A 57,671-nucleotide genomic window follows, 5' to 3' on the forward strand; every position below is an offset into this window, starting at 1 on the left:
CTTAAAATGAAAGATTGCATATTTTGCCGTATTGCAAATGGGGTGGAACATGCCGCTGTCATATGCGAAACCTCTGAGCTTATGGTCTTTGCCGACCATAACCCCATTCGCGAATCGCATGTTCAAATCATCCCAAAGGATCATATTGTCTGTTTTGAGGATTTGCCAAAATCACTGGCCGGCCAGATTATGTTTATCGGGCAAAAAATTGCAAAGGCCCAAAAGCAGATTTATGGTATTGAGCGCGTTGGGTTTATTTTTTCTGGACATGATGTTGCCCATTGCCATGCTCATGTCGTCCCATTGCATGATAAAGATGACATTACATCGCGGCGGTATTTTGCATCGGGGGATGTAAGATATGCAAAGCGGAAATTTTTAGCGCCATTTGAGCTTGCCCAAGCCTGTGAAAAACTTCGTCATGCACTTTTGCACTCTTAAACGAAAAAGGCCGGACACTATACCCGGCCTTTTGGAATAATGAGGTAAGCGCCTCTATTCTTGGTTGCCCATAAGCGACAGTAGAAATTGGAACATGAGAATGAAGTCCATATAAAGGCTCAGCGCGCCATGGATTGCTGACTTGTCCAGCCATTCCTGATCACCATGATGTGCATGCGCAAGATATGTATTCTTGATATTCTGTGTATCATAAGCGGTTAGGCCGGCGAACACTAGCACACCAATAATGGAAATCGCAAATTGTACGGCACCTGAATCAAGGAAAATGTTGATAATTGATGCAACTAAAATACCGATCACGCCCATCATCAGGAAAGAACCCCATCCAGAGATGTCTTTCTTTGTCGTGTAACCCCAAAGCGACAGACCAGCAAATGCAATGGCTGTTACAAGAAATATTTGTACAATTGAGTAGCTCGTATAGACGATAAATATCGAGCTAAGCGAAACTCCCATTAAAGTAGCAAACACAAAGAAATACAACTGCGCTGCGCTGGCTGAGGCCCGCTTCATTACCGCGCCAAGACCAAAGATCATCGCCAGTGGTGCAAACATAATCACCCACTTCAAGGCAGAGATATAAATCGCTGCACCAAAGGATGTCAGCATGGTGCCGTTTTGAGCAACTTGAGCAACGGCGTTCGCCGGATCAGTCGTGGTTGCCAAACCTGCGATGGCCCATGCGGCCAAAGCCGTGATCAACATACCAATGGACATGGTGCTGTAGACTTTATTCATATGGGCGCGCAGGCCCTCGTCAATCTCAGCGGCGCGGGCGCCGACTGCGGGTTGTACGGTTTTATATTCTGCCATTTTAGCCTCCGGTTCGTCACAATATAGGGGGCCCCGCGCGATGCGAGATCCGTTATAATAGATATTGGCAAACCTATAGCGGGTTTCAAGATGAGAAAATAGCTGTTTTGTCAATTTTTCTCAATGCGCGAACATTTTTAAAGAGTAATGACCACTTTTCCGGTAGATTTGCGCGTGCGCAGCAGGTCCAAACCCTCCGCTGCCTGTTCAAAGGGCAATATATGGCTGATATGCGGCTTCAGCCGCCCGGCCTGATACCAGTCTATTAGGATTTTGAGGCTCTCGGTCAGGACCTTTGGTTTAAAGCGCATATATCCGCCCCAATTGACACCTTGAACAGTGATGTTTTTTACCATCATGTGATTGGCGGCGATGGGCGGCACTGTACCACTGGCAAAGCCGATGACAATCATGCGCCCATCAGGATTACAGGCGCGAAAAGCTGCGGCGAATTGATCGCCGCCAACGGGGTCATACACTACATCCGCGCCGCCAAGTGCTTTGACTGCTTTGCGCAAATCTGTGGTTTCTGGGTCGATCAAATGATCAGCCCCGGCGGCCGCAGCGATATCTAGCCGTTTTTGGCCACGGGCCGCGGCAATAACTGTGGCGCCCATCAATTTACCCAGTTCAACCGCCGTAAGCCCGACGCCGCCAGCCGCCCCAAGCACAAGCAAGGTTTCGCCTGGCTGCAAGCGGGCCTTGTAGTCCAAGGCCACGTGACTTGTCCCATAAGCAATTTGAAATCCTGCGGCTTCTATGGTCGGAACGGCCTCTGGCAAAGGCAGGCACCGGGTGGCATCAAAGCAGCCATATTGCGCCAATCCGCCCTGACCGCTATAGACTGCAACCCGCGTTCCAATTGCTGGCCCTGTTGTTTTTGGTCCCAAGGCGTCGACAATACCCACCAATTCTAATCCGAGGGTGAAAGGCACTGGCGGGGTGTCCTGATACGTTCCTTTGATCATCAAAAGGTCAGCAAAGTTCAAGCCGCAGGCAAGTATTTTTAATCGAACTTGGCCTGAAGCCGGATTTGGAGTTTCAAGGTTGCTAACCTGTGGGTTTTGCCCCAGCTGTGTGACTTGAATTGCCTGCATTTCATACTCACTTTTTGCTGCTGCATTTACTGCAATATCAGCAAGATTGAAATCAAATAGCCAAATATTTTGCAACCCCAAGCACATACCCGCAAAAATTGAGCAAAATATTTTTGCGATTCGCTTAGGTTTCTTTAAGCTCTTGCGTGATTAGATGGTTCTGATATGATCGAATTGCGTTGACGGGATGCGCGACGCAATAATTTTCAAAATCGGGCGATGATCGCGCGATGACACACCTCTTAATTAAAAGAGGGGAGCAAAAAGGAATATTATATGGCGCACCCAGTTGATCTACATGTGGGTAAACGAATTCGTCAACGCCGTTGGTTGGTTGGCATGACTCAGCAGCAATTGGCTGAGCAAGTTGGTATAAAATTCCAACAAATCCAAAAATATGAAACAGGTGCGAACAGGGTCAGTGCGTCACGGCTTTGGGATATTTCGGAAGCTATGGAAGTTCCGGTAAACTTCTTTTTCGAAGGCATTGAGCACGAAGTGGCAGCTACTGGTTCTAATGAATCTGTTCCAGCGGATTTAATGGGTGACAAAGAGGCCTTGGATTTGGTTCGGTCTTATTACTCAATTCCAGAGAATCAACGCCGTCGTTTGTTTGACCTTGCACGGGTTCTGAGTGACGTTGCTTAAACCAGCCTGCATATGGGGCGGGCGTCTTTAAAAGGGCAATAAGCGTCTATGAGCATGTCAGATAGCTTGCGCAATCCCATTTCTGAGGATGAACAAACAAACTTAATCGCCGTGGCCCACGAAATGGCAGAGGCTGCAAAAGTGGCCATATTACCCTATTTTAGGGGCTCTGATCTAACATTGGAAAACAAGGATGCCGCAGGTTTTGATCCTGTTACTGCTGCCGATAAGGCGGCAGAACAGGCGATGCGAGACGTTCTTGCGACAAAGCGCCCTCAAGATGGAATTTGGGGTGAAGAGTTCGGCCGATCGCCCGGGGTGTCGGGGTTAAGCTGGGTTCTTGATCCCATTGATGGCACACGTGGGTTTATCAGCGGCACCCCCACATGGGGGGTCCTAATCGCTCTTTCCGATCAGTCCGGCCCGCTTTTGGGCATTATAGATCAGCCTTACATTGGCGAGCGGTTTATTGGCGGGTTTGGCCAAGCTTACTATACTGGCCCTTTGGGGCAGCGTACTCTGGCGGCGCGGTCAGCGAATAGGGTGGATCAAGCAACGCTGTTTTCAACATACCCTGAGATCGGCACCAAAAAGGATTACCAAGGGTTTCGCGCTGTGGCCGATCACGCCAATTTAGTGCGCTATGGCGTTGATTGCTACGCCTATGCCTTGCTGGCCGCTGGGCAGATTGATTTGGTGATTGAAGCGGGTCTAAACGCCTATGATATTCAGGCACCGATCGCGGTCGTTGAGGCGGCAGGTGGATTGGTGACGAATTGGCAAGGCGGCCCTGCGCATCTTGGCGGTCAGGTGGTGGCTTGCGCCAGTCAAGATTTGCTCAACGAAGTTCTGCCGTTACTTGCGCCCTATGCGGTTGCGGCCAAATAAAATGCAAGATCTCATCGTTCAAAATGCTGATCACATCCTAACGATGGATGACCAGCGCCTAGAATTGCGCGGCGCTGACATCCGTATTCGGGGCGGCCAAATCATCGAATTGGGTCAGAATCTTGCGGTGAAAAACGGCGATGAGCTTGTTGATGCGCGCGGCTGTGTGATTACACCGGGGTTGGTCAACACGCACCATCATCTGTATCAAACCCTGACCCGCGCTGTACCCAAGGCGCAGAATGCTTTGCTTTTTGGATGGCTGCAAACGCTCTATCCGATCTGGGCGCGTTTTGGTCCGGATGAAATGCGCGTATCCGCTATGGTGGGCTTAGCTGAATTGGCCCTATCTGGCTGTACGCTTAGCTCGGATCATCTTTATCTTTATCCAAACGGCGCGCGGCTTGATGATACCATCGAGGCCGCGCATGAGGTTGGTATCCGGCTTTTTGCCACCCGTGGTTCCATGAGCATCGGCGAAAGCGATGGTGGTTTGCCGCCTGATGATCTGGTTGAGAAAGAAGACGACATCCTAAAAGACTGTATCCGTGTGATTGATCGCTTTCATGACCGTGATCCGTCCGCGCTTATTCGGGTTGGTATCGCACCGTGTTCGCCCTTTTCGGTCAGCCGCGATTTGATGCGCGAGGCGGCGCTGTTGGCGCGTGATAAGTCGGTTCATCTGCATACGCATCTGGCCGAAAACCAAGAGGATATTGATTACTCATTAGAAAAATTCGGCTGTCGCCCGGGGCAATATGCACAGGATTTAGGCTGGGTTGGCCCAGATGTCTGGCACGCGCATTGTGTCAAACTTGACGCCTCAGAGCAGGCGCTTTTTGCAGAAACCAAAACGGGCGTGGCCCATTGTCCTTGCTCAAATTGCCGATTGGGATCAGGCATCGCGCCGATTAGGCAGATGCGAGATCGCGGGGTGCCCGTTGGTTTGGGCGTTGATGGATCTGCCAGCAATGACAGCAGCAATTTAATTCTTGAAGCGCGCCAAGCGATGTTGCTGCAGCGTGTGGCGTTTGGTGCCGATGCGATGTCGGCCCGCGAAGCATTGGAACTGGCCACCCGTGGAGGCGCCGATATTTTGGGCCGGCCGGAATGCGGTAGGCTTGCACCGGGCAAACGCGCCGATCTGGCCATATGGGATGTCTCAGGCTTAGAGACTGCCGGAAGCTGGGACCCGGCAGCGCTTTTGCTCGCCGGCCCTATGACAGTGAAACATCTCTTTGTGGAAGGACAGCAGATTATCCGCGATCATGCCTTTACAAAGCTTGACTTGCCAGCCGTTATTGCCGAGCAAAACCGGTTGGCACGAAACCTGATGTGATCAAAACTATTTTAGGTTTGGATCACAAAGCTGCCGCAATAATTTTTGTCTCATACTCTACAGTGATCTGACCATCGGCATCACCGGATGCGGAAAGCAGCGCATTGAGCGCAGCCTCTGTCGCCTCTGGGTTGGCTTTACGAGCAGCTTGATAGCGGGTTGAAGATTGGGCTATTTGTTTAAAACCCTTGGGCGATATTTTACGCACCCAAGGATAGCGCTCGGTGCTCACTTGGCTAAATCCGGCCTCTTTGGCCTCACCCGCGCTGTCAAAGCCGCGATAATGCCGCGAGTAATTTGGCGACAGCCGTTCAAGTAAATCTTCATAGCCAGCAAGAAACGCACTTCGTTTCCAATTGCGATTGTTTTCGATCAGGAAAAGCACGCCGCTTGGGGATAAAGCCCGCAAGGCTTCCCTAAAAAAGGCGGCCCTTCAAACCAATGTACCGCTTGCGCGACAGTTATGATATCTGCGCTCTGCTCAGCAAGAGGAAGGTCTTCGGCAGGGCAAACTGCATAGCATATTCCAGCGTTACCTGCATTTTTAGCGGCGGAAACCATGTCTGCGTTGATATCAAACCCCAAAATTTTGGTATTTGGAAACAATGCGCCAAGTTGCCGCGTCAATTTTCCCGTGCCGCAACCGATATCGCAAATCAGGTGTGGTATCGGGCAATGCTGTTTTATAAGCTCTAACGCGGCTAGGGGATACTGTGGCCGCGCAGCTTCATAGTCCTTCTGCAATCCGGAAAAGGCGCTTTTTCTGTGGTTGCCGTCTTGGTGATACGTTTTCATAAGAAAGTGTCAAATATTTGGTTATGAAATTATAAAATTCTCTAGCGGAAAATAACAAAGCAAATGTGTAACCGTGCGCTGACCTTAGCACGAGAAATCTGTCATTCATAGAATGCATACAATGGAAGCGGTCAACTTCGGGCCGAGAAAATGATGGATAAGGTCAGTGCTATGTGGGCGTCTTTACCAAATTTCCCTGCACCCAAACCGCGTGAATGGCGCGGTCGTCGCCCATCATAATGGTTGGGAACAATGCGCTCCATAGGTCATCGGCTCGAACTGCTCGTTGAGAAATTGCCGGAGTTGATTGCAGATCCAACACCACGATATCTGCAAACTTACCCGGATCAAGTGTGCCGATTTGCGGATCAAGGTGCAGGGCTTTGGCCGATCCCGCAGTGGCTAGCCACATCAGTTCGGCAGGATGCAGCACGGTGCCGTTTAACTGGCCAATCTCATAGGCGCTAGCCATGGTGCGCAGCATCGAAAAACTGGACCCGCCGCCAGTGTCGGTGGCCAGTCCAATGCGCTGACCTGCCGCCATAAGCCCACCCATGTCAAAGAGGCCTGAGCCAATGAAAGCATTCGATGTCGGGCAATGCACCAGCGCCGCGCCAACTTCTTTTAGGCGATCTTTTTCGCGTGGCTCAAGATGGATCGCATGGCCATAAACGCCGCGCTCACCCAGAAGGCCGTAACGTTCATAAGTGTCCAGATAATCGCGGGCCTTTGGAAACAATGCCCGCACCCATTCGATCTCATCGACTTGCTCGCTCAGGTGGGTTTGCATAAGGCATTCGGGGTGCTCTGCCCAAAGCGCACCCAAAGCGGCAAGCTGTTCGGGTGAAGAGGTGGGGGAAAACCGTGGCGTGATGGCATAGTTCAACCGGTCTTTGCCATGATATTTCTGCAGTAATGCTTTGCTGTCATCATAAGCTGCTTGCGGCGTGTCACACAGGCCTTCGGGGGCATTTCGGTCCATGCAGGTTTTACCCGCAACCACACACAAACCGCGTTTGGCGGCAGCCTCGAAGAGCGCGCTGACGCTGACCGGGCTGATGGTGCAGTAGCTGGAAAGGGCGGTGGTGCCATGGGACAGTGCTAAATCCAGATAACGTTCGGCAATTGTGGCGGCATAGTGCGGATCATCAAAGCGCATTTCTTCCGGAAATGTATAGGTATTCAGCCAGTCAATCAGCCGCTTGCCCCAACTGGCGATGATGGCTGTTTGCGGATAATGCACATGGGCATCGACAAATCCCGCAACCAGCAGTTTGTCGCCGTAATCGATGACCTCGGCCCGGGGGTGAGCCGCGCGTAATTCATCGCCAGCGCCGATGGCTTTAATTTTTCCCGCACGGATTAAAATACCGCCCTTACTGTCGGTTTGCGTGGCAGCCTCTCCGCCTTGTTCAAACGGGTTATCCACGAAGCGCAGGGTTTGCCCGAGCAAAAGTATGTCGCAGGTGCTTGCAGCCATGGTTTAATTACGCTTTCTTGTGAATGTTAGCGAATTTACCATAAAGATCATCTCAGGCCCCGTAAACTAGGGGATTGTCATTGTTTTTTTGTAACTGTTGTTAGTATCAAGGTCGCAACGTGCGAAAGGTCCTACCATGCAAAACCAAGACAGCTTAATGGCGCCAGATCATGATGCAAATGGGGCTGCCTATGTGCTTGACCGCCGCGCTGTTTCAGCCATCCTTTATGCGGTTGAAGTGCAGGACCGAGAGCAACTGATCACATTGATTGAACCGTTGCACGCCGCTGATGTGGCCGATCTTTTAGAACAAATCACAGCTTATGACCGCCGCCGGCTTATTGCGCTTTATGACCGCGAATTTGATGGTGACATTCTGGCCGAGCTTGACGAAGGGCTACGCGAAGAGGTTGTCACGCTTCTGTCACCCGAAGTGCTAGCAGGTGCGGTGCGAGAGCTGGAAAGCGATGAGGTTGTCGATCTTTTAGAAGATTTGGAAACACCTCAGCAAGAGGCAATCCTCAAGGCTCTAGATGACAGTGACCGTATCGCTGTTGAGCAATCTCTCACCTATCCGGAATTTTCTGCCGCCCGTTTGATGCAGCGCGAAGTGGTATTCGCACCGGAGCATTGGACCGTTGGTGAAGCCATTGACCACCTTCGAAACGCAGAGGAACTGCCCGAGCAATTCTATCATGTAATCCTTGTGGATCCCAAAATACATCCAATCGGCAATGTCACACTTGGCCGGTTGATGTCGTCGCAGCGCGACATGCCGCTTATGTCCATTAAAGAAGAAACCTTTCGCACCATACCGGCCGCGCAAGATGAAGAAGATGTGGCCTATGCGTTTAATCAATACCATTTAATTTCTGCACCCGTGGTAAATTCCGATGGGCGGCTCATCGGTGTTATAACCATTGATGACGCGATGGCCGTGCTTGATGAAGAACACGAAGAAGATATCCTTAGGCTTGCTGGGGTCGGTGATAACAGGCTGAGCGACACGGTGCTTGAAACCACGCGCCAGCGGTTTCCATGGCTGGCGGTAAATTTGATCACGGCAGTGGGTGCTTCGTTGGTCATTGCCCAGTTCGAAGCAACGATAGCGCAGTTTGTTGCGCTGGCGGTCCTGATGCCAATCATTGCCTCGATGGGCGGCAATGCTGGCACTCAGAGTCTGACCATTGCAGTGCGCGCTATTGCCACCAAAGACCTTACGGGGTCCAATTTTTTACGTATTATTCGACGCGAAGCCTTGGTTGGTTTGATCAACGGGGCAGTGTTTGCCGTGGTGATGGGGGTCATCGGTGTGATCTGGTTCGGATCCCCGCAATTGGGGTATGTGATCGCCTTGGCCATGGTGATCAATTTGCTCATCGCCGGGCTTGCCGGAACCGGTGTGCCAATATTGCTTGATAAGCTGGGGATTGATCCAGCGCTGGCATCGGGTGCATTTGTGACCACGGTGACAGATGTGGTCGGCTTTTTTGCCTTTCTCGGGCTTGCAGCCTTGGTGCTGTTTTGAGCGCGCTTGATGCGGCGAAAGCAGCGGCGCGTAAGGCGGCGTTTTCACGCCGGAAATTGGCGCACGCAGCCGATAGCGGAACCGGCGCAGGGCTGTTATCATCGGTTCTTGCGGGGTATCGCGGGGTGCCTTTGGCCGGCTATATGCCAATTCGCAGTGAAATTGACCCACGCCCGGCGATGGAAGAGTCCAGTGCGCATGGCGTCGTTGGGGTGCCGGTGATCGAGGCGGCGGGCGCACCGCTGAAATTTTCCAACTGGGAACCCGGCTGCCAGATGAAAGAGGGTCCCTTTGGTGCAAAAGTACCTGCAATGGATGCGTTTTTCGAACCTGAAGTGGTGATCGTGCCCTTGGTTGCATTTGATCGGCGCGGTGGCCGTTTAGGTTATGGCGGCGGCTTTTATGACCGAACGCTTGAGCTGTTGCGCAGCAGGCGCGCGACACTGGCAATCGGCTTTGCCTACGCGGCTCAAGTGGCTGAGGTATTGCCGTTAGAGCCCACTGATCAGCCTTTGGATATGATCGTAACTGAAACGGAGATTATTGAACTCTCGGGAAGGAAATCATGAGCGTTTTGCATGACTATAGTGCCACCATTACGTGGACCGGAAACCGTGGTGTGGGAACATCGCGCTATAACGCCTATGACCGCAGTTGGGATTTGGCCAGCCCCGGAAAGCCAGTGCTCCAATGCTCAAACGATCCGTTATTGGGTGGAAATGCATCTCTCTATAATCCCGAAGATATGCTGATTGCGGCGCTTAGTGCTTGTCATATGCTCTGGTATCTGCATTTGGCCTCGGATGCGGACATCATTATTGAAAGCTATAAAGACTCCCCATCAGCTCAAGGCGAAACCTTGAAAAATGGGGCCAGCCGGTTTGTTTCTGCAACCCTAAAGCCCGAAATTAGCCTGCGCGCTGGCGCAGATTTTGAACGAGCAGACCAACTGCATCATCAGGTACATCATTTTTGCTTCATTTCGCGGTCGGTTAATTTTCCAGTAAATTATGCAGCAAAATATTCGCTTGTTTAATACCAGTTTTTCTTGCGCTTTGCCGCGTTGACCCCTAGGGCTGATAGCTATGAGAATATTGTTTTTGGGTGATGTGATGGGCCGTGCGGGACGCACGGCAGTCAGCGAGCATCTCGGCCGTCTACGCGCCGAGCTCAAGCTTGATATTGTCATAGTGAACGGTGAAAATGCCACCAGTGGATCGGGGCTCAGCCCAGATCATGCCAAAGTGCTTTTGCAAGCGGGCGCTGATTGTATCACCCTTGGTGATCATGCCTTTGATCAAAAGGATATGCTGAGCTTTATTGAACAAGAGCCACGGATTATAAGGCCGCTCAATTTTGCCAAATCGGCGCCTGGGCGGGGTGTCTACATCGCCTCTGATGCCCGCGGCCGCCGGGTTTTGGTCACGCAGGTCTTGGGGCAGGTCTTTATGAAACGCCCGTTTGATGACCCCTTCAGTGCGCTGGATGAGGTGTTGCGCCGCCATCCGCTTGGCGGGCAAATTCAAGCCAGCATTGTTGATATTCATTGTGAGGCAACTTCGGAAAAAATGGCCGTCGGGCATTTTTGCGATGGCAAGGTGAGTGCCGTGGTGGGAACGCATACTCATGTGCCAACAGCTGACGCAATGATTTTGCCCTCTGGTAGCGCATATCAAAGTGATGCTGGCATGTGTGGTGACTACAATAGTGTCATCGGCATGGACAAAGCCGAGCCGCTGCGCCGGTTTATCACGGGAATGTCCAAGGCCCGCTTCACACCAGCGGCAGGCGAAGCAACACTTTGTGGGCTTTATGTGGAAACGGATGACGCCACGGGTCTGGCGCAGAACGTCAATATGATCCGCGTTGGTGGCCGATTGGCCCAAAGCACCCCGTGACTCTCGCCCGAGTATGGCCGTTCTTAGTATTGCTGGCTATGGGTGCCGGCTGGGGCATGACCATTCCTTTAACGAAGATTGCTGTCTCAACCGGTTATCAACATTTTGGTTTGATATTTTGGCAATTGGCAATCTGTTCTGTCCTCTTGGGCGTTGTACAAACGCTGCGAGGTAGATGGCCTAAAGTCACTCCGGCAAACCTAAGGCTTTTTCTGATAATTGCCCTCGTAGGAACAATTCTGCCGAATTCTGCGTCTTATACCGCCGCAATCTATTTGCCCGGTGGCGTATTGAGTATTTTGATTTCAACAGTACCAATGTTTGCTTTTCCCATTGCCCTGATGATGGGGAACGATCGTTTTCAACTCCGGCGGTTAGGGGGGTTGGTCTTAGGGTTTATCGGCGTTTTGATTCTCATCGGACCTGAGGCGCGGCTATCGGAAAGCGCCACTATCGGCTTTATCCTTTTGGGATTGGTGGCACCACTTTTTTACGGCTTTGAGGGAAATTATGTGGCGAAATATGGCACCCAAGGGCTTGATCCTGTGGAGACCTTGCTCGGCGCCTGTATTTTAGGGATAATTTTAATCTTCCCTACAACCCTTGCTAGCGGACAATGGATAGACCTCAGGCTGCCTTGGTCGGCGCCTGATTATGCGCTCTTTGTATCCTCACTGCTGCATGTATTTGTCTATACCACCTATGTTTGGCTGGTTGGCCGCGTAGGATCGGTTTTTGCGTCGCAAGTGAGCTATGCTGTTACGTTATTTGCGGTTTTCTGGTCCATCATCCTTTTGGGTGAGCGCCCGGGCCTTTGGTTCTGGGGCGCTTTGCTAATCATGCTTTTAGGTATGTTTTTGGTTGCGCCCCGGCGGCAAACTGCGAGTATAGACTAAAGAGGGCTGCGCAGTGTTGGAAACAGTGAATATTTTACCCGCGTTGACGGCGTTAGCTGTTGTTGCGGTGATGTTTGTTCTGTTTTTCCGTGAAACTTATCCAACCGAAGTGGTGGCAATCGCAGGCGTTTCCGTATTGCTGATCAGCGGTGTGTTGCCATATGATCGTGCCCTCGAAGTGCTGTCTAACCCGGCGCCTTGGACAATCGCTGCAATGTTTATCGTGATGGGGGCTTTGGTGCGCACCGGTGCGCTGGATGCGCTCACTTCGCTGGCTGAAGCACAGGCCAAGCACCACCCCCGGCGCGCCATAGGGCTTATGATTGGGTTCGTTGCTTTGGCCTCGGCTGTTGTGTCAAATACGCCCGTGGTTGTTGTGATGATCCCAGTTTTTGTTCAATTGGCGCGCAGCTTGGATATTTCGGCAAGCAAACTGCTGATCCCTTTATCTTATGCAGCCATTCTTGGTGGTACGCTGACATTAATTGGCACCTCTACAAACCTATTGGTGGACGGGGTGGCGCGGGCAGAGGGATTGGCCGGTTTTACCATATTCGAGGTGACCCCCTTGGGAGTGATCTTGGTGATTTGGGGAATGATCTATTTGCGGTTTATCGCGCCTTTATTGCTTCCTCATCGGGATAGTATGGCCAATTTGCTTTCTGATAAAACCCAAATGAAGTTTTTCACTGAGGTCGTGATTCCCCCTGATTCAACCCTGATAGACCGCGACGTGATGGGGGTTGAGCTTTTCAAACGGGATGGCGTGCGGTTGGTTGACGTTATCCGGGGGGACGCCTCTTTGCGCCGTAATTTACAAGGGGTAAGTCTTAAGGTGGGTGATCGGGTGGTGCTGCGCACCCAAATTGCTGAATTACTCAGCCTGCAGCGAGATAAAAACCTCAAACGTGTGGATCAGGTGTCGGCGGTTGAAACAACGACCGTTGAGGCGCTGATCACGCCGGGTTGCAAAATGGTTGGACGGTCGCTGGGCCAAATGCGGCTAAGGCGCCGCTTTGGTGTCTATCCGCTTGCAGTGCACCGGCGCAACCAAAGCATTGGCAGACAGCTTGATGATTTGGTGGTGCAGGTTGGGGATACTTTACTGCTGGAAGGTGCCAGCGAAGATATCCAAAGACTGGCCCAAGAGATGGGGCTCGTTGATGTATCCCGGCCTGCCGCCCGGGCCTACCGGCGCAGTCACGCGCCGGTGGCGGTCGGGGCACTTTTGGGTGTTGTTGGATTGGCCGCACTAGGAGTGGCGCCAATATTCTTGCTAACTGTTTTGGCCGTGGCCGCGGTATTGCTTTTGCGTGCAATTGATGCAGATGAGGCTTTCTCATTTGTCGATGGCCGGCTACTTACACTGATTTTTGCGATGTTAGCAGTCGGTGCGGCCTTACAAGCCTCTGGCGCGGTCGAATTAATCGTTAATATGCTCGTGCCAATGCTGTCGCAAATGCCCCCAATTCTAATGATCTGGATGTTGTACTTAATCACCTCGGTGCTAACCGAATTGGTGTCCAACAATGCTGTGGCAGTGGTCGTAACCCCCATAGCGATTGCGCTGGCTCAGGCCTTGGGGGTTGATCCTAGGCCGTTCGTCGTGGCTGTTATGGTCGCGGCCTCGGCATCTTTTGCCACTCCGATCGGATATCAGACCAATATGATGGTCTATGGGCCTGGGGGCTATCGGTTCACAGACTTTATGCGTGTTGGCATTCCCTTAAACCTTAGCATCGGCTTGATTTCTTCAGTGATGATCCCGCTGATCTGGCCGCTCTGACTGCAGAAGCGGTTTGGATAGCGACTTGCCCCCGGGCGGTTGCCTGTTTTATAGAGAGCGCAAACCAAGGATGAAGTGGAGGACACCATGGCCGGTCATTCAAAATGGGCGAATATCCAGCACCGAAAAGGCCGTCAGGATGCGGCGCGCTCTAAGCTATTTTCAAAGCTTTCAAAAGAAATCACCGTAGCGGCCAAAATGGGAGATCCCGATCCGGAAAAAAACCCCCGTCTTAGATTGGCGGTGAAAGAAGCTAAATCAAGTTCGGTGCCCAAAGACGTGATAGAGCGGGCCATCAAAAAATCCACAGCCGGCGATGGCGATGATTATGAAGAAATCCGTTATGAAGGTTATGGCCCGAATGGCGTCGCTGTGATTGTTGAGGCAATGACGGATAACCGTAACCGCACGGCCTCCAACGTGCGGTCTACGTTTTCCAAAAACGGCGGTAATCTGGGCGAAACTGGGTCTGTCGGTTTTATGTTCGAACGCAAAGGTGAAGTCAGCTATGGCGCTGACGTCGGCAACGGGGATACGGTTATGATGGCCGCGATTGAAGCCGGCGCTGAAGATGTTGAAAGCTCTGACGATGGGCATATCATCTGGTGTCTTGATACGGACCTTAATGAAGTGTCGAGCGCGCTTGAAGCTGAGTTGGGCGAGAGCCAGTCAACCAAGCTGATCTGGAAGCCGACCACCACCACCGAACTTGATCTGGAAGGCATGCAAAAGCTTATGAAGCTTATCGATGCCCTGGAAGATGATGATGACGTGCAAAGGGTGACATCTAATTTTGAAGCCACCGACGAGGTCATGGAGCAGCTTTAAGCGGCCCAAAAAAGAGTTAAATTCATTGATCCTAGCTTGGATTAGTGGATTTTGCGTATGACCCGACGAAATTTTAAGAATATTTCAGCAAAAAATATTGCAATAAGTTTTAATATAATATACAAAAGGATATAAATTAAATACTAAAGGGTGTTTATAATCATGGGACTGCCAACCCAAAGATACTTAAATGTTGCACAATTACGCGCGCTGCTGCTCGGCATGGAGCGTGATCTCGGACTTGGAGATTTATCTCAAAATGAAAAAGATGTTTTTTATGCAGTTCAAAGCGTGATTGCGAATAGTGAGGGAATCGCGCGCTCGGATGATATAAAGGGTCATTCCTTAGTTTTTGAGATGACTCAACCGACCTTTCACCGCAGTTTAAAAAACCTTTTAGCGCGAGGTCTTTTGTCTCATGCCCCAAGCACTAAGGCGGGGTCTTATATTGCCGCTGAACCAGAAATCCGCCAATTAAAGGCTGTTGCATCGGTTTGATCTAGACTAACTTGCGCCTGAGTATTCCGAAAAGGCGCAGGGAAATTTATGCAGGCTTTGTTTTCAGGTTTCGGTCTGGGCTTATCATTAATTTTAGCGATTGGGGCGCAAAACGCCTTTGTCCTGCGCGCCGGGCTTTTGAAACGGTATGTTTTCATTGTTTGCCTGACCTGTTCTCTTTCTGATGCTTTGCTGATTTATATTGGGGTCAACGGGTTGGGTCGGTTTGTCCAATCTATGCCCGTTATAATCGACGTGATGCGGTATGGTGGGGCTATATTTTTGGTCTTGTATGGTGCAAAAAGCCTCTATTCCGCTTGGCGCGGCGGAACGGGCCTAAAGGCCGCCGGTGAGTTTAGCACCCTAAGGGCTGCGGCGCTGACCTGTTTGGCACTGACTTGGCTGAACCCGCATGTCTATCTTGATACGGTTATTTTACTGGGCTCTATTGCAGTGCAATCACCGCAACCAGGGGTCTTTGGCATCGGCGCTATCCTGGCAAGTTTTGTTTTTTTCTTTACGCTGGGCTACGGCGCGCAGCTGCTCGCACCTTTTTTTGCAAGGCCGCGCGCCTGGCAGGTTTTGGATATTGGGATTGCAGCTGTGATGTTTAGCATCGCATTTGGTTTAATTTTGTCGCAATAAGACTTGCACAACCTCCTAAATTCACGCCTTTTTGGGGGATGGGCACCCCAAGTGATTATCAACCCTTTCGAGCAATTCTGTGGATGACTTTCAGTGGACTACTGTTTGTCGGTGTTACCGCTTTGGTAAAATATCTTGGCACAGGGGTTCCCGCTGCTGAAGCGGCCTTTTTACGCTATGCGCTCGGCTTGGTGCTCTTGTTGCCGATGATTCCTGAATTTCGACGCAGCTGGCAGCGCGGCGCCATAACCAAACCATTGATGTGGGTATTTGTTGGGCGCGGGGCTGCGCATTCTATTGGTGTGACATTGTGGTTTTTCGCCATGGCGCGAATACCGATCGCAGATGTCACCGCCATGAGCTATTTGACACCAGTCTGTGTGATGTTTGGCGCAGCGGTGTTTTTGCGCGAAAAACTGGCCCTTGATCGCATGGTGGCCGTGATGGTGGCTTTGGTTGGGGTGGTTATTATTCTTAGACCGGGATTTCGCGAGGTCGGCGCAGGTCACTTGACCATGCTGGCCAATGCGTTTTTCTTTTCGTGCTCTTATCTGCTTGCAAAGCGGGCCAGTGACCAAGTCTCGGCCTCGGTGGTGGTGGTGATGCTGTCGCTTGTCACAACATTGGGATTGGCGCCCTTGGCTTGGTCGGTTTGGGTGCCGCCAAGTATTTTTGATGTTTCGATCCTGTTTGTGGTCGCAGGCTTAGCCACTTTGGGCCATTATGCAATGACGCGTGCCTTGGCTGCCGCTCCTGTGAATGTCACCCAGCCGATTAATTTTTTGCAACTGATATGGTCTGTGCTTTTGGGCGCATTGGTTTTTGCAGAGGGCGTAGATATTTGGGTAATTGCAGGCGGAACTATTATTTTGACGTCGATTAGCATTCTCAGTTGGCGTGAAACGGCTGGTCAGCGCCGACGACTTACCCCAGCCCCTCCTTCAACCACCTCAGAAGGCCCAAAATGACCCGCAAACCAAACATACTTATTCTCATGGTCGATCAATTGAACGGTACGCTGTTTCCCGACGGGCCGGCAGAGTGGCTTCACACCCCGAACCTCAAACGACTGGCCGAGCGATCAACGCGGTTTGCAAATGCCTATACAGCCAGCCCACTGTGCGCACCGGGGCGGGCAGCGTTTATGTCCGGTCAATTGCCGTCAAAAAACCAAGTCTATGATAATGCGGCAGAATTTTCCTCTGCTATCCCAACGTATGCCCACCATCTTCGCCGCGCCGGGTATCATACCTGCCTGTCAGGAAAAATGCATTTTGTCGGACCAGATCAATTGCACGGGTTTGAAGAAAGGCTGACAACTGATATTTATCCGGCTGATTTCGGGTGGACCCCAGATTATAGAAAACCTGGCGAGCGTATTGATTGGTGGTACCATAATATGGGCTCGGTGACCGGCGCTGGTGTTGCGGAAATTACCAATCAGCTGGAATATGATGACGAGGTTGCTCATCATGCCACACGTAAGCTTTATGATCTGGCGCGCGGCACTGATGAGCGGCCATGGTGCCTGACCGTGAGCTTTACCCACCCCCATGATCCCTATGTTGCCCGAAAAAAATACTGGGATCTTTATGCCGATTGCACGCATTTGCAGCCGCAAGTGGCTGCCATGCCCTATCAAGACCAAGATGCCCATTCACAGCGTATTTTTGATGCCAATGACTGGCGATCTTACGAGATAACCGAGACCATGGTTGAACGGTCACGGCGGGCCTATTTTGCCAATATAAGCTATCTAGACGATAAAATTGGTGAAATTCTTAGGGTTCTTGATGACACCGGCCAAAGCGCAAACATCCTCTTTGTCTCCGATCACGGAGATATGCTGGGGGAGCGGGGGCTTTGGTTCAAAATGTCATTTTTCGAAGGCTCGGCGCGCGTACCTTTGATGATAAGCAGTTCCGAGATGACCCCAGGTGTGGTTGATGCGCCGGTTTCAACCATCGATGTCTGCCCGACGCTATGCGATCTTGCAGGGGTCCACATGGATGAAGTGGCCCCTTGGACCACTGGCGAAAGTCTTGTTTCGCTGGGCCAAGGCGTTGAACGCCACACCCCGGTGATGATGGAATATGCCGCCGAGGCTTCATACGCGCCAATGGTTTCACTGCGTATGGGAGATTGGAAATTCAATCGCTGTGCGATTGATCCTGACCAATTGTTCAATCTTGAGACAGATCCGAACGAGCTTAATAATCTGGCTACCACGCCAGAGCATCAGGCGGTTGTTGCGCAACTTAGCGCCGAAGTGGATTCGCGCTGGGATCTGGATGCATTCGATGCCGCAGTGCGCCAAAGTCAGGCGTGCTGCTGGGTGGTTTATGAAGCCTTGAGACAAGGTGGGTATTACCCGTGGGATTACCAACCGCTACAACAGGCCTCTGAGCGCTTTATGCGCAATCATATGGATCTCAATCAATTGGAAGAGGCAAAGCGTTATCCGCGCGGCGATTGATCCGATGCGAGCAACAAATCAAGCACGGCGCGAGCATCACGGCGGGCCAACGCCGGATTTGCCGCCAGAGCATTTTGGGCGGTATTGAGCCAGACACCGTCCATATAAGATTGCAATGTCTGCCGGATCGTCGCGGCCTGATCCCTATCCATTAATGGCCTAAGATCATGCCGCAAATGGCTGGCCACGCGCGCCCGGTTGAGCCGCTGTAACCTTGCCAATGCTGGCGCATAGGGCGCAGCAGCCCAAAATTGCACCCAAACGCTGCATTTTTCTGCCGTAAACAACTGATCATCAAAGTTCGCGTCCAAAGTGGCATAGAGCCGGTCCAATGGGCTGCTTGCAGCGTTTAAATTTCGCACCACTGCTGCACGCAAAAGCCCCAGAAGATGTCGCATGGTGGCTTCCATCAATCGCTCCTTAGAGCCAAAATAATAATTGATGCTGGCCGCAGTCGCGCCGGTTTCCTGAGCAATTTCACTCATTGTGACCGCACCAAGCCCGTGTTTATGCACCGCTTGCAAAGTGGCTTCGATAAACTCGGCATTGCGGATATCTCTTATTTTGACGCGTTGCATGGGGTGGGTGTGCCGCGTTGCGCTATGTTTTGCAATAAAATTCGAGAGCAGGATAAAAATTTAAATGACCATTTAAGTTTTTATTTACCTGATCAAATGCGCATGCTATCGACGAGCGAAATTTAGCGGAGACACCCATGCAGGCGGATTTTGTAATTGTTGGGGCGGGAAGTGCCGGCTGCGCAATGGCGGACCGTCTTAGCGCCGCAGGTGCATCTGTGATTGTGATTGAGTTTGGTGGCTCAGATGCCGGTCCATTGATTCAGATGCCCGGCGCCTTAAGCTATCCGATGAATATGCCGCGTTATGATTGGGGCTATTGGTCAGAGCCCGAGCCGCATCTGGGGGGGCGTCAACTGGCCTGTCCGCGCGGAAAAGTGATTGGTGGCTCTTCTAGCATCAATGGAATGGTCTATGTGCGCGGTCACGCGCGCGATTATGATACATGGGCTGAGATGGGCGCAGATGGCTGGAGTTATGCGGACGTCTTGCCGTATTTCAAGCGCATGGAGCATTGGGATGATGCAGGTCATGGCGGTGATCCGGACTGGCGGGGCAAAAACGGCCCGCTGCATGTCACCCGCGGCAAACGTAGCAACCCATTGGTCACCGCCTTTGTCGAAGCGGGGCGGCAAGCTGGTTATCCGGTCACTGAGGATTATAACGGGCATCAGCAAGAGGGCTTTGGCGCGATGGAGCACACCATCTTCAAAGGCCAGCGGTGGTCGGCGGCCAATGCCTATCTTAAGCCTGCTCTGAAACGCCAAAACTGTACACTTGTTCGTGGGCTCGCGCGAAAAATTGTGCTTGTTGAGGGACGCGCGACAGGGGTTGAGATTGCCCGCTCAGGCCGCACTGAAACAATCTCGGCGCGCCGTGAGGTGATTATCGCGGCGTCTTCGATCAATTCTCCAAAGCTTTTGATGCTGTCCGGAATTGGCCCGGCTGCACATTTGGCAGAGCATGGCATTCATGTGTCTGCAGACCGTCCCGGCGTCGGCCAGAATCTGCAAGATCACTTAGAGCTCTATATTCAAATGGCTGCGAGCCAACCTATCAGCCTTTATAAATACTGGAACCTTCTTGGAAAAGCTTGGGTCGGGGCGCAGTGGCTCTTTGCGCGCCGCGGGCCAGGTGCATCAAACCAATTTGAAAGCGCCGCGTTCATCCGATCGGCTCCTGGGGTTGAATACCCCGATCTGCAATATCACTTTTTGCCCATGGCCGTGCGCTATGATGGTCAAGCTGCGGCTGACGGGCATGGGTTTCAGGCCCATGTTGGCCCCATGCGTAGCCCATCGCGTGGGTCTGTGACTTTGCGGTCTGGCGATCCGGCTGAGGCGCCCAAAATTCTGTTTAATTATATGTCGAGCGAAAAAGACTGGTCTGATTTTCGCACAGCAATAAGATTGACCCGTGAGATTTTTGCGCAAGAAGCTTTTCAGCCTTATGTCAAACATGAAATCCAGCCGGGGCCTCAGGTTCAGACAGAAGAAGCGCTGGATGCGTTTATAACAGAGCATGTGGAAAGTGCCTATCATCCTTGCGGAACCTGCAAAATGGGCCGCCGGGATGATCCAATGGCCGTGGTTGATCCAGAAAACCGTGTGATCGGCGTAGATGCGCTGCGCGTGGCCGACAGCAGCATTTTCCCACAAATTACGAATGGCAATCTAAATGGTCCATCAATTATGGTGGGTGAAAAAGCCAGTGATCATATCCTCGGCCGTGAGCCGCTTGCCAAAGCCAATGCAGCCCCGTGGATTGCTAAAAACTGGAAGCAACACCAGCGTTAGCCTATATGCAGTCACAGTAGTGAGCTAATGAAACCGGAGTTTAAATGCAATCACCTGCTTTCCATTGATCAGTTTTAGCACGCTTTAGGTGTTGAGATGGGGGCAGTTCTTTATGGCCAAGGGCTGTCAAAAACTCGGCCTGCGCTATCTCAAGCGCTAAAATTGCAATCTCTACTTTGCACAACTGTCTAAAGATGTCGCTAAAAATTCAGGCTATGGTGATATTATCTTTTAAGACCTTGTGAGGCAATTAATTATGACGTTCTCTTATGTTTTGAACTTTGACCAACTTTTTAGGCAGCGCATTAAATCCGTTGAATTAATGCCGGCTGTGAACGACCGTTACTATGACCGTCTGGTAAAGGCGTATGACGGGTTGTTAGATCGCAAAACCCAGCTTGAAAAAGCTGGCTCAGACGATTATTTGGCGCTGGATCACTTGGCATTGCTCTGCCATATTCTGCGGGCACAAATTGATAGTGATCAACAGCTTAGCGTATGAAATATGGAAGGATGTCACGTTGGTTGGGATCTACCGAAAGATTGCGTTCGAGCGGCGGAACAGACCGTTGGTGACAAGTCTTTCGCTCGCACAGACGGCAGGAAATGCCGATCGGTTCAAACGCATCAGGATTATTCAGATCAAGCGTATCTGAATAAACCAGAGCGCCAGCATGTTTGATCTCGCAGCCGAGCGCGATTGCAAAACGTTGCACTGGTGCGCCAAAAGATCCACCCGCTTTCGAGACATCGCGGGCCAGTGATATATATCTTACCCCGTCTGGTGTTTCCGCCAATTGACGTAAAAAACGGCCCGGTGTTTCAAAGGCGCGGTGCACATTCCAAAGTGGGCAAGCCCCACCAAAACGGGCAAACTGCAACCGGGTTGCAGAGTGTCTTTTGGTGATAGTACCTGCCTGATCCACGCGGACAAAAAAGAACGGGATACCCTTGGCCCCGGGGCGCTGCAATGTTGACAGCCGATGCGCAACTTGTTCAATAGATACCCCAAATTTGGTGGCAAGGCGCTCTAGATCATGACGCTCAGATTGCGCAGCTTCAAGAAATAGCCGGTAGGGCATCAGGGCTGCCCCGGCATAATAGTTCGCTAGCCCTATTTTTGCGATGGCGCGGGCTTCGTCGGTTTGAAAACGTGCCAAATCCAGAGTTGCTTCAATCAAAGGGTTTTGGGTGATCAAAGCCAGTTGCAAGATCATTTGGAAGGCTTGGGTTTGCGGGCTGCTGTGCACTGAAAGGCTCAGCGTCCCGCTGTTTGTATCAAAATGGCGAAGCGCCGGATGATCGCCGTAGCGCAGCTTCACCCCGTTTTTTTCAAGTTGTTGTTCAGCGGCGTTTCTGACCCAGTCAGGACCATCGCACGCTTTGGCAAAAAGTTCCGCGCTTCGGTCGACAGCATCTATATAATTATCACAATAATGAAAGAAATCACGCACCTCTTCCCATGGGCTCGGCTGCAGCCTAGCATCGTCGCGCCCCAAGGCTTCGTCGAGCGACATTAGACGTTCTTGGGTTTGGCGGTAGGCGCGATGAAGCTCTAAAAATGCGCGTGTTAAAGCTGGCGCATTTGAGGCAGCAAGTCGCACATCGGCCAAGGCTGGCTGGGTTTCTGCAAAAATAGGATCGGCCAATGCTTCCCGCATATCGCTCACAAGCCGCTCGCTATCACCTGTTGAAAGCTCAGTTACATCAAAGCCGAACTCTTGTGCGAGCGCCAGAAGTACTGCACTTGATACCGGCCGGTTGTTGTTTTCCATCTGGTTGAGGTAGGGCAAAGACACCCCAAGCTTTGATGCAAAAGATTTTTGGGTCAGCGAAAGCCGTTGCCGCAGATCGCGCAGCTTTGCCCCAGCATAGATTTTTCGTCCCCTCATGGTGTGGGCCTTTGCAAAAATAGCATATAAATTTTCTAACTTTGCAAAGTAAATGGGGCAAGGTTTATTTATCACCTAGCCTAGCGTTGCGCCGGCGAACATATAAGATGCAGAGTACGCCGCCAGCTGCGGAGAGCCACATCAGGCAGACCAAAGGCATTTCGCTGCTGCCAGGTTTTAAGATTAAACCACTGGCGGCTGACAAGGCTGCCCCGCCACCGATCATGATTGCGCTTCCAAGCCCAGATGCGGCACCTGCAAGGTGCGGCCGGACGGACAGCATGCCAGCTGTTGCATTAGGCATGGTGATCCCGTTGCCCAAGCCAACAAAAGTCATCAAACCAAAAAAGCTTGTTGCACTACCGTAGCCAGCGTAGCTCACCAATAAAGATAGCGACATCCCGACCATAGTGACCAACAAACCCCATAGCACCATTCTATCGATACCAATCTGCTTTGAAAAACGGCCGGAAAGAAAGTTGCCAAGAATATATCCAATTGCCGGCACGCCAATGTAAATACCAAGGGCTTCTGGTGTTAAATTAAATACCACCGACCCAACGAAAGGGCCGCCGCCTAGAAAGGCAAAGAATGCGCCTGCACCAAGCGCCGAGGAAATACAGTAGCCCCAAAAACGACGCGCTTTAAGCAGTTCGGAATATTCGGCAAATTGGCTACTAATTTTATGGGTCGATGGCGCTGCTGTTTCACCCTGATCAAGATAGCAAATTAGCCAAATTACCACTCCTACAGCAGCCAAAAACCAAAAATTGGATTGCCAGCCAAGCCAGCCGTCTAAAAATCCGCCCAAAACAGGGCTCAGCATAGGCACAATCGCCATGCCCATGGTGACATAGCCAATTTTGGACCCGGATTCAGAGGTTTCGGTTGTATCGCGTACGATGGCGCGTGAAATAACAACACAACAGGCAGACACTGCCTGAACCGCCCGAAGGGCAAGAAAGACATGAATATTTGGTGCATAGATTATGACTATGCTTGTGACAGCAAAAATGCCTAGCGCCCAAAGAGCAACAGGTCTTCGGCCAAATAGATCAGAAAGCGGCCCAGCGGCCAGTTGTAGCATAGCGCTCGCTCCAAGATAGATTCCAACCGAAAGTCCGACAATTGCCGGCGTGCTGTTAAAATGCGTTGCCATGCGTGGTAAACTTGGCAAAAACATATTCATTGCCAAAGCCGAAATGCTTGAGAGCAAGATCAACGTTGCCATATGTGGTTGTGTGCTATGGTTTAAAAACCGAGCTGCTGGAAAATTGCTCATTAATGTGTCGTATTCAGTTTCTTGGGTGGTGTCCAGAATTTTTGATCAAATGGGCAAATTAAGCACTGGCCTGATTGGATTAGCAAATTAGCAAGTTTGCAAAAATCAATTTACAATTATTTGCAAATTTGCTGAAAAGTACTTTGCGATAAAATTTATACGCGCTATCAGGGCGTTTAAAGACGCAAGGGGCTTGGTGATGAAAGATATTTTGCAAGAACTTGAGGAACGGCGCGAAGCAGCACGCCAAGGCGGCGGGCAAAAGCGGATTGATGCACAGCACTCCAAAGGCAAGCTAACCGCACGTGAACGGATTGATCTTTTGCTTGATGAGGATAGCTTTGAAGAGTTTGATATGTTCGTTGCACATCGCTGTACTGATTTTGGGATGGAAAAGCAACGCCCTTCAGGGGATGGTGTGGTTACGGGGTGGGGCACAATTAATGGCCGGATGGTTTATGTGTTTTCACAGGACTTCACCGTCTTTGGTGGGTCGCTATCGGAAACCCACGCCCAAAAAATCTGCAAAATAATGGATATGGCCATGCAAAATGGCGCTCCGGTTATTGGTTTGAATGACTCAGGCGGCGCGCGCATTCAAGAGGGTGTTGCCTCATTGGCTGGTTACGCCGAAGTGTTTCAACGCAATGTTCTGGCATCGGGTGTAGTGCCGCAGATTAGTGTGATCATGGGGCCTTGTGCCGGTGGAGCGGTATATTCGCCTGCCATGACGGATTTCATCTTTATGGTCAAAGACAGTTCCTACATGTTTGTCACTGGTCCGGATGTTGTGAAAACGGTGACAAATGAGGTGGTAACCGCCGAAGAACTGGGTGGCGCAGACACCCATACCAAAAAATCATCGGTTGCAGATGGGGCTTTTGAGAATGATGTCGAGGCGCTTGCCGAAGTGCGCCGTTTGGTGGATTATCTGCCGCTGAACAACCGTCAAAAGCCGCCAGTACGGCCCTTCTTTGATCAGCCTGGCCGGGTTGAGCCTTCGCTCGATACATTGGTGCCGGATAACGCCAACACTCCCTATGATATGAAAGAGCTTATTCTAAAAGTAGCTGATGAGGGCGATTTTTACGAATTACAGCAAGAGTTTGCGAAAAATATCATCACTGGCTTTATGCGGCTGGAAGGCCAAAGCGTCGGGGTGGTGGCGAACCAACCGATGATGCTTGCAGGCTGTTTGGACATTGACAGCTCACGCAAAGCCGCGCGGTTTGTGCGCTTTTGTGATGCGTTTGAAATCCCAATCCTGACCTTGGTGGATGTACCTGGGTTTTTACCCGGGACCGGGCAAGAGTACGGTGGAGTGATCAAACACGGTGCAAAATTGCTGTTTGCTTATGGCGAAGCGACCGTCCCGAAAGTAACCGTGATCACCCGCAAAGCCTATGGTGGGGCCTATGATGTGATGGCCTCAAAGCATTTGCGCGGTGATTTTAATTATGCTTGGCCAACCGCCGAAATCGCCGTGATGGGCGCCAAAGGCGCAACCGAAATTATCCACCGCGCTGATCTGGGGGATACAGCAAAGATCGCGCAGCACACGCAGGATTACGAAAACCGCTTTGCCAATCCATTTGTCGCTGCCGAGCGCGGCTTCATAGACGAGGTTATCCAACCTCGTTCCACCCGCCGCCGCGTCAGCCGAGCTTTCGCATCGCTGCGCGGCAAGCAGCAAAAAAACCCTTGGAAAAAACACGACAATATTCCGCTTTGATGCAGCAGTGTTTTGCTCAATAGTGGTGCAGAGGCATCAGATGAAAAAAGTTAAAAGCACAGCTTTCGGAACGACCTTTAGCCATCGAGGTGCGGAATGTTAAAACACCGCAGCTTTCCGGGTCGGTTGCCCGGAACGGACTTTCAATTCACTATCCGGCGCCCCAATCCAAAGGGGATAACGCCGATTGTACGGCGTGATCGCTTTAAAGACCGAAAACCGGCCGATAGGCGGGCAGATACAGCGTTTGTGAGAGCCTTGATGGAGCAATTCTGGGATCAGCCCTTTGAGCGCGGGAACCTAGATGCTGGCCGTCTAAGTTGGCTTTTCGAGCGCGAAGTAAAGCCCCATGATGATCCGTTTGATCCAACCAGTTATGAGGCACAATTGATCCTTGATCTGCCGCTTATTCAATCCACTTTTCCTGACGCTTTTGACCGCGAGTAAGAAGGACCTGCCCATGTTCGACAAAATTTTAATTGCAAACCGTGGTGAAATAGCATGCCGAGTGATAAAAACTGCGCGCAGGATGGGAATAAAGACCGTTGCTGTGTATTCAGATGCCGATCGTAATGCTTTACATGTTCAAATGGCCGATGAAGCCGTACATATCGGTCCACCGCCAGCGAACCAATCCTACATCGTCATCGAAAATATCCTAAAGGCGATACGCGAAACAGGCGCCCAAGCGGTTCACCCTGGATATGGATTTTTGTCAGAAAACCCGAAGTTTGCCGCCGCTTTGGCCGCCGAAGGTGTTGCATTTATCGGCCCGCCACAGGGCGCGATCGAAAGCATGGGCGACAAAATAACCAGTAAAAAAATTGCTCAGGACGCTGGTGTAAGCACAGTGCCGGGCTACATGGGTTTGATTGAAGATGCCGAAGAAGCTGTGCGCATCAGCCAAGAGATTGGTTATCCCGTGATGATAAAAGCCTCTGCCGGCGGTGGCGGAAAAGGGATGCGGATTGCGTGGTCTGATGATGAGGCGCGCGAGGGCTTTCAATCGTCAAAAAACGAAGCCGCAAGCAGTTTCGGCGATGATCGCATCTTTATCGAAAAGTTTGTCACGCAGCCGCGGCATATCGAAATTCAGGTGCTTGCTGACACGCATGGAAATTGCATTTATTTGGGCGAGCGCGAATGCTCGATTCAAAGGCGCAACCAGAAAGTGGTCGAAGAGGCGCCCTCTCCATTTTTGGATGAAGCAACTCGAAAAGCGATGGGTGCTCAGGCTTGTGCACTGGCCAGCGCAGTAGATTATGCCAGCGCCGGAACAGTGGAATTCATCGTGGACAGCGAAAAGAAATTTTACTTTTTGGAAATGAATACCCGTTTGCAGGTTGAACATCCGGTGACCGAATTGATTACCGGCGTTGATCTGGTGGAACAAATGATCCGTGTTGCAAATGGCGAAGCACTTGAGTTGTCCCAAAAAGATGTCACTATAAATGGGTGGGCAATTGAAAATCGGCTGTATGCCGAAGATCCTTATCGGAATTTTCTGCCCTCTATTGGTCGTTTGACCCGATATCGCCCACCTGCTGAAATCGCCACTGACGCTTTTGTTATACGCAATGATACCGGGGTTTATGAGGGTGGCGAAATTAGCATGTATTACGATCCGATGATTGCCAAGCTTTGCACTTGGGCGCCAAGCCGCACCGAGGCGATTGAACACATGCGCTTGGCACTTGATCAGTTTGAGGTCGAAGGCATTGGTCATAACCTGCCGTTTTTAAGCGCGGTGATGGATCATCCGAAGTTTGTCAGTGGCGCGATCACGACAGCGTTTATCGGCGAAGAATATCCTGATGGATTTACCGGCGCGCAATTGGCCGAGCCTATGTTACGCAAGATCGCTGCAAGCTGTGCGGCGATGCACCGTGTGGCTGAAATCCGCCGTGCAAAAATATCGGGCCGGCTCGACAATCATGAACGAAAAGTTGGCGATGACTGGGTGGTCACACTAGGCGGGCAGCGTTATGAGATTGTGATCAACGCGGACCCGCAGGGCTCTACTGTGCGCTTTGCCGATAAGCCAGAGTTGCGGGTGTCCTCTGATTGGACCCCAGGGACGGCTCTAGCGGAAATGATGGTGGACGGCGCGCCTTTGGTAATGAAGACCACCAAGATTCCCGGCGGCTTTCATGTACGCAGCCGGGGCGCAGATTTAAAAGTGCATGTTCGCACCCCACGTCAAGCCGAACTTGCCGATAAAATGCCGGAAAAACAACCGCCCGATACCTCAAAACTGCTGCTGTGCCCAATGCCCGGATTGGTGGTGAAAATTGATGTGAAGCCCGGTCAGCAGGTTGAAGAAGGTCAGGCTTTGTGCACCGTCGAAGCAATGAAAATGGAAAATATCCTACGTGCCGAGCGCAAAGGGATTGTGGGGTGCGTCAATGCCGTTTCTGGTGACAGTTTGGCAGTGGATGATATTATTATGGAGTTCGAGTAAGGATGGCCCACGCCTTGATAAATCGAATTTTCACGCGCGGGTTACTTCGCTCAAGACCGCATTATTTCTTGGCTTTAATTTCCTGTCGGCGCATGGGCATTTTATCAATTGCTCGGCTCAGTGCGCGCAAATCCCATGGAAATGGTTTGCGCAGTTTAACCTGCCCGTCTTTTCCAATGAGCAAAATCGTAAACCCACGGGGGCGGAATTTTTGCCGCAGCGGACTGTCCATTGCTGGGTCAGAGTCTGTTAAAACCACGATTTCTCGCTCTGCTAAAGCGGCAGGATCAATTTGTAGAAATTCGATCTGGGTTTGGAAACGGACATCCTGTTTTGAATTGGAAAAGATGATAATCAAACGATTTTGCCAGGCGAATGTCTCCAGGTCTGTTTCTGATGTTACAGTTTGGAATAGATCGGCATGCTCATCGGCAAATCCGATTGCGGCGGTTACCGACAGTATTGCTGCCAAAATCAATTGTTTCATACGAACTCCCTTTGTCTTGCATATAGTTCAGCCAAAGGCATTTGCGAAGGGCTGGGCGCCGAAACAAAAGAAAAATTTTACAAACTGGGCCGCTGCGTTCAGATTGCAGACCCGCTAAGGAGAGAGAAATGGCGAATAGCAAACAGTCATGGCGCACGGCCGCCGAAAAAGAACTGCGCGGCAAAAGCCTAGAGGATCTGACATGGAAAACGCTTGAAGGTATTGATATCAATACGCTTTATACATCCGAAGATGTCTCTGGGCTGGACCATATGGACAGCTTGCCGGGCCAAGAGCCATTTGTCCGCGGGGTTCGGTCAACGATGTATGCCGGTCGGCCGTGGACCATTCGCCAATACGCAGGTTTTTCCACGGCTGAGGCATCAAATGCGTTTTACAGAAAAGCATTGGCAGCTGGTCAGCAAGGGGTTTCGGTGGCCTTTGATTTGGCCACACACCGGGGATATGACAGTGATCATCCGAGGGTGATTGGGGATGTTGGCAAGGCCGGCGTTGCCATTGATAGCGTCGAAGACATGAAAATTCTTTTCGACAGCATCCCTTTGGATCAAGTGTCTGTCTCAATGACCATGAACGGCGCGGTGATCCCAGTTCTGGCGAATTTTATTGTCGCAGGCGAAGAGCAAGGCCACGATAAAGCAAAGCTATCTGGCACCATTCAAAATGATATTCTAAAAGAGTTCATGGTGCGTAATACCTATATTTATCCGCCCGAACCTTCTATGCGCATTGTGGCGGATATTATAGAATATACCTCAAACGAAATCCCCAAGTTCAATTCTATTTCGATCTCTGGATACCACATGCAGGAAGCCGGGGCGAATTTAGTGCAGGAACTGGCGTTTACACTGGCTGATGGCAAAGAATACGTCAAAACAGCCATTGCACGCGGGATGGATGTGGATCACTTCGCTGGGCGGCTGTCGTTCTTTTTCGCGATCGGAATGAACTTTTTCATGGAGGCAGCAAAGCTGCGTGCAGCGCGGCTTTTGTGGCATCGCATCATGACCGATCTTGGGGCGAAAAACCCGCGCTCAAAAATGCTGCGGACCCATTGCCAGACCTCAGGTGTCAGCTTGCAAGAACAAGATCCTTATAACAACGTGGTGCGGACAGCTTATGAAGCGATGAGCGCTGTTCTGGGTGGCACCCAGTCGCTGCACACCAATGCTTTGGATGAAGCGATTGCATTGCCAACTGAATTTGCCGCCCGTATCGCACGCAACACTCAGCTTATATTGCAAGAAGAAACCGGCGTGACCAATGTAGTCGATCCACTTGCAGGATCCTATTATGTAGAAAAGCTGACCGCGGATTTGGCCGATGCGGCATGGCAGATCATCGAAGAGGTCGACACCATGGGGGGCATGACCAAAGCTGTGGCCAGCGGAATGCCGAAACTGCGTATCGAAGAAGCCGCAGCCCAGCGGCAAGCCAATATAGATCGCGGCGAGCAGGTGATTGTGGGGGTAAACAAATATCGCCTTGATCAAGAGGATGACATTGAAATTCGCGATATAGACAACGCTGCCGTACGCGAAACGCAGATCGCGCGGTTAGATTCAATCCGCGAAGATCGCGATGCTGCGCGCTGTGAAGCGGCGCTGGGCGAAATATCGCGGCGTGCGGCCGAAGGTGGTAATTTGCTAGAAGCAGCTGTCGAAGCTGCCCGCGCGCGCGCTACCGTTGGAGAGATTAGCATGGCTATGGAGAAAGTGTTTGGGCGCCACCGCGCTGAAGTGAAAACATTAGCGGGGGTTTATGGCAAAGCTTATGAAGGCGATACAGAGTTTGAGAAAATCCAAAAGTCGGTTGAGCAATTTGCCAAAGAGGAAGGCCGCCGGCCGCGCATGCTGGTGGTAAAAATGGGACAGGATGGGCATGACCGAGGCGCGAAAGTCATCGCCACCGCCTTTGCTGATATCGGTTTTGATGTTGATGTTGGTCCGCTTTTTCAAACTCCTGATGAAGCCGCGCAGGATGCCATTGACAATGATGTTCATGTGATTGGTATTTCCAGTCAGGCAGCAGGTCACAAGACACTTGCGCCCAAACTTATCGAGGTGCTTGAAGCGCGTGATGCTGGCGATATTTTGGTGATTTGCGGCGGTGTGATCCCGCAACAGGATTATGACTTTTTAAAGTCCGCAGGCGTCAAGGCAATCTTTGGACCGGGAACCAATATTCCCGCCGCTGCACAAGAAATTTTGGAATTGATCCGCGCAACACGTGACTAAAGAACCAATAGCGTAACCTACCCCTCTAATTTTAGTGGGGTAGGGCTTTCGTCTTAAAATTGGTTCAATTCACTCGATCATTGTGAGAAGTTTATTCAACGACTCTTTGGCATCCCCATAGAACATCCGCGTGTTTTCTTTGAAGAAAAGTGGGTTTTCGATGCCCGAATATCCCGTTCCCTGTCCGCGTTTTGACACAAAAACCTGTTTTGCCTTCCAGCATTCCAGCACCGGCATACCTGCGATTGGGCTGTTTGGGTCATCTTGTGCAGCCGGGTTCACAATGTCGTTTGAGCCGATGACAATCGCCACGTCAGTCTTTGGAAAATCATCGTTTATCTCATCCATTTCGAGCACGATATCATAGGGAACTTTGGCTTCTGCCAAAAGCACATTCATATGGCCGGGCAAACGGCCAGCCACCGGATGGATTGCAAAGCGGACGGATTTTCCTTTGGCCCGCAGCCGCTTTGTCAGCTCGCTGACTGCCTGCTGCGCTTGCGCCACGGCCATGCCGTAGCCGGGGATGATAATCACACTGTCGGCATCATTCAAAGCTGCCGCAACGCCATCAGCTTCAATCGCGACCTGCTCGCCTTCTACGGCCATTTGCGGCCCGGTTGTGCCGCCAAAGCCGCCAAGGATCACCGACACAAAAGATCGGTTCATCGCTTTGCACATGATGTAGCTTAAGATTGCACCAGATGATCCGACCAAGGCACCAACCACGATTAAAAGATCGTTGCCAAGCGAAAAGCCAATTGCTGCAGCGGCCCAACCCGAATAGGAATTGAGCATCGAAACAACAACAGGCATATCGGCTCCGCCGATGCCCATAATAAGATGCCAGCCGATAAAGAGGGCTGCAATTGTCATAATGACCAGCGGCAAGAAATCACCTGAATTGAAATACCAGATTAATGAGAAGACTGAGATAAAAGCGGCCGCAGCGTTCAAAGCATGACCGCCGGGAAGTTTTACTGCTTTTGAGTCTACGCGGCCGGCAAGTTTGCCGTAAGCCACCACAGAACCGGTGAATGTAATGGCGCCGATAAAGATCCCTAAAAATAGCTCAACCCGAAGAATATTTATCTCAACGGCGGTCTTTTTGGCCACCACAGCTGCAAATCCTGTAAGAGCTGAAACGCCGTCGCCACCTTCTTCAAGTGCAAAACGGACATTTTCGATTTCAAAGTCTGCATTGAAGCCCACGAAAACTGCCGCAAGGCCAACTAGTGAGTGCATGGCGGCCACAAGTTCGGGCATTTGCGTCATCTGCACCCGCTGGGCCAATTGCATACCGATATAGCCGCCAATGGCGATTAGGACTATAGACAAAGGCCATAGGCCAGAACCCGGGCCGATCAGTGTGGCTGATACGGCAAGGGCCATGCCCACAATGCCGTACCATACTGCACGTTTCGCACTTTCCTGTCCGGAGAGGCCTCCGAGCGAGAGGATGAAGAGAACAGCTGCAACTACATAAGCTGCTGTTGTAAATCCGATGTCCATGTTCTTCGTCCTCTCTTAAGATTTCTGGAACATGGCGAGCATTCGCCGTGTCACAAGGAAACCGCCAAAAATGTTTATGCCGGCCATAAAGACCGACAGGGCTGCCAGCAGAAGCACGAGGAACGAGCCAGAGCCAATTTGCATCAAAGCACCCAGAATGATGATTGATGATATCGCATTGGTGATCGCCATAAGAGGCGTATGCAGGGAATGGCTAACATTCCAGATCACTTGGAAGCCAACAAATACTGCCAAAACAAAAACAATAAAGTGCTGCATGAAACTGGCAGGTGCATAGGCTCCGATCACAAGCATTAGAACTGCCCCTATGGTCAGCATGCCCACTTGCTGTTTCGTAGCCTCTTTAAACGCGGCGGCCTCGGCGGCTTGCTTTTCTTCTGCCGTTGGCTCTTTGACCGGCTCTTTCTTTTGGGCCGCTATGGCCTGAATTTTTGGCGGGGGCGGTGGGAAGGTAACAGCGCCCGCATGCGTAACGGTGGCCCCGCGGATGACATCATCTTCCATGTCATGGACCACCTGTCCGTCTTTTTCAGGCGTTAAATCCGTCATCATATGGCGGATATTTGTTGCATAGAGCGTCGAAGATTGCGCTGCCATGCGGCTTGGGAAATCTGTGTATCCAATAACGGTCACGCCGTTTTTGCTGACGATCTTTTCGTCAGCAACAGTTAGATCACAATTGCCGCCCCGCTCAGCTGCAAGGTCAATGACCACAGATCCGGGTTTCATAGCAGCCACCATATCGGCCAGCCACAGCTTGGGCGCATCACGTCCGGGGATCAGCGCGGTGGTAATCACTATATCCATTTCCGGGGCCAGTTCGCGGAACTTTTCCAATTGCTTTTCGCGAAACTCAGGGCTGGATGGCGCAGCATAGCCACCTGATTCAGCGCCATCTGCCTGAGACTCTTCAAAGTCTAGGAAAACAAACTCGGCGCCCATCGATTCAATTTGTTCGGCCACTTCCGGACGCACATCAAAAGCATAGGTGATAGCGCCAAGCGATGTGGCCGTGCCGATCGCAGCCAAGCCGGCCACGCCAGCCCCGACAATCAACACCTTTGCGGGAGGGACCTTGCCGGCGGCCGTGACCTGACCGGTAAAGAACCGGCCAAAATTATTTCCAGCCTCAATCACGGCCCGGTAGCCGGCAATATTTGCCATTGAACTCAGCGCGTCCATTTTTTGAGCCCGCGAAATTCGGGGCACCATATCCATCGCAATCACACTGGCACCTTTTGCCGCAATCTGCGCCATCTGCTCTTCACTTTGTGCTGGGAAAAAGAATGAAATTAGAGTTTTGCCATCGCTCAACCGCTTTGCCTCAGTATCATTTGGCGGGCGGACTTTTGCAATTGTATCAGCTGCTTTCCAAAGGGCGGCGGCTGTTTTAACAACCTTTACACCGGCATCTTTGTAAACATCGTCAGAAAAACCGGCGGCCTGTCCAGCGCCCGTTTCGATCAAGCATTCGTGGCCAAGTTTCTGCAGTTGCAGCGCGCTTTCTGGGGTCATTGCCACTCGTGCTTCGCCAACAAAAGTTTCTTTGGGGGTTCCGATTTTCATTGGCACGCTCTCCACGAATAATTTTTATCTTTGATCTTCTGTGCCGTGTTAGTTACAGCCAACACGCGCAAATGTGAATGCCGTAATTGGATATTTACGTGCCGGAATTCTCCATTGGTTTGTTTTTTGATCTTTTTGTAAGAGTTGTTTTATGTGAAACGGTCTCGCACCTTTGAATGGTCCAAGCCAGAAGAGGCTTGATGGGCACATTATCGGTGCGCAAAGCAGCCTAGATGCTTGCGCTTTGCTAAAGGATTGATATGAGTTTCGTGATCGGGAGGAATTTGCGATGTCATTAAATGGTGCACATGCTTTGGTGACCGGGGGCGGGACTGGAATAGGGTTGGCAATTGCGCGCGCTTTGGCCTCCGAGGGGGCTCATGTAACCATCACTGGTCGCAGGCTTTCGGTGCTGCAAGAGGTGGGCATTGAGCGGATTTATCCACTGGCAATGGATGTCACGGATGAGCAGGCACAGCGCGACACCATTGCAAAGGCAGTGGAAGCGAGAGGGCCCATTCAAATTTGTATTGCCAACGCAGGGATTGCGGAAGGTCGGGCGCTGCAAAAAACTGAAATGGATCTTTGGCGCAAAATCATGGCCACCAACCTTGATGGTGCCTTCATCACAATTCGCGAAGCCATGCGCTCGATGGTGCAGGCGGATTGGGGCAGGGTGATTGGCGTCTCGTCAATCGCAGGGATCAGAGGGCTTAAGGGCGGTGGCGCCTATGCCGCCAGCAAGCATGGGCTCATCGGTTTGATCCGCTCTTATTCAGAAGAATATCTTGGTGGCCCAATCACTTTTAATGCCCTTTGCCCCGGATATGTTGATACACCTATTATAGACGCAAATCTTGATGCCATCCAAAAACGTGGCTTCACTCAGGATCAAGCTATGGAAATGATGGTGGGCTCAAATCTGCATAAAAGATTAATTGATGCCGATGAGATCGCGCAGGCTGCCCTCTGGCTTTGCGCGCCGGCCGCCGCAAGCGTAAACGGACAAACGATCAATATTGCAGGAGGTCAGGTATGAAAACAAATTTTTCTGATACAAAAACACTTTTTAATCTTCCTCATGGAGTGATTTATCTGGACGGCAACTCGCTTGGCCCGTTGCCAAAAGCTGCTGTCCAAAAGGTTAGCCGGATGATGGAAAGTGAATGGGGCCAGATGTTGATTACCGGTTGGAACAATGCCGGATGGATGCAGCAGCCGGTGTCGGTTGGGGATCGGATTGCGCGGTTGATTGGTGCAGAGCGCGGACATGTGGTGGTTGGTGATACCCTATCGATCAAGGTCTACCAAGCGCTTGCCTCGGCGCTTGAGATGCGTCCTGATCGGCGTATTATTCTTTCTGATAGTGGGAATTTTCCATCAGATCTTTACATGGCTGAAGGTTTGATAAAATCGCTTAATGCTGGCCATGATTTGCGCGTTGTTGCCCCAGAAGATATTGCCAAGAATATTACTGATGAGGTCGCAGTCACGCTGATCACCGAAGTTGATTACCGCACAGGGCGGCGCCATGATATGCGCGGTCTTACGGCCAAGGCGCATGCGGTCGGGGCGCTTACGGTTTGGGATCTAGCGCATTCCACAGGGGCCTTTGAGGTTGATCTAATGGGGTGCGGGGCAGATTTTGCTGTTGGCTGCACCTATAAATACCTCAATGGTGGCCCAGGATCACCGGGGTTTATATATGTGGCCCCCCGCCATATAGACCGCGCCCGTCCGGCCTTGTCTGGATGGTTGGGACATGCAGCCCCGTTTGCGTTTGAGCCAAGCTATGCAGCAGGTGAAGGTATTGAGCGAATGCGTGTGGGCACACCTTCGGTGATTGCCATGGCAAGCCTTGCGGCAGCACTTGATATTTGGGATCAGGTTGACATGGCTGACCTGCGCGAGCGGTCGATAGAATTAAGCACGCTTTTTATTGAGACAGTCGAGAAAAACTGCCCAATGCTCACACTGGCCTCACCGCGTGATCCAGCTGCGCGTGGCTCTCAGGTCTCATTTCATTTTGGCCATGGCTATGCGGTTATGCAGGCGCTTATTGAGCGCAGCGTCATTGGTGATTTTCGAGCGCCGGATATTATGCGGTTTGGGTTTACACCGCTATATTTAGATCGGGATGATGTTTTGGCGGGGTGTGAAATTTTAACCGAAATCATGCAGGACAACTTGTGGGATAAATCAGAATTTAAGATAAAGGCGCGCGTCACTTAGGGTGCATAGGTTTGCGATCTTTCTCTGCTGCATTGGGCGATTTTAATTGCGGTGGGGTCGGGATTTGTGAATAAAATCAATTATGTTGACGCTTGACCATATCGTCATAGCTGCGGAAACCCTTGAACAAGGCGTGGACTATGTTGAAACGGCGCTTAGCGTTCCCATGGCAGGGGGCGGCAAGCATCGGCTTTTTGGAACCCACAATAGATTACTTGGTTTGGGTGATATTTATCTTGAAGTGATTGCTGTTGACCCTTTGGCCAGTGCAGTGCCCCATTGCAGGTGGTTCGATCTTGATCGGTTTTGCGGCCCGCCCCGCCTGACAAATTGGATTTGCAAAACCAACGAGGTAGCCACTGATTTACCATGCGCCTTGGCCGGAACAGGGCCGATGGTTGAGGTGAGCCGAGGCGATCTTAAATGGCATATAACGGTTCCGGAAAATGGTTGCTTGCCGCTTGATGGCTGTGCTCCGGCACTCATAGACTGGGGGGATGTGCCCTCTCCTGCAAACAGCTTGCCCAACCAAGGTTGCCGGCTGCGAAAATTAAAAATCACCCATCCCAACCCTTACGAGCTCACGCAATTTCTAATGGTTTCTCTAAAAGATACCCGCGTGATTGTGGAACATTCAGAGCAGCCATCTTTTGAAGTTGAAATTGATACCCCTTGGGGCTTGAAATGTCTGCGATAACCATACGCTCGGTCATACCCGAGGATGCCAAGGCAATTGCCGCACTGTGGAACCCGATGATCCGCGATAGCGCTGTCACCTTTACCTCTAGGCAAAAAACAATATCCGGGCTCGCGCAGCAGATCAAGGATTGCAACCGCGAAGGGAAAGGATTTTTTTTGGCCGAGGACAGTCAAGGCGTAATGGGGTTCTGCACCTATTTTCAATTTCGCGGTGGCCCAGGATATTTGCGCACCATGGAGCATTCGATTATTTTGGGTGAGCGGGCGCGGGGCCGCGGTCTTGGGCGGCAACTGATGCAAACTCTTATGAGTCATGCCCGCGCAGCCGGGGTGCACACGCTTTGGGCCGGGGTGAGTGGGGAAAATCCCTCGGGTATCGCATTCCATAAATCGCTTGGCTTTTCACAGGTGGCGGTTCTGCCTCAGGTGGGATATAAATTTGATCGCTGGATGGATTTAGTTCTTTTGCAGAAATTTCTCTGATTGCACGCTGACAATCGCATGAGATCAGTTTAAACTCATCAAATGTCAATTTGGACACGCATATCACAAGCCATTGAAGCACTTACAAAAGGCGAAGCTCTTTCAGCAGTGTTTGACCGCTTGCGCACCCCGCCCGAACATTCTGTTGGTTTCACTATTGCGGTCATTGCCTTAGGCGCAAAAATGGCCAAAGCCGATGGGTTGGTGACCAGAGATGAAGTCACGGCATTTCGACAGGTTTTTTACATTCCAAAGTCACAAATGACCCAAGCTGCCCGAGTGTTTGATTTAGCGCGTCAGGATGTTTCTGGCTATGAATTTTACGCTCGAAGGATCAGTGTAATGTTTGGCCGTGGTAATCAGATCTTGAAAGATTTGCTGGATGGACTTTTCCATATTGCAACCGTTGACGGGCATTATCATCCCAGTGAAAATGCATTTTTGGAAACTGTTGCGGAAATATTTGGCCTTACCAACCGCGAATTTCGAATGCTGCGTGCACGGTATGTGACGGATGAAGTTCCCGATCCATATATAGTTTTAGGGGTCAGCCCGGACGATAGTTTTGAAACAATTAAATCGGTTTGGCGGAACTTGGCGCGCGAAAGCCATCCAGATCAAATGATTGCCCGCGGCGTCCCGGAAGAGGCGGTGAAACTTGCTGAGCGACGTATGAGCCAGATCAATCACGCCTTTGATGAAATTGTTGCGGAGCGGGGTTAACTCGACTGATGATTTTATAAGACCGTCACATAGTGGGTGCGATTCGCCCCTTCATTCGCTCAAGACACTTTTAAATTGATTGCTCTAATCGCGCGACAGGGAAGGGTTGATGTAATTTAATCACAGAAACAGCAAGATAGTGGATCAATAGCCGAATTTGAAATGGATTGTTTCGCTACTGTTATGGGTCAACGCCATCCACTTGATTTGATATACCTATAAGGGTATATTTTAGTCCTTAAGTATATTTTATTTATAGTATTGAGAGAAATCATGCTTGGCTTACTGATGTTTCTTCCCATCGCCATTGGCTGGGCCGTGGTCGAAAATTCTGGTCTTTTTGAGGCAGGCGAAGAAGAATCTGCAAGCGAAACGGGCGATACAGCGGAACCAGGAACCAATGGCGATGACAGTATCACCGGTTTTGAAGGTCGGGATATCATCACTGGTTTAGAGGGTAATGATACCATTAATGCGAATGCTGGAAACGATCAAATTGATGGCGGCAGTGGCAACGACTTGATTGATGGTGGAGATGGGAATGATGGGATCATTGGTGCAGATGGCAGCGACACACTGCGGGGTGGAAGTTTAAACGATACCATCAGTGGTGGGTTGGATGATGACCAGATTTGGGGCGATGATGGAGAGGATATTCTAAACGGAAATGAAGGAGCCGATAAAATTTTCGGCGGTGCAGGGCACGACAGTATCACCGGAGGCGGTGATGATGATATCATCGAAGGTGGGATAGGGCAGGACACGATTAACGGAGATCATGGTGAAGACGTACTCCGCGGCGGCCTGTCGAATGATGTTATATCAGGTGGCTTGGATAATGATACGCTCTGGGGCGACGATGGCAGTGACAAATTATTCGGAGGTGATGGCAATGACAGCCTCTCAGGTGGTTTGAAACATGATAACCTGTTTGGTGGCGATGGAAATGACACTCTAAAAGGCGGCACCGAAGGTGACTATCTTTCGGGTGGAAAAGGCATTGATATTTTGTCTGGCGACGAGGGCAATGACAAATTATACGGCGACGAAGGTGCGGACACGATTGAGGGCGGTGATGGCAATGATGACATTTACGGCGGCGCAGACAATGATAGTATTACGGGTGGCAAAGGCAGCGATATGATCAAAGGTGGATCTGGCGCGGATACCATCAACGGCGGGACTTTAGAGGATAATATTTTTGGAGATGACGGAGACGACATTCTGCAAGGCGATGGCGGCAATGATAAGCTGACTGGCGGGGCAGGGGTAGACCAACTTTTCGGCGGCGCGGGGTCAGACAACCTTGTGGTTGATAGCGAAGATACAGCGACGGGTGGAAAAGGAAATGATGTGTTTGAGGTGATCTTGGATAAATCCGACGGTGAGGATGAAGCCGACGGTGAGGATAAAGCCGATCCTGTGGCGCAAATCCTCGATTTTACCAAAGGCGAAGACCAGATTGAAATTCAATACCCTCAAAGCGGTTTGGCTTCTGTCCCAACTTTGGAAGTGGCCCCAAAAGACGGAGCGCCATCCGATCTTTCAATCAAGCTTACAATCACGTTTGAAGCAAGCGAGGCCAATGGGAACGCGGTCACAGTCATTACAAAAGAGGTCGCTGTCATCAAAGACGGTGTTAAAGACGGTGTTGAGCAAATTGCGGCCGAAGACGTATTTTTGCGTGCAGTCTAATATCCTTGTTTTACTTGGGATATAGAAAGCATTAAGCGCTTGTTTTAATCAATTTGACTTAAAGTGGATCACTGGTGAAAAATACGAATTAAGCCATTAGTGATGTCGCGGATGAACTTTGACACCCCATCCTAAATTTTTAGTGATACTCGCTATTTTTTGAGTGGTTGATATTGCTGGTGAGAGTAATTAAATTGCCAAAGCAAAACTTGATCTAGCCGTGAAACCCCTCAAGCACACCTATAAAAAGTTGTGGGACATTGATATAATCTACTAATGGGTGTAGCATTAACCTTAATTATTATTTTGTTTATAGTACTAGGATTAATAATGCTTGGCTTGCTTATTATGTTGCCCCTGCTTTTTGGTTGGGCTGTTGTTGAGAATTCGGGGGTTTTTGACGACGAAGACGCCTCTGACATTAATTCTTCGGCAGTAGGGACCAGCGGCGATGATAATATCACGGGCGTTGAAGGCCAGGATATTATCAACGGTTTGGATGGTGATGATACAATCAACGCAAATGCTGGAAACGATCAGATTGACGGCGGTTCTGGTAGCGATTTCATCGAAGGCGGCGACGGCCATGATACTATATTTGGTGACGTGGCTAATTCTGAAACGGCGAGCAATAGCCAGTCTTTTGATGACACAATAAATGGTGAAAATGGGGATGACTTTTTGGTGGGCAAATGGGGTGATGATCAACTCTTTGGAGGGAATGGAAGCGATTTCATCTTCGGTGGGGCCGGCAGTGACAGCATAGAGGGCGATGCGGGCGATGACATTCTATTTGGCGGTGCAGGCGACGACTCGCTGAGCGGCGGTGAGGGTGATGACTTTATGGTCGGCTGGGGAGGCCATAACATTCTTGATGGCGGTGCAGGCGATGACTCCATTGTTGTTGAGAGCCAGGATATAGCCACAGGTGGAAGCGGAGAGGATACCTTTTTGGTAATCGCGGATGAAAGCAGCGACGCGGCACAAATCCTTGATTTTGACGGAGCTGATGACAGGATTGAAATCTATTATGAAGCAAGTGAGCTTAGTGATCCTCAGTCTGATCCCTTGTTGGAATTGAAGGAAATACCCCCTGCAGAAGGTAGCGCTGTGGGAACAAAATCAGACATTTCTATCATTTTTGACGGCAGTCAGGTCGCAGTTATTAAAGCCACGCATGATGAAATTAACGCCGGCGATATCAAATTGGTAGCGGTCTAAATTCCACGCATGGTTATAGAGGCCGCATAGGTAAAGCTCTTTTGAACGAAAATTCGGCCTTTAATAATTCCAGAGATGAGCTTTAGCGCCTCTACCGGAATTTCTAGCGATACCCGCTATTTTTTAAGTTATTAATATGGTTGGTTAGAGCAATCAAATTGCAAGAACAACCAGTTGCAAAAGCAAAACTTGATCTAGCCGTGAAACCCCTCAAGCGCACCTATAATAAGTTGTGGGGCATTGATATAATCTACTAATGGGTGTACCATCAATCTTAATTATTATTCTGTTTATAGTATTGAGATAAAAAATGCTTGGCTTGCTTATGATGTTACCCATGCTTCTTGGCTGGGCCGTTGTCGAAAATTCGGGGTATTTTGACGACGAGGACAATGAAGGTAAAGACGCAAATGCGTCTTCCAGTGATACAGCAGATTTAGAAACCCTCTTCGGAACAAGCGGCGATGATAATATCGATGGCGATGATGGACACAATAGTATCAACGGTTTGGATGGTGATGATACGATCAATGCAAATGCTGGAAAAGATCAGATTGACGGTAGCAGCGGTAATGATGAGATTTACGGCGGATCGGGTCATGATGCGATAGTTGGCGGTTCTGGCAGCGATTTTATCGAAGGCGACGAAGGCCATGACATCATATTCGGTGACGCGGGTAACTCTCAAATACCAAACAGTGGCCAGCCTTCTGATGACACCATAAATGGCGGCACTGGGGATGACTTTTTAGTGGGCGAATGGGGTGATGATCAACTCTTTGGAGGGAATGGTGTCGATTTTATCTTCGGGGATAACGGCAATGATGTGATTGATGGTGGGAACGGTACGGACTTTCTGGCTGGCGGGGCTGGCAGCGATACCATCAACGGCGGTGCTGGCGATGATGCGATGGACGGCAGTGATGGCAATGACAGCTTAGAAGGCGGCGAGGGCGATGATGCAATGGCTGGAGGGGCTGGCAACGACACTTTTGATGGTGGTGAAGGTGACGACACACTGCTCGGCGGGGATGGCAATGACAGCCTAGAAGGCGGTGTTGGCGATGACTTAATGGATGGCTGGGAAGGCAACGACACTCTAGATGGTGGTAAAGGGCATGACATTATGTTCGGCTGGGATGGCGACGACTTGCTAAAGGGCGGTGTTGGAAATGACTTTCTGGATGGTGAGATTGGCAACGACACGCTTGATGGTGGTGAAGGCGATGACTTTATGTTTGGCGGTGAAGGCAATGACAGCCTAGAAGGCGGTGTTGGCGATGACTTAATGGATGGCTGGGCTGGCAACGACACTCTCGATGGCGGTGAAGGGCATGACATTCTATTTGGCGGTGCAGGCGACGACTCGCTGAGCGGCGGTGAGGGTGATGACTTTATGGTCGGCTGGGGAGGCCATAACATTCTTTATGGCGGTGCGGGCGATGATGCCATTGTTGTTGAGAGCCAGGATATAGCCACAGGTGGAAGCGGAGAGGATACCTTTCTGGTAATCGCGGATGAAAGCAGCGACGCGGCACAAATCCTTGATTTTGACGGAGCTGATGACAGGATTGAAATCTATTATGAAGCAAGTGAGCTTAGTGATCCTCAGTCTGATCCCTTGTTGGAATTGAAGGAAATACCCCCTGCAGAAGGTAGCGCTGTGGGAACAAAATCAGATATTTCTATCATTTTTGACGGCAGTCAGGTCGCGGTTGTTAAAGCCACACAAGATGGAATTGAGGCAGGCAATATTAAACTGATAGCGCTGTAAAGCTGATACCCGTCGCTATACGCCGCGCACGTGAACTCCTCTTGAACGAAAAGTTTGAACTAAAGCTTGCCACTGGTGGTAAATTCAAATTCGGCTTTTAGCGATGTCGCCAAGGAGCTTAGTCTTGCCTGTGCGACCTCACCATAAAGCGGCGCTGCTTCGGGCGGCAGGCTTAGGCGCAGCAGGCGGGTGTTTTCGTCCCAGTGCAGGCGTGCACGTTTTTCATCCCCCGCAATCCACATCATAGCCCCAAGCCGCATGGCTTTGCCCAGCACTTCCGCTTGTTGTGTTTGGCCCTCTGACAGCAGCGTAAAAAGATCGGCAAACCGCCCGCCCTCGCGTTTGTTGCGGTACCGGTGCATCAGCGACAGTCCCAAAAACACTCGTTCAGAGTGTTTCAACCCTCCAAGGTTGGCCCGTGTTGCATTATCAAAACAAATTTCGGCGCGGTAATCGGGATGCGCGCGCCAGCTGACATCATGCAAATGACAGGCAGCCTTGATCAGCCTTTCAAGCTCTAAATCTGCATCCGGAAACAGAGGTTTGACAAAGTCATATAAACGCAAGCCAAAACCAGGTACGCGGCTGTCTTTCGCCTCAGAAAAAGCGCAGGCTTCAATCAGAGGATCTTGATCGCGAATGGCTTTTGGCATTTGCTCAAACAGCATGCCCTCGCGGATCCCATAACTGGAAACGGCAATGTCGACCGGTTGGAATGTGTCAAGCAAAGTTTTCAAAACCTCTGCGGCATACGGCACCAAAGCCATACGGGAGGCTGATACAGTACATTTCTTGCGCAGCTCTTCCAAATTTGCGGTGCTTAGATAAACAAGTGTTTTAGCGACACTTTCCGGTGTCATCCGATATTCATGCAGCACATAAAGCGGATAGTTTCGACGCACCATATCCACCCGCGCAAGCACCCGCCAAGAACCACCAACAAGAAACAACCGGTTGTGTTGTGGGCCCATTTTCTTGGCCAGTTTGGTGATCGATTTTGCAATAGCTTTGGCCCGTTCAACCCTACCGCCAGAAATATCCATAAGTTTAAAGGGGCCAATGCGGGAGGACGCGCATTTACCAACCTTGCCGTCAAAAATTTCTGCCAACTCCATGGACGAGCCGCCCAGATCACATACTAAGCCATAAGCGCCTGGCCACCCGAGCATCACTCCCTGCGCAGAAAGCCGGGCTTCTTCCTTACCGCTAATAATTCTGATTTTTTGACCCGTAGCCTGTAAGACATCTGCGCAAAACGCGCGGCCGTCTTTTGCATCGCGCACGGCCGCAGTGGCGACGGCTGTAAGCTCTGGGATATCCATCGCTTTGGCCAAGTGACAAAACCGGTTGATGGCATTGATCGCCCGTACCCGGCCGGTTGGGTTTAAGTGCCCGGTTGTGGCAAGCCCTTCTCCAAGTGCGCACATGATTTTTTCGTTATAGAAGTAAGCTGGGGATCGGGCAGCGCCGTCAAAAACAACTAGCCGAACTGAGTTTGAGCCCACATCAATCACCCCAACTTTGGAAAGTCGACGTTTTGCCTCATCAAAAAATATCTGTGGTTCGATTTGATCCCAGTCATGATCCGATGGCGGCGGGGGTGAGGTCATAAAAGGATCCTTGAAAGGCGCTTTTGGGGGCTGGTTGATCTTTCTATGACGCTGCTGTTGGCATAGGTCAATATTCTGATCCAAGATCAGTGTTTAGAATTTTGCTTGCAAAGCTACGGGTCATGGGCCTCTTTTCGCGCAATGCAGCGGCATCAAACCTTTCCACAAAGCTCTGAGCTTCAGCAAAAGACCGCTCTAAACGTACCACCAGATATTGGATTACATCGGGTGTGGGGTAGGTTTGACGATCTGCAAAAAGCTTGGCTAAGAGGGCGGAAAACAGCACATCATCGGGCTGATTAAGCGTGGCATTGCGTGCGCCTTGCAGGCGCGAGGCTAAATCAGGCAGCGTAATGTTCCAGTTTAGTGGCGTGCTGCGGCCGGAGAATAGCAAGAACTTTTTTTCAGCAGCAAACAGGTTGTGCAGATGAAACAGTTGCTCTTGGGCTGCCGTGTCTTCGCCTACATCTGGGACATCTTCAATAACTAGATTGTTGCGGACCAAAATTGCGTTTTCGTGGGTGCGGATATCATGGGCGGAAATAATGTTAGCATTGCTGATCTCTGCCCAGACATGCGCCAGGTGCGTTTTACCCGATCCCTTTGGTCCACTGAGTGTATGCTTGCCGCCTGGCCAGTTTTGCCAGTCTTCTATCAAGGACAGCGCAATGGTATTACTTTGGCTTACGAAAAAGTCGCCTCGTCCTAATGCGGTGCGGCTGGGCAGATCAAAAATAAGTTGTTTTGATGTCACGGTTTTTCATCAGTTTCTGACAGGCCTTTGTAAAGCCGTCCATTTTTATATTGATCAAGCCCAAAGCGCACCAAAACACCCAAAGTGGCGGCTACAGGGACAGCAATGAGCATTCCCAAAAATCCAAACAGTGCACCAAAGACCGATAGCGCTAATAGCAGCCAAACAGGGTGAAGCCCAACCGATTGACCCACCAGTTTTGGGGTGAGGTAATTGCCCTCAATCACTTGGCCAAGAAAGAAAATGCCAGCGACCAGCCCCAATTTGCCCCATTCGCCCCAGAACTCAATGAGCCCCAAGCCGATGGCCAAGGCTCCGCCCACCAACGAACCGAGATAGGGAATAAAGGTCACAAGGCCTGCGAAAAACCCGACGGCCAGCCCAAAGTTTAATCCAACAAGCCAAAGAGAAATGGCATAGTAGCTGCCCAGTATGAGGCAGACAGAGCCCATGCCCCGCACAAAAGACGACAGGGTGTGGTCAATTTCGCTTGCGATGCGGCGCACAGTTGGAGCGTGGTCACGTGGTAGAAATGTATCAAGCCGTGCAATCATTCTATCCCAGTCTAAAAGCAGATAGACCGTCACCACTGGGACAATAACCAACAACAGGACAATATTGAACAATGACGCTGCTGAGGACATCAAAGCTCCAAAAATATGGCCGCCAAAGCTATTGAAAAGCTGCTCTGCGCGGGATCGCACAAACTCAGCTAATTGAGCAATTGAAGTTTCAAGATCAAGATCCTTGGTAAGCGCGCTGGGCAAGAAATTTTGCAACCGTTCCTCGACTTCGTTTATCAGATCAGGAGGCACGCTTAGGCTTCCAAGGGCAGCAATCTGCCCCGTTAGAGTGGACAGCACAAAAATCACTGCGGGTAATAGAACAATCACAACAGCTAAAGAAATAACCAACACCGCCAGAACACGAGAAAGTCCCAGGCGTTCGAGTTTATCCGCGAGAGGATCAAGGAAATAAGCGATCGCCGCCCCTAAAACAAAAGGCAGAAGAACATCCCCCAAAAACCAAAGAACGGCAAATAATGCCGCGCCAGCAATTCCCCAATATGTCAATTGGTGTCGAGTTGAAAATGCCATGATAACTCCGCAAAGAACCCCTAATGGCATATTTGTCGTAAACGCGGCCAAGATGCAAGCTGGGCTCAAGAAAGTTAGAATTTTGAGGGTGATCAGGCCGAAATCTCATATTGCGGCAAGTTTCCTGCAGCGTTGCCTTGTCAGTTTGGCCATTTCTCCGTAAAGGAAACTAAACGCCAAGGCAAAGGAGCCGCCATGCGCCTGTCACGCTATTTTCTGCCCGTTTTAAAGGAAAACCCGTCCGAAGCACAGATTGTCAGCCACCGGCTTATGCTGCGTGCAGGGATGATCAAACAAGCCAGTGCGGGGATTTATTCATGGCTGCCGCTGGGCTTTAAAGTGATGCGCAAGATTGAGGATATTGTGCATGAAGAACAAATCCGTGCCGGTCACATCCCAATGTTGATGCCCACATTGCAATCGGCAGATTTATGGCGCGAAAGCGGGCGGTTTGATGGCTACGGCGAAGAAATGCTGCGGATGAAGGACCGTCAGGGCCGTGATATGCTGTTTTCTCCTACGGCAGAAGAAATGTTCACAGATGTGTTTCGCGCCCATGTCAATAGCTACAAAGATTTGCCTTTAACACTCTATCAGGTGCAGTGGAAATTCCGCGATGAAATCCGGCCACGGTTTGGGGTGATGCGGGGCCGCGAATTTTACATGAAAGATGGCTATAACTTTGATTTGAGCAAAGAAGATGCTTTACATGCCTATAACCGCCATCTGGTCAGCTATCTGCGCACCTATGAACGGATGGGATTGCAGGCTATACCGATGCGGGCCGATAGCGGCCCGATTGGCGGCGATTATACGCATGAGTTTTTAGTTCTTGCCGATACTGGCGAAAGCGAAGTGTTTTATGACAGCAAGGTAACCGACATCCGGCTCGGCGCGCGCGATATCGACTATGATGATGTCGCGCAGTGCCAGTCAGTGATGGAAGAGTTTACCGCGCTTTATGCCCGCACTGGTGAAACCCATGAAAGCGCTGCATTTGAGGGCTTGCCTGCCGACCGCCAGCGGTCAGCCCGCGGCATTGAGGTGGGGCAGATTTTTTACTTTGGAACGCTTTATTCAGAAAAACTTGGGGCTTTGGTCACCGATGATCAGGGCAATAAAGTCCCGGTTCATATGGGCAGCCATGGGATCGGCGTTTCCCGGCTTGTTGGGGCAATTATCGAAGCCAGTCATGATGAGAAGGGCATTATCTGGCCTGAAGGCGTGACGCCGTTTCACTGCGGAATTGTTAATCTTAAACAGGGTGATGATGAAACCGATGCTGCCTGTGAGGCGCTGTATTCGGGTTTGACAGCTTTGGGGCTTGAGCCACTTTATGATGACCGCAAAGAACGGGCAGGGGGCAAATTTGCAACGATGGACCTTATTGGTCTTCCATGGCGCATCACAGTTGGGCCGCGGGGACTGAAAAACGGGGTGGTTGAAGTGACATCTCGCCGGACTGGCGACAGTGAAGAATTACCAATAGAACAGGCGCTTACCCGGATCGCAGGTATTTACGCGTCCAGTTAAACAGTTCATTTGGATTTTCATGCTGTTTCTTTGGTGCTCAGTTCGCTCTGAGTTATAGTTTTTGTGTAAAATAGCGATAAAGAAATGCCGCCAGGACAATGGTTACAACACCTTGATATGTAAGGGCATCAACCAAAAGAATGGTGTTAGCAACAACTGAAATTACAAAATTACCACTGGTTTCCCCCAAGAGAATGTAGACTAAAATAATGACCAAATTGGCCACAAATCCGATCTCGGCCACCTTCCACAGCATTTCAGTTGCCTTGGATAGAGTGCTTGTGAGAGAGGACATATTTTATATTCCATTATCTTGGGGGAGAAGTGCTTTTACCTGTTAAACAGCCACAGGACCACGCCTAGAGAAATCAAACCGGCTAGGCCAGCGTTCCCCAGTTGTTGTACAAGTGCAGTAATGTTTTCAACAACATCGCCCAAGAAGGCCATGTTATCAGCGCCAACAAGCAATGACGCAACAATTGCAAAGGCTAGAAGAGCTATGCCAACATCTGTTAGCGCAGCCACTGAGGCTTTAATCTTATCAATCATAGTTCCCTCCGATTGTTCTGTTTATTTCTTTATTATCGAGACATCTTGTCTCACCGCCCTTCTATAGGCGAAATTCCGCCGAGTCATTACAATTCTGGCAAGAAGTGCAAAATAATTGGGTAGGTGCGACAAATTAATGACAATATCTTGGTCACCTAACCCATATGTAGCGAATTTTTGCGATCAATATCCATGGGTTGTGGGTAATCTTGAGAATGTGCTTCAATCATGTGAGAAATTGGAGGTCATCCACAAAATTTCCCGTTCTAGGTGGCAATTAGCATCACATAGTGGATTCTGGTTGATTAATAAGCAGAGAATTCAGCGTCATTCAAACCTTCCATCCTAATTCTACAACCGTACGTTATTCCATCGATGACGTATTTTAGAGTACTAAATAATTGCAATTTTGGGTTGATTGGGCTAAAAGTTGCCTCAGGGTGCAATTTGGGTGTATTAGATTTGCAAGAAGCGGATTGCTTGCAGGAGTCCGAAAGTTAAGCGGGGGTAAGGTATTCACGAATTGTGTCCGTCTTTGAATTGAATACAATAGTAGTTTACTAAAGATGAGTCTGGAATGTATGTCCTAGCAACCATTTTATCTATGGGGATTGGCCTTTTTTTTATATGGGCTTACCACACGCTATTTAAAGGTGAGGACCGGCACCTTTTTGCGCCACAGGCCTCGCATCAGTTGCCGACACCGCGTCTTGGTGGTAGCGCGGTGCTGTTAGCGATTTTCATTACGATTTTAATTTCGGGCGGAAAGATTGATGTCGAGCTTTTGCTGTGTACAATTCCGGTGTTTGTCTTTGGCTTGATCGAGGACTTGGGCCGGTCTACATCGCCTAGGATCCGACTGGCCGTAGCGGCCATCGCAACGCTTTTGGGCATCGCTGTCTTTGGTATATGGATTGACCGGGTTGATGTTCCGGTTGTTGATTTTGCCTTTATTTGGGCGCCCGTCGGTATAGTGTTTACTGTATTTGCTGTGACCGGCTTGGTGCATGCCATCAATCTAATTGACGGTGTAAATGGACTTGCCTCAGGCAAAGTCATTCTTTCTTCTGGGGCCCTTGCTCTTATTGCCGCAAAATTCAACGAACCAATGATTGCCCATCTTGCGACGTTGGTGATGTTTGCGACCATTGGGCTTTTTATCCTCAACTATCCACTAGGCCGTATTTTCATGGGTGACGCAGGGGCTTACAGCCTTGGCTTTATTCTCGGATGGATGATTATTTTCCTCATGCACAGGCAACCCGAGATTTCCGCATGGGCGATGCTTGCCGTTATTTTTTGGCCGGTCATGGACACTGTTTTTGCCATTGGACGACGGCGTTTTTCCAATGGACGTGCTGACAAACCAGACCGGTTACATTTTCATCAGTTGATCATGAGATTTTGGGAAATTATGTCGGGGGGCAAACTTAGTAAAAAGGTTGCGAACCCGCTGGCAACAGCCACAATCCTGCCACTCGCCGCTCTACCGGTAGCGGGTGGGGTGATCTTCGTTGATCAACCATTGAATAGTTTTTTGATCGTTATGGTGTCAGTTGGAGTATTTTGGCTAACATATTCACTGGCGATATTTGTTATTCGCCGGCGACGGCTAAGGCATTTTATTGGGCGGATGACATTACCAATTTATGGGCTGTTCCTCAGTTCAGATCAGCGCTCTGAACCCACTGAGCGTGCCACACCTGCAGAGTAAATTTCTTTACAAGTTTTTTTTAGTGAAGTTTTTTTCCCATCAATTTTAGAAAAGAATTTGAGGTGTAAGAAGATGATTGATCGATTAAATTGCGTGCCGTCATTCCACGCTGTAAAGTTTCTAGCTATTTTAATTTTATGTGGTGCTTGTGGCGGTCCTTCAGACGGAACTGATTCTGGCTTTGTTACTCCTTCTAATACCGGTGATATAAGCTCCAATGTGAGCGATTCCATATTTAATAGCAGATCTGGAAAATACATTGATGAGGACGGTGATGGATATGCTTATGTAGCTGGAGCAACGGATGATCAATCTGGGTTCAGAGGATATGCCGGATTGGTGCCTTCGACATCGGTTGAAGCGCCTCCTTCGTCTGGGCAAGCCCAGATGAAAGGCGTTTACGGAGCAGCAACAATATCAGAAATTGAAATGAAAAACGGCTTTATAGTAGGTACTATGACAGGCCGGCTTACGTCTGAATCTGGGGCAATTACGTTGACGGCTGATTTTGCAAAAGGTACTCTTGGAGGAACAAGCGACAACGGTAAACTGGTGGTCAATGGTAAGTTTTCAGGCAAGGACCTTACAGGTTCAGTATCACTTTCGGGCGTTGCAGGCGAACTGGATGGTCTTGTTGGAGGTCAAAAAGCAATTGGCGCATTCCATGGTGACAGCTCCACTAACATCATTGCCGGAGGGTTTCTTGTAAACGCTGAATAATACTCCTTTTTCCCGTTAGGTTCGGCCGTAAATTAAAGTGATTGGTTTTGATTAAGGGTGACTAGGTGATGGAGAATAATTGCTCGGGGTTTTCCCTGACCGAAAGGCAATGCAGTTGGGCCTAAAAATGTTGCGAATGATTTTCTGTTTTGGAGTTAAGGCATACCCATCCTAAAATTTTGAGCTGAACCCCTGCGCGCCGCGGCCTCGCAATTTTATAATCTCGAAAAAGCACGGCTAATGACATTAGAATCATCTATCCAACGCTCTACTTTAAAACTATTTTTACGCTCGATTTTCACCAATTTTTGCGATGACCTTGCAGTAAAATAATTTCGCGGCGATAAAGGTCTTGGTCGATTAGCTTGGGGTCTTTTTCAAAATTCCGAGCTGCTAGGTGACCGCTGTAGACAGCATCGGCGATTAACCCGGGGGCTGCGGCATCTCCGATCAGAGACAAATTTTGTAAGCTATCAGGGTGTGCAAGTTGATGAATTCGTAAGGCGTCGTAAAGACTGCTTTGCCGATGGCGCTCGGTGACCATAACAACTGTATCGCAGGCTTGGCGCTGCGTTTGACCAGTATATATGCAACTTAACTCAGCGCTGTCTCCGCACACTTGGGTAAGCTTTTGGCCGAGCCGCAACGCAATACCGCGCTCTATCAATGATTTTTGTATCCTCGCCTGCTCCAATGTATGCTCTGTCCAGGGCGATACCATTGTGGCCGGAGTTGCAAACACCACATCATGACCAGCTTCGCTGAGGTGATCTGCAATAACACCTGCAATATATATTTGATCATCATCATAGACGAGCACCGGTCCTTTGTCAGGCTTTTTACCAGCCATGATATCATCTGGCGTCAGTATCCTCATTTCGTTAGATATTGGGATAGGTTGCCGCGCGCTGCGGCCAACGCCATCGCGTCTCCATTCTGACCCGGTTGCGATAAAGACGTTGCCAATTTCCAATTCTAAAACATCGGGTATAGTCAGAGGACTTTGCAGGAACAGCTGAACATTTGCGCGCTGGTTTAAATCATAAAGACGATGATCGACAACGCGTTTCCAAGCACCCAAACCCAATAGTTGCGATTCCATTCGCACGCGTCCACCGGGCTCGTCTGATGCCTCGGCTAGAGTGACTTCATACCCACGTTTGGCCAGTTGCATAGCGCACTCTAGCCCCGCCGGACCGGCCCCCACAACCAATGCTTCATGCTCTTCGCCCTTGGGCGCTATTTTTTCCGGATGCCATCCACGGCGCCATTCTTCGCCCATGGTGGGGTTTTGCGTGCACCGAATTGGCATTGCCATATTATCACTTGCTACGCAAATATTGCAGCCGATACATTCGCGAATTTCATCAATGCGTCCGGTTCGGACTTTTTCTGGCAAAAACGGATCTGCAATCGAGGGGCGTGCAGCGCCGATAAAATCAAGGATCCCATTTTTGACCATAGAGGCCATTAAATCGGGTGAGGTAAATCGGCCCACTGCAACCACGGGCTTAGAGGTTACTTGGCGCACAAAATCAATGTACGGCGTTTGGTATCCTTCGTTTGGTGCGAACCGGCTGGTCGCAGAATCGTTTGACCAGTCCGATACATTGACGTCCCATAAATCAGGCAGTTCCGCCAGCATTTCAACAACGGCGCGCCCTTCTTCGGCAGCCTGCATGCCGTCGATCCCTTGCATTTCATCTACTGCAAAACGAAACGCCACAGCGCAGCTGTCCCCAACCGCCTCTTTGGTGTCTTCAATCAACTCTCGGATTAAACGCGCGCGGTTTTCAAGCGAACCGCCATATTCATCCATTCTGTCGTTGATTTGAGGTAACAAGAAATGTTGAGCCAAGGCCATGTGATGCCCGGCATAGACATAGATGATGTCGAATCCGGCGTCCTTGGCCCGCAGCGCCGCGGCGCGGTGCCATTGGCGAAGATTGCGAATATCGGATTTATCCATCGCACGGGCCTGTTTAGGCACCAAGAGGTCAATCGCCATATCGGTCGGTGCAAAGCTAGTTGAGCGGGTGGACAGATTACCAGCATGATTGCCGTTATGCGCCAACTCAATCGCGGCCAAAGCGCCATGTTTATGCACCGCTTCGGTCATCAACTGCAGGGCAGGGATATCACGTTCATCCCATAGCCTGCCTTCGGGAAAGGGCGTAAGGTCGGAACTGGGATGAATTTCAGTTTCCTGATTGCACACCACTGCCCATCCGCCCTCGGCCTTGATCGCGCGGGTTGCTGCATCGGCTTGCGGCCTTAGATGCCCCATCCCGTTGCAATGCGGCACTTGGAAAAACCGGTTACGCGCGGTCACGGGCCCGATTTTCATAGGTTCAAACAGAATTGAATAGGTACTATCAGCCACGCCGATCACTCCTGAGACGAAAAATTTTACCAACTAGGCAAAATATCATCCCTCAGGTCAACTAGAATAGTCGTCGCAGGTATTGCTATCATCATGATGTCGGCTGCTGGCTGAATTCAAACTAATCCTTTTGGCGACACGCGGCACAAAAATTTAATAGTGGTTCAGCCGCATATCAGTGCCAAGCCATCGTGCAGGTATTTTAAACGGTTCACATCCAAAGATGAACGATTCTATCCGTGCGCTGTAACCGATGTCACTTCATCAGAATAAAGGTGTTTTGCGAATTTTCTCAGCCTAGCTTTCTTTGTTTTGCTCTTTGAAAACTGGAACCATCGAGTTCCAAACACCATCTTTCAAAAAACGGTGATAAACGGCAGCAAGGATATGCACCCCGATGAGCCAATAGATTAAAGAGACTGAAAACTCATGCACCCCGATTACCATTTCGATCAAAAGTCCGCTTTGGAAACCTTGCCCGTACAAGAAGCCGATCAGCAAACCTGATCCTGCAATTCCTGCTAGGCAGGCATACATGCCGTAATGCACCAATTTTGCGGCTAATTTTTGGATTCGGGGTGTTTCTTTGGGCAAGGAGGACTTTTGTGTTTTTTTCACATAGGCGAACCGTACTGCCAGTAAAAGTAAAAACGCTCCTGCGAACAGGACTTCAAATCTCAACAAAGCGTTGTCTTCTAATTGAGTGATGGAGTCTACTTGTTTGATGACCCCATAGACGAATAAAATAACAAAACCCCAATGCAATAGTTTTGCGAAAGAGCTGTAGCTGGTAACTGAAGTTTCTTCCTTGATGTCGTCCATCTTTGGTTAAATCCTCTCACTCTTTTTTATGCAAATGTAAATTACTCAAAAATTGAGCCGAGGCAATAGCAAGCTGAGGTCAGGTTTTCAAGGATTGGAGGCGAGTACCGGAATCGAACCGGTGTACACGGATTTGCAATCCGCTGCGTCACCACTCCGCCAACTCGCCTGAGAACAAAACTAAGTGGATTTTGCTTCGAGCCGCATCCATACTTTAACGCCTAAGCAAGCGCAAGAGCAGGTAGCGCGTTTTGCGACCAGTTTTTAATGGCCCCGCAGTATCCATAAGGTTTGGCCAAAGTGGCGCTGCAGTGGCCAGATGTTGTAACGGGTCTATGTCTATTAGATAAGGGATGAGCAGACTGATATGAGGTCTGATAAATTAACGACTGCCTATCCATTTAATAATGATATGTGGTCCTGTGTTGTGGGATAAATACTGGATGAACCCGCCGAATCTAACAGAGCTTTATAACCGCGCTTGGTCCTATCTTGTGGCTGGCGTTAAAGGACAAAGCACAGCGCGGTTGGTGGTGTTGGCCTCGGTCGACCCAAGCGGCCAGCCAGAAGCCCGCAGCGTGGTTTTGCGCAGCGCTGATCCGGCGCAAAGCCGGCTTGAATTTCACACTGATGTGGACTCGCAAAAAGTGACAAGTTTACACCACATGCCCAGGGCACAGATTCATGTCTGGGACCCAACGGACCATGTACAGCTGCGGTTGGATGTACAGGTAGCCTTGCGCCAAGATGATTATGCATCCGAGCAATGGAAAAAAGTTCCTGGTCCAAGCCAGATTGCTTATGGCAAAACGCCGTCAACTGGCCGGGTGATTCCGGGCCCTTTTGCTTATGAAACTACATCTTCGCAAGAAAATTTTGTTGTTGCAGACTGCTCGGTGCGCACAATTGACTACCTCTGTCTTGATGGGCCTCATTTTCGGGCTGTTTTTAAAGCATCAGACGGGTGGAAGGGCGCGTGGCTATCTCCTTAAAATAAAAATAGAATTGGTCAATTCACCATCATTCTCTACTTGCATTCAGTTTTATACTTTATTATTTCATGAAATATGGAAATAAAACCTGCAGAGTTTTTTCAGACGCTTGGTCATCCTCAAAGGATTGAGGTTTTTCGCTTGCTGGTGCGGCGCTATCCCGATGCGCTCGCAGCGGGTGAGATTGCTTTGGCTTTGGATGTTAAACCAAGCACGCTTTCGGTTTATCTAGGGGCCCTGCTGCGGGCGGGGCTTTTGGCGCAAGAGCGCCGAGGCACGTCATTGCTGTATCAAGCGCGCATCGAAACCATGCAGGGCGCACTTGCTTTTCTAGTCGATGATTGTTGCAAAGGGCGCACAGAGCTGTGTGCACCTAACCTAGAGCCACAGCCTCATGCGCGGCAAAATGTTTTGTTTCTGTGCACGGCAAACTCGGCACGATCGCTTTTTGCAGAGGCTATTTTGCACCATCTTGCAGGCGACAGCTTTGCTGTATTTTCTGCAGGCACCCACCCAGCGTTAGAACCAAACAAAAACGCAATGGCGGTGCTTTTGGCCAAAAGGTATGACACAGGGCCCCTGCAGAGCAAATCAACGGCTAAGTTTCTTGCCAAGGATGCCCCGAAGATGGATTTTGTTTTCACACTTTGTGACCAAGCGGCCAATGAAGATTGCTCTGTGTGGCAGGGCGCGCCCCTATCAAGCCATTGGGGACTGCCTGATCCCGCAGGGGTGCGCGGCTCAGATGCAGAGGTAAGAGCGGCGTATGAAGTGGTGTTTGAGAAAATTTATCAACGTGTTCAAGAATTTGTAGCCCTGCCGTTTGAAACCCTTGACCGCGGCTCACAGCAAAAGGCTGTGGATACTATCGCGCGATTGTGACTGGCCTCAAGAAAATAGGTAAAATAAAATGACAACTTATGCAGTGAACGGTTTAGGCCGAATTGGAAAATTAGCGTTGCAGCCATTGCTCGAAGCCGGTGCGGAAATTGCCTTTTTAAACGATGTGGTCGGCGACCCGCAGATGCATGCCCATTTGATAGAATTTGACAGTGTGCATGGTCGCTGGTCCGGCGAATTTTCTCATGATCCAAACGCAATCACCATAAACGGGATACGGCTTCCGATACATTGCTGCGCGGCACTTGAAGACTTACCGCTGGAAGGTGTTGATGTGGTGATTGATTGCACCGGCGCTTTCAAAACCGAAGCCGCTTTGGCCCCTTATTTTGCGGCAGGGGTGAAAAAAGTGGTGGTTTCAGCGCCGGTAAAAGACGGGCCCACTGCAAACATTGTCTATGGCGTCAACACGCAAGCTTATGACCCAGACGTTCATCAAATTATCACTGCAGCCTCTTGCACCACCAATTGTTTGGCGCCGGTGGTCAAAGTCATTCATGAAAATTTAGGCATTTCGCATGGATCAATTACTACAATCCACGATGTAACCAACACCCAGACGATTGTGGACCGGCCCGCCAAAGACTTGCGCCGCGCGCGCTCGGCTTTGAACTCTTTGATCCCCACAACCACGGGATCGGCGACTGCCATTACATTAATCTATCCCGAACTGGCCGGAAAGCTCAACGGTCATGCGGTGCGTGTGCCGCTTTTGAATGCCTCTTTAACTGACTGTGTTTTTGAAGTGCAAAGGCCAACTGATGTTGCTGAGGTAAACAGGCTGTTTAAGGCTGCCGCCGAGGGGGAGTTAAGGGGCATATTGGGCTATGAAGAGCGGCCACTTGTTTCAACCGATTACACCAATGATCCAAGATCGAGCATTATTGATGCGCTCTCAACTATGGTGGTGAATGGAACGCAGGTGAAAGTATACGCTTGGTACGACAATGAATGGGGCTATGCGCAGCGTTTGATCGATGTAGCTTTGATGGTTGGCAACCGCCTATGATAGATCGTCGGCAGGCCCTGAATGCCTATAGTGCGGTCACGGCCGCCTATTGGGCCTTTATGCTCACCGATGGGGCGCTGCGGATGCTGGTGTTGCTGCATTTTCACACCTTGGGGTTTTCCCCGGTGCAACTGGCCTATTTGTTTGTCCTTTATGAAGTCGCCGGGATTGTGACCAATTTATATGCCGGTTGGATTGCTGCCCGGTTTGGTCTTAAAGCAACGCTCTTTGCCGGCCTTGGCCTGCAGATTGTGGCGCTGATTGCATTGACGCAATTGGATCCGGCATGGTCAGTTGGGGTATCAGTCGTTTTTGTGATGCTGGTTCAGGGGCTGTCAGGTGTCGCCAAAGATCTGGCCAAGATGAGCTCAAAATCAGCTGTTAAGCTGCTTGCGCCCACCGCAGAAGGGGCGCTGTTTCGCTGGGTTGCGATCCTGACCGGTTCCAAAAATGCGGTAAAAGGTCTGGGATTTTTGCTCGGCGCAAGCTTTTTGGGGCTGTTTGGGTTTGTTCCAGTGGTTCTGAGCATGGCGCTGATATTGGCTGCGATCCTCTTCTCGCTGCTATTGTGGATGCCGGCGGGATTGTCACAGGGCCGTAAAAGCGCAAAGTTTTCCGAGGTATTTTCCAAAAACCCCCAAATCAATTGGCTGTCCTTTGCGCGGGTCTTTCTGTTCGGCGCACGCGATGTATGGTTTGTGGTCGGTATCCCGATCTATTTCTATGCTGTTTGGTCTGATGGCACCAAAGCCGGTAACCAAAGCGCTTTTTTCACAATCGGGATATTTATGGCGCTTTGGATCATTCTTTACGGATTGGTACAGGCCAATGCCCCAAGGCTTTTGCGCGCGAGGCAGCGCGGGCAGGGCGCCCTGATCAAAGACAGCGCGACGTGGGTTTTGGGGTTGGCCGTGGTGCCAGCAGTTCTTGCACTGGTGCTATATCTCACGGTGTCGCCCACATCCGTCACCACAAGCGTCCTCGTGATTGGCCTGCTGTTATTCGGCGCGGTGTTTGCCGTTAATTCAGCGCTGCATTCTTATCTAATTCTTGCGTTTACAGAACGTGAACGCGTGACAATGGATGTAGGCTTTTACTA

The 57,671-nt window shown here is 50.4% G+C and carries 54 protein-coding genes and 1 tRNA gene (2 of these 55 running past the window's edge); 36 read left to right on the top strand and 19 right to left on the bottom strand.

Features of this window, described 5'->3' with window-relative positions; all coding sequences use genetic code 11:
- Nucleotides 1-441, top strand: the 3' portion of a protein-coding gene (locus GN278_05900) for an HIT domain-containing protein (GenBank protein ID XAT60393.1). Its footprint begins 120 nt before the window's first position; only the last 441 of its 561 coding nucleotides appear in the window; its start codon lies off the left edge, out of view; its stop codon occupies nucleotides 439-441.
- Nucleotides 442-495: 54 nt separating this feature from the next.
- On the opposite strand, the gene GN278_05905 is transcribed toward GN278_05900, so the two are convergent.
- The gene (locus tag GN278_05905) at nucleotides 496-1,275 is read right to left on the bottom strand and encodes a BAX inhibitor (BI)-1/YccA family protein (protein ID XAT60394.1); all 780 of its coding nucleotides are present in this window, start codon (nucleotides 1,273-1,275) and stop codon (nucleotides 496-498) included.
- 137 nt (nucleotides 1,276-1,412) lie between these two features.
- Nucleotides 1,413-2,372 (bottom strand): zinc-binding dehydrogenase, encoded by a 960-nt coding sequence (locus tag GN278_05910; protein ID XAT60395.1) that lies wholly within the window; start codon nucleotides 2,370-2,372, stop codon nucleotides 1,413-1,415.
- Nucleotides 2,373-2,648: 276 nt separating this feature from the next.
- Here GN278_05910 and GN278_05915 point away from each other — a divergent pair, with 276 nt between their 5' ends.
- The 3 genes from GN278_05915 to GN278_05925 are packed head-to-tail and all read left to right on the top strand — an operon-like array spanning nucleotide 2,649 to nucleotide 5,247.
- Nucleotides 2,649-3,020, top strand: a complete 372-nt coding sequence (locus GN278_05915) for a helix-turn-helix domain-containing protein (GenBank protein XAT60396.1) — start codon at nucleotides 2,649-2,651, stop codon at nucleotides 3,018-3,020.
- Between the two features lie 48 nt (nucleotides 3,021-3,068).
- A complete protein-coding gene (gene hisN / locus GN278_05920; GenBank protein XAT60397.1) occupies nucleotides 3,069-3,908 on the top strand; it encodes a histidinol-phosphatase in 840 nt (279 codons plus the stop codon).
- A 1-nt stretch (nucleotide 3,909) separates the two neighbouring features.
- Nucleotides 3,910-5,247: an 8-oxoguanine deaminase gene (locus GN278_05925; protein XAT60398.1), complete on the top strand. Its 1,338-nt coding sequence runs from the start codon at nucleotides 3,910-3,912 to the stop codon at nucleotides 5,245-5,247.
- 22 nt (nucleotides 5,248-5,269) lie between these two features.
- On the opposite strand, the gene GN278_05930 is transcribed toward GN278_05925, so the two are convergent.
- The 3 genes from GN278_05930 to guaD all read right to left on the bottom strand — a co-directional run bounded on the left by GN278_05930 (nucleotide 5,270) and on the right by guaD (nucleotide 7,522).
- Nucleotides 5,270-5,656 (bottom strand): hypothetical protein, encoded by a 387-nt coding sequence (locus tag GN278_05930; GenBank protein ID XAT60399.1) that lies wholly within the window; start codon nucleotides 5,654-5,656, stop codon nucleotides 5,270-5,272.
- A complete protein-coding gene (locus GN278_05935) occupies nucleotides 5,620-6,042 on the bottom strand; it encodes a methyltransferase domain-containing protein (protein ID XAT60400.1) in 423 nt (140 codons plus the stop codon). The genes GN278_05930 and GN278_05935 overlap by 37 nt, the downstream gene beginning before the upstream one ends.
- A gap of 169 nt (nucleotides 6,043-6,211) precedes the next feature.
- Nucleotides 6,212-7,522 (bottom strand): guanine deaminase, encoded by a 1,311-nt coding sequence (guaD, locus tag GN278_05940; protein ID XAT60401.1) that lies wholly within the window; start codon nucleotides 7,520-7,522, stop codon nucleotides 6,212-6,214.
- 157 nt (nucleotides 7,523-7,679) lie between these two features.
- Here guaD and mgtE point away from each other — a divergent pair, with 157 nt between their 5' ends.
- The 11 genes from mgtE to betC all read left to right on the top strand — a co-directional run bounded on the left by mgtE (nucleotide 7,680) and on the right by betC (nucleotide 18,077).
- Complete coding sequence (mgtE, locus tag GN278_05945; protein XAT62562.1) at nucleotides 7,680-9,050, top strand: magnesium transporter; 1,371 nt, start codon at nucleotides 7,680-7,682, stop codon at nucleotides 9,048-9,050.
- A complete protein-coding gene (locus GN278_05950) occupies nucleotides 9,047-9,619 on the top strand; it encodes a 5-formyltetrahydrofolate cyclo-ligase (GenBank protein XAT60402.1) in 573 nt (190 codons plus the stop codon). Before mgtE ends, GN278_05950 begins: the two co-directional genes overlap by 4 nt.
- Entirely contained in the window at nucleotides 9,616-10,086 is a 471-nt protein-coding gene (locus GN278_05955) for an OsmC family peroxiredoxin (GenBank protein XAT60403.1), read from the top strand. Before GN278_05950 ends, GN278_05955 begins: the two co-directional genes overlap by 4 nt.
- A 49-nt stretch (nucleotides 10,087-10,135) precedes the next feature.
- Entirely contained in the window at nucleotides 10,136-10,948 is an 813-nt protein-coding gene (locus GN278_05960; protein XAT60404.1) for a TIGR00282 family metallophosphoesterase, read from the top strand.
- Nucleotides 10,945-11,844 (top strand): EamA family transporter, encoded by a 900-nt coding sequence (locus GN278_05965; GenBank protein XAT60405.1) that lies wholly within the window; start codon nucleotides 10,945-10,947, stop codon nucleotides 11,842-11,844. Before GN278_05960 ends, GN278_05965 begins: the two co-directional genes overlap by 4 nt.
- A gap of 70 nt (nucleotides 11,845-11,914) precedes the next feature.
- Complete coding sequence (locus GN278_05970) at nucleotides 11,915-13,630, top strand: SLC13 family permease (protein XAT62563.1); 1,716 nt, start codon at nucleotides 11,915-11,917, stop codon at nucleotides 13,628-13,630.
- Between the two features lie 87 nt (nucleotides 13,631-13,717).
- Nucleotides 13,718-14,458, top strand: a complete 741-nt coding sequence (locus GN278_05975) for a YebC/PmpR family DNA-binding transcriptional regulator (protein XAT60406.1) — start codon at nucleotides 13,718-13,720, stop codon at nucleotides 14,456-14,458.
- 162 nt (nucleotides 14,459-14,620) lie between these two features.
- Nucleotides 14,621-14,956, top strand: coding sequence for a hypothetical protein (locus GN278_05980; GenBank protein XAT60407.1), 336 nt, complete (start codon nucleotides 14,621-14,623; stop codon nucleotides 14,954-14,956).
- A 48-nt stretch (nucleotides 14,957-15,004) separates the two neighbouring features.
- Nucleotides 15,005-15,601, top strand: a complete 597-nt coding sequence (locus GN278_05985; protein ID XAT60408.1) for a LysE family transporter — start codon at nucleotides 15,005-15,007, stop codon at nucleotides 15,599-15,601.
- Nucleotides 15,602-15,684: 83 nt separating this feature from the next.
- Nucleotides 15,685-16,569 (top strand): EamA family transporter, encoded by an 885-nt coding sequence (locus tag GN278_05990; GenBank protein ID XAT60409.1) that lies wholly within the window; start codon nucleotides 15,685-15,687, stop codon nucleotides 16,567-16,569.
- Nucleotides 16,566-18,077 carry a choline-sulfatase gene (gene betC / locus GN278_05995; GenBank protein ID XAT60410.1) on the top strand — a complete coding sequence of 504 codons (1,512 nt, stop codon included), beginning with the start codon at nucleotides 16,566-16,568 and terminating at the stop codon, nucleotides 18,075-18,077. The genes GN278_05990 and betC overlap by 4 nt, the downstream gene beginning before the upstream one ends.
- Here the strand turns inward: betC and betI are convergent.
- Nucleotides 18,059-18,655: a transcriptional regulator BetI gene (gene betI, locus GN278_06000; GenBank protein ID XAT60411.1), complete on the bottom strand. Its 597-nt coding sequence runs from the start codon at nucleotides 18,653-18,655 to the stop codon at nucleotides 18,059-18,061. The two genes, betC and betI, sit on opposite strands and share 19 nt — an antisense overlap.
- A 137-nt stretch (nucleotides 18,656-18,792) precedes the next feature.
- On the opposite strand from betI, the gene betA reads away from it, so the two are divergent.
- Both betA and GN278_06010 read left to right on the top strand, forming a co-directional pair.
- Complete coding sequence (betA, locus tag GN278_06005; protein ID XAT60412.1) at nucleotides 18,793-20,451, top strand: choline dehydrogenase; 1,659 nt, start codon at nucleotides 18,793-18,795, stop codon at nucleotides 20,449-20,451.
- Nucleotides 20,452-20,707: 256 nt separating this feature from the next.
- Nucleotides 20,708-20,953 (top strand): hypothetical protein, encoded by a 246-nt coding sequence (locus tag GN278_06010; GenBank protein ID XAT60413.1) that lies wholly within the window; start codon nucleotides 20,708-20,710, stop codon nucleotides 20,951-20,953.
- Here GN278_06010 and GN278_06015 read toward each other — a convergent pair.
- Together GN278_06015 and GN278_06020 are read right to left on the bottom strand one after the other, a co-directional pair.
- Nucleotides 20,943-22,343, bottom strand: coding sequence for an ImmA/IrrE family metallo-endopeptidase (locus tag GN278_06015; protein XAT60414.1), 1,401 nt, complete (start codon nucleotides 22,341-22,343; stop codon nucleotides 20,943-20,945). The two genes, GN278_06010 and GN278_06015, sit on opposite strands and share 11 nt — an antisense overlap.
- Before the next feature lie 64 nt (nucleotides 22,344-22,407).
- Nucleotides 22,408-23,625 carry a Bcr/CflA family efflux MFS transporter gene (locus GN278_06020; protein ID XAT60415.1) on the bottom strand — a complete coding sequence of 406 codons (1,218 nt, stop codon included), beginning with the start codon at nucleotides 23,623-23,625 and terminating at the stop codon, nucleotides 22,408-22,410.
- A gap of 199 nt (nucleotides 23,626-23,824) precedes the next feature.
- Here GN278_06020 and GN278_06025 point away from each other — a divergent pair, with 199 nt between their 5' ends.
- From GN278_06025 to GN278_06035, 3 genes are all read left to right on the top strand, one after another.
- Entirely contained in the window at nucleotides 23,825-25,357 is a 1,533-nt protein-coding gene (locus GN278_06025) for a methylmalonyl-CoA carboxyltransferase (protein ID XAT60416.1), read from the top strand.
- 96 nt (nucleotides 25,358-25,453) lie between these two features.
- Nucleotides 25,454-25,804 (top strand): hypothetical protein, encoded by a 351-nt coding sequence (locus tag GN278_06030; protein XAT60417.1) that lies wholly within the window; start codon nucleotides 25,454-25,456, stop codon nucleotides 25,802-25,804.
- Nucleotides 25,805-25,817: 13 nt separating this feature from the next.
- Nucleotides 25,818-27,818, top strand: a complete 2,001-nt coding sequence (locus tag GN278_06035; protein ID XAT60418.1) for an acetyl-CoA carboxylase biotin carboxylase subunit — start codon at nucleotides 25,818-25,820, stop codon at nucleotides 27,816-27,818.
- A 61-nt stretch (nucleotides 27,819-27,879) separates the two neighbouring features.
- On the opposite strand, the gene GN278_06040 is transcribed toward GN278_06035, so the two are convergent.
- On the bottom strand, nucleotides 27,880-28,305 hold the full coding sequence (locus GN278_06040) for a DUF4174 domain-containing protein (protein XAT60419.1): 426 nt from the start codon (nucleotides 28,303-28,305) through the stop codon (nucleotides 27,880-27,882).
- 128 nt (nucleotides 28,306-28,433) lie between these two features.
- On the opposite strand from GN278_06040, the gene scpA reads away from it, so the two are divergent.
- Nucleotides 28,434-30,563, top strand: a complete 2,130-nt coding sequence (gene scpA / locus GN278_06045; GenBank protein XAT60420.1) for a methylmalonyl-CoA mutase — start codon at nucleotides 28,434-28,436, stop codon at nucleotides 30,561-30,563.
- Between the two features lie 69 nt (nucleotides 30,564-30,632).
- On the opposite strand, the gene pntB is transcribed toward scpA, so the two are convergent.
- Both pntB and GN278_06055 read right to left on the bottom strand, forming a co-directional pair.
- Complete coding sequence (gene pntB, locus GN278_06050) at nucleotides 30,633-32,075, bottom strand: Re/Si-specific NAD(P)(+) transhydrogenase subunit beta (GenBank protein ID XAT60421.1); 1,443 nt, start codon at nucleotides 32,073-32,075, stop codon at nucleotides 30,633-30,635.
- Between the two features lie 15 nt (nucleotides 32,076-32,090).
- A complete protein-coding gene (locus GN278_06055; protein ID XAT60422.1) occupies nucleotides 32,091-33,662 on the bottom strand; it encodes a Re/Si-specific NAD(P)(+) transhydrogenase subunit alpha in 1,572 nt (523 codons plus the stop codon).
- A 289-nt stretch (nucleotides 33,663-33,951) separates the two neighbouring features.
- Between GN278_06055 and GN278_06060 the strand changes: the two genes are divergently transcribed.
- From GN278_06060 to GN278_06095, 8 genes are all read left to right on the top strand, one after another.
- Nucleotides 33,952-34,701 carry an SDR family NAD(P)-dependent oxidoreductase gene (locus GN278_06060; protein XAT60423.1) on the top strand — a complete coding sequence of 250 codons (750 nt, stop codon included), beginning with the start codon at nucleotides 33,952-33,954 and terminating at the stop codon, nucleotides 34,699-34,701.
- Entirely contained in the window at nucleotides 34,698-35,894 is a 1,197-nt protein-coding gene (gene kynU / locus GN278_06065) for a kynureninase (GenBank protein XAT60424.1), read from the top strand. Before GN278_06060 ends, kynU begins: the two co-directional genes overlap by 4 nt.
- Nucleotides 35,895-35,979: 85 nt before the next feature.
- Nucleotides 35,980-36,591 carry a VOC family protein gene (locus GN278_06070; GenBank protein ID XAT62564.1) on the top strand — a complete coding sequence of 204 codons (612 nt, stop codon included), beginning with the start codon at nucleotides 35,980-35,982 and terminating at the stop codon, nucleotides 36,589-36,591.
- The gene (locus GN278_06075) at nucleotides 36,579-37,076 is read left to right on the top strand and encodes a GNAT family N-acetyltransferase (protein ID XAT60425.1); all 498 of its coding nucleotides are present in this window, start codon (nucleotides 36,579-36,581) and stop codon (nucleotides 37,074-37,076) included. Before GN278_06070 ends, GN278_06075 begins: the two co-directional genes overlap by 13 nt.
- Before the next feature lie 42 nt (nucleotides 37,077-37,118).
- Nucleotides 37,119-37,799 (top strand): DnaJ domain-containing protein, encoded by a 681-nt coding sequence (locus GN278_06080; GenBank protein XAT60426.1) that lies wholly within the window; start codon nucleotides 37,119-37,121, stop codon nucleotides 37,797-37,799.
- 273 nt (nucleotides 37,800-38,072) lie between these two features.
- Complete coding sequence (locus GN278_06085) at nucleotides 38,073-39,494, top strand: calcium-binding protein (protein XAT60427.1); 1,422 nt, start codon at nucleotides 38,073-38,075, stop codon at nucleotides 39,492-39,494.
- Nucleotides 39,495-39,770: 276 nt separating this feature from the next.
- Entirely contained in the window at nucleotides 39,771-40,715 is a 945-nt protein-coding gene (locus GN278_06090) for a hypothetical protein (protein ID XAT60428.1), read from the top strand.
- Between the two features lie 310 nt (nucleotides 40,716-41,025).
- Nucleotides 41,026-42,489, top strand: a complete 1,464-nt coding sequence (locus GN278_06095; protein ID XAT60429.1) for a calcium-binding protein — start codon at nucleotides 41,026-41,028, stop codon at nucleotides 42,487-42,489.
- Between the two features lie 59 nt (nucleotides 42,490-42,548).
- On the opposite strand, the gene GN278_06100 is transcribed toward GN278_06095, so the two are convergent.
- From GN278_06100 to GN278_06110, 3 genes are all read right to left on the bottom strand, one after another.
- The gene (locus GN278_06100) at nucleotides 42,549-44,099 is read right to left on the bottom strand and encodes an exopolyphosphatase (GenBank protein ID XAT60430.1); all 1,551 of its coding nucleotides are present in this window, start codon (nucleotides 44,097-44,099) and stop codon (nucleotides 42,549-42,551) included.
- A 67-nt stretch (nucleotides 44,100-44,166) separates the two neighbouring features.
- Nucleotides 44,167-44,853: a chromosomal replication initiator DnaA gene (locus GN278_06105; protein ID XAT60431.1), complete on the bottom strand. Its 687-nt coding sequence runs from the start codon at nucleotides 44,851-44,853 to the stop codon at nucleotides 44,167-44,169.
- Nucleotides 44,850-45,950: an AI-2E family transporter gene (locus GN278_06110; protein ID XAT60432.1), complete on the bottom strand. Its 1,101-nt coding sequence runs from the start codon at nucleotides 45,948-45,950 to the stop codon at nucleotides 44,850-44,852. The genes GN278_06105 and GN278_06110 overlap by 4 nt, the downstream gene beginning before the upstream one ends.
- Nucleotides 45,951-46,145: 195 nt before the next feature.
- Between GN278_06110 and GN278_06115 the strand changes: the two genes are divergently transcribed.
- On the top strand, nucleotides 46,146-47,483 hold the full coding sequence (locus tag GN278_06115) for a proline--tRNA ligase (GenBank protein ID XAT60433.1): 1,338 nt from the start codon (nucleotides 46,146-46,148) through the stop codon (nucleotides 47,481-47,483).
- 52 nt (nucleotides 47,484-47,535) lie between these two features.
- Here GN278_06115 and GN278_06120 read toward each other — a convergent pair whose 3' ends face one another.
- Together GN278_06120 and GN278_06125 are read right to left on the bottom strand one after the other, a co-directional pair.
- Entirely contained in the window at nucleotides 47,536-47,778 is a 243-nt protein-coding gene (locus tag GN278_06120) for a hypothetical protein (protein ID XAT60434.1), read from the bottom strand.
- A 35-nt stretch (nucleotides 47,779-47,813) separates the two neighbouring features.
- Entirely contained in the window at nucleotides 47,814-48,032 is a 219-nt protein-coding gene (locus GN278_06125) for a hypothetical protein (GenBank protein ID XAT60435.1), read from the bottom strand.
- 577 nt (nucleotides 48,033-48,609) lie between these two features.
- On the opposite strand from GN278_06125, the gene GN278_06130 reads away from it, so the two are divergent.
- Both GN278_06130 and GN278_06135 read left to right on the top strand, forming a co-directional pair.
- Nucleotides 48,610-49,746: a UDP-phosphate N-acetylglucosaminyl 1-phosphate transferase gene (locus tag GN278_06130; GenBank protein ID XAT60436.1), complete on the top strand. Its 1,137-nt coding sequence runs from the start codon at nucleotides 48,610-48,612 to the stop codon at nucleotides 49,744-49,746.
- 72 nt (nucleotides 49,747-49,818) lie between these two features.
- On the top strand, nucleotides 49,819-50,466 hold the full coding sequence (locus GN278_06135; protein ID XAT60437.1) for a hypothetical protein: 648 nt from the start codon (nucleotides 49,819-49,821) through the stop codon (nucleotides 50,464-50,466).
- Nucleotides 50,467-50,764: 298 nt separating this feature from the next.
- Here the strand turns inward: GN278_06135 and GN278_06140 are convergent, their stop codons facing one another.
- The 3 genes from GN278_06140 to GN278_06150 all read right to left on the bottom strand — a co-directional run bounded on the left by GN278_06140 (nucleotide 50,765) and on the right by GN278_06150 (nucleotide 53,840).
- Nucleotides 50,765-52,813: an FAD-dependent oxidoreductase gene (locus GN278_06140; GenBank protein ID XAT62565.1), complete on the bottom strand. Its 2,049-nt coding sequence runs from the start codon at nucleotides 52,811-52,813 to the stop codon at nucleotides 50,765-50,767.
- Nucleotides 52,814-53,146: 333 nt separating this feature from the next.
- Nucleotides 53,147-53,671 carry a cytochrome b/b6 domain-containing protein gene (locus tag GN278_06145; GenBank protein ID XAT60438.1) on the bottom strand — a complete coding sequence of 175 codons (525 nt, stop codon included), beginning with the start codon at nucleotides 53,669-53,671 and terminating at the stop codon, nucleotides 53,147-53,149.
- Nucleotides 53,672-53,766: 95 nt separating this feature from the next.
- A tRNA-Cys gene (locus tag GN278_06150) sits at nucleotides 53,767-53,840 on the bottom strand.
- Between the two features lie 238 nt (nucleotides 53,841-54,078).
- Between GN278_06150 and GN278_06155 the strand changes: the two genes are divergently transcribed.
- From GN278_06155 to arsJ, 4 genes are all read left to right on the top strand, one after another.
- On the top strand, nucleotides 54,079-54,663 hold the full coding sequence (locus GN278_06155; GenBank protein ID XAT60439.1) for a pyridoxamine 5'-phosphate oxidase: 585 nt from the start codon (nucleotides 54,079-54,081) through the stop codon (nucleotides 54,661-54,663).
- A gap of 75 nt (nucleotides 54,664-54,738) precedes the next feature.
- Nucleotides 54,739-55,545, top strand: coding sequence for a helix-turn-helix domain-containing protein (locus GN278_06160; GenBank protein XAT60440.1), 807 nt, complete (start codon nucleotides 54,739-54,741; stop codon nucleotides 55,543-55,545).
- Nucleotides 55,546-55,573: 28 nt separating this feature from the next.
- Nucleotides 55,574-56,572, top strand: coding sequence for an ArsJ-associated glyceraldehyde-3-phosphate dehydrogenase (locus GN278_06165; GenBank protein XAT60441.1), 999 nt, complete (start codon nucleotides 55,574-55,576; stop codon nucleotides 56,570-56,572).
- Nucleotides 56,569-57,671 carry the 5' portion of an organoarsenical effux MFS transporter ArsJ gene (gene arsJ / locus GN278_06170; protein ID XAT60442.1) on the top strand. The gene runs 145 nt beyond the window's last position, so the window shows 1,103 of its 1,248 coding nt (coding positions 1-1,103); the start codon lies at nucleotides 56,569-56,571; its stop codon lies beyond the right edge, outside the window. The genes GN278_06165 and arsJ overlap by 4 nt, the downstream gene beginning before the upstream one ends.

Source organism: Rhodobacteraceae bacterium Araon29, assembly GCA_039640505.1.
GTDB lineage: Bacteria > Pseudomonadota > Alphaproteobacteria > Rhodobacterales > Rhodobacteraceae > CABZJG01.

Bases quoted from the DNA above. Each gene is read 5' to 3' on its own strand.
- GN278_06010 (XAT60413.1), top strand. From the start codon at position 20,708: ATGACGTTCTCTTATGTTTTGAACTTTGACCAACTTTTTAGGCAGCGC.
- scpA (XAT60420.1), top strand. From the start codon at position 28,434: ATGGCGAATAGCAAACAGTCATGGCGCACGGCCGCCGAAAAAGAACTG.
- GN278_05985 (XAT60408.1), top strand. From the start codon at position 15,005: ATGCAGGCTTTGTTTTCAGGTTTCGGTCTGGGCTTATCATTAATTTTA.
- GN278_06055 (XAT60422.1), bottom strand. From the start codon at position 33,662: ATGAAAATCGGAACCCCCAAAGAAACTTTTGTTGGCGAAGCACGAGTG.
- kynU (XAT60424.1), top strand. From the start codon at position 34,698: ATGAAAACAAATTTTTCTGATACAAAAACACTTTTTAATCTTCCTCAT.
- GN278_06155 (XAT60439.1), top strand. From the start codon at position 54,079: ATGATATGTGGTCCTGTGTTGTGGGATAAATACTGGATGAACCCGCCG.
- GN278_06130 (XAT60436.1), top strand. From the start codon at position 48,610: ATGTATGTCCTAGCAACCATTTTATCTATGGGGATTGGCCTTTTTTTT.
- GN278_06160 (XAT60440.1), top strand. From the start codon at position 54,739: ATGGAAATAAAACCTGCAGAGTTTTTTCAGACGCTTGGTCATCCTCAA.
- GN278_06120 (XAT60434.1), bottom strand. From the start codon at position 47,778: ATGTCCTCTCTCACAAGCACTCTATCCAAGGCAACTGAAATGCTGTGG.
- GN278_06110 (XAT60432.1), bottom strand. From the start codon at position 45,950: ATGGCATTTTCAACTCGACACCAATTGACATATTGGGGAATTGCTGGC.
- GN278_05990 (XAT60409.1), top strand. From the start codon at position 15,685: ATGACTTTCAGTGGACTACTGTTTGTCGGTGTTACCGCTTTGGTAAAA.
- GN278_05910 (XAT60395.1), bottom strand. From the start codon at position 2,372: ATGCAGGCAATTCAAGTCACACAGCTGGGGCAAAACCCACAGGTTAGC.
- GN278_05960 (XAT60404.1), top strand. From the start codon at position 10,136: ATGAGAATATTGTTTTTGGGTGATGTGATGGGCCGTGCGGGACGCACG.
- GN278_06015 (XAT60414.1), bottom strand. From the start codon at position 22,343: ATGAGGGGACGAAAAATCTATGCTGGGGCAAAGCTGCGCGATCTGCGG.
- GN278_06080 (XAT60426.1), top strand. From the start codon at position 37,119: ATGTCAATTTGGACACGCATATCACAAGCCATTGAAGCACTTACAAAA.
- GN278_06035 (XAT60418.1), top strand. From the start codon at position 25,818: ATGTTCGACAAAATTTTAATTGCAAACCGTGGTGAAATAGCATGCCGA.
- guaD (XAT60401.1), bottom strand. From the start codon at position 7,522: ATGGCTGCAAGCACCTGCGACATACTTTTGCTCGGGCAAACCCTGCGC.
- GN278_06115 (XAT60433.1), top strand. From the start codon at position 46,146: ATGCGCCTGTCACGCTATTTTCTGCCCGTTTTAAAGGAAAACCCGTCC.
- GN278_05975 (XAT60406.1), top strand. From the start codon at position 13,718: ATGGCCGGTCATTCAAAATGGGCGAATATCCAGCACCGAAAAGGCCGT.
- hisN (XAT60397.1), top strand. From the start codon at position 3,069: ATGAGCATGTCAGATAGCTTGCGCAATCCCATTTCTGAGGATGAACAA.
- GN278_06090 (XAT60428.1), top strand. From the start codon at position 39,771: ATGGGTGTAGCATTAACCTTAATTATTATTTTGTTTATAGTACTAGGA.
- GN278_06075 (XAT60425.1), top strand. From the start codon at position 36,579: ATGTCTGCGATAACCATACGCTCGGTCATACCCGAGGATGCCAAGGCA.
- GN278_05935 (XAT60400.1), bottom strand. From the start codon at position 6,042: ATGAAAACGTATCACCAAGACGGCAACCACAGAAAAAGCGCCTTTTCC.
- mgtE (XAT62562.1), top strand. From the start codon at position 7,680: ATGGCGCCAGATCATGATGCAAATGGGGCTGCCTATGTGCTTGACCGC.
- GN278_06025 (XAT60416.1), top strand. From the start codon at position 23,825: ATGAAAGATATTTTGCAAGAACTTGAGGAACGGCGCGAAGCAGCACGC.
- GN278_05970 (XAT62563.1), top strand. From the start codon at position 11,915: ATGTTTGTTCTGTTTTTCCGTGAAACTTATCCAACCGAAGTGGTGGCA.
- GN278_06085 (XAT60427.1), top strand. From the start codon at position 38,073: ATGCTTGGCTTACTGATGTTTCTTCCCATCGCCATTGGCTGGGCCGTG.
- GN278_06060 (XAT60423.1), top strand. From the start codon at position 33,952: ATGTCATTAAATGGTGCACATGCTTTGGTGACCGGGGGCGGGACTGGA.
- betC (XAT60410.1), top strand. From the start codon at position 16,566: ATGACCCGCAAACCAAACATACTTATTCTCATGGTCGATCAATTGAAC.
- betA (XAT60412.1), top strand. From the start codon at position 18,793: ATGCAGGCGGATTTTGTAATTGTTGGGGCGGGAAGTGCCGGCTGCGCA.
- GN278_05925 (XAT60398.1), top strand. From the start codon at position 3,910: ATGCAAGATCTCATCGTTCAAAATGCTGATCACATCCTAACGATGGAT.
- GN278_05915 (XAT60396.1), top strand. From the start codon at position 2,649: ATGGCGCACCCAGTTGATCTACATGTGGGTAAACGAATTCGTCAACGC.
- GN278_06140 (XAT62565.1), bottom strand. From the start codon at position 52,813: ATGAAAATCGGGCCCGTGACCGCGCGTAACCGGTTTTTCCAAGTGCCG.
- GN278_06020 (XAT60415.1), bottom strand. From the start codon at position 23,625: ATGAGCAATTTTCCAGCAGCTCGGTTTTTAAACCATAGCACACAACCA.
- GN278_06030 (XAT60417.1), top strand. From the start codon at position 25,454: ATGTTAAAACACCGCAGCTTTCCGGGTCGGTTGCCCGGAACGGACTTT.
- GN278_05955 (XAT60403.1), top strand. From the start codon at position 9,616: ATGAGCGTTTTGCATGACTATAGTGCCACCATTACGTGGACCGGAAAC.
- GN278_05905 (XAT60394.1), bottom strand. From the start codon at position 1,275: ATGGCAGAATATAAAACCGTACAACCCGCAGTCGGCGCCCGCGCCGCT.
- GN278_06100 (XAT60430.1), bottom strand. From the start codon at position 44,099: ATGACCTCACCCCCGCCGCCATCGGATCATGACTGGGATCAAATCGAA.
- GN278_06135 (XAT60437.1), top strand. From the start codon at position 49,819: ATGATTGATCGATTAAATTGCGTGCCGTCATTCCACGCTGTAAAGTTT.
- GN278_05980 (XAT60407.1), top strand. From the start codon at position 14,621: ATGGGACTGCCAACCCAAAGATACTTAAATGTTGCACAATTACGCGCG.
- GN278_06145 (XAT60438.1), bottom strand. From the start codon at position 53,671: ATGGACGACATCAAGGAAGAAACTTCAGTTACCAGCTACAGCTCTTTC.
- pntB (XAT60421.1), bottom strand. From the start codon at position 32,075: ATGGACATCGGATTTACAACAGCAGCTTATGTAGTTGCAGCTGTTCTC.
- GN278_06095 (XAT60429.1), top strand. From the start codon at position 41,026: ATGCTTGGCTTGCTTATGATGTTACCCATGCTTCTTGGCTGGGCCGTT.
- GN278_06040 (XAT60419.1), bottom strand. From the start codon at position 28,305: ATGAAACAATTGATTTTGGCAGCAATACTGTCGGTAACCGCCGCAATC.
- betI (XAT60411.1), bottom strand. From the start codon at position 18,655: ATGCAACGCGTCAAAATAAGAGATATCCGCAATGCCGAGTTTATCGAA.
- GN278_06165 (XAT60441.1), top strand. From the start codon at position 55,574: ATGACAACTTATGCAGTGAACGGTTTAGGCCGAATTGGAAAATTAGCG.
- GN278_06125 (XAT60435.1), bottom strand. From the start codon at position 48,032: ATGATTGATAAGATTAAAGCCTCAGTGGCTGCGCTAACAGATGTTGGC.